The 57,671-nt window shown below is 38.4% G+C and carries 47 protein-coding genes (2 of these 47 cut by a window edge); 37 read left to right on the forward strand and 10 right to left on the reverse strand.

Going from position 1 to position 57,671, the window contains the following annotated elements; genetic code table 11:
• Window positions 1-1,505, forward strand: the 3' portion of a protein-coding gene (locus CWS20_RS20700) for an ABC transporter substrate-binding protein (RefSeq protein ID WP_066199031.1). The gene continues 220 nt to the left of window position 1, outside the view; the window shows 1,505 of its 1,725 coding nt (coding positions 221-1,725); its start codon lies beyond the left edge, outside the window; its stop codon occupies window positions 1,503-1,505.
• A gap of 152 nt (window positions 1,506-1,657) precedes the next feature.
• Window positions 1,658-2,332 (forward strand): serine/threonine protein kinase, encoded by a 675-nt coding sequence (locus tag CWS20_RS20705; protein ID WP_066199028.1) that lies wholly within the window; start codon window positions 1,658-1,660, stop codon window positions 2,330-2,332.
• Window positions 2,333-2,407: 75 nt separating this feature from the next.
• Here CWS20_RS20705 and CWS20_RS20710 read toward each other — a convergent pair whose 3' ends face one another.
• The gene (locus CWS20_RS20710; protein ID WP_066199026.1) at window positions 2,408-3,022 is read right to left on the reverse strand and encodes a nitroreductase family protein; all 615 of its coding nucleotides are present in this window, start codon (window positions 3,020-3,022) and stop codon (window positions 2,408-2,410) included.
• Window positions 3,023-3,154: 132 nt separating this feature from the next.
• On the opposite strand from CWS20_RS20710, the gene CWS20_RS20715 reads away from it, so the two are divergent.
• The 5 genes from CWS20_RS20715 to CWS20_RS20735 all read left to right on the forward strand — a co-directional run bounded on the left by CWS20_RS20715 (window position 3,155) and on the right by CWS20_RS20735 (window position 9,155).
• Window positions 3,155-3,511, forward strand: a complete 357-nt coding sequence (locus tag CWS20_RS20715; protein ID WP_066199018.1) for a winged helix-turn-helix transcriptional regulator — start codon at window positions 3,155-3,157, stop codon at window positions 3,509-3,511.
• A gap of 94 nt (window positions 3,512-3,605) precedes the next feature.
• The gene (locus CWS20_RS20720; protein WP_066199015.1) at window positions 3,606-4,238 is read left to right on the forward strand and encodes a hypothetical protein; all 633 of its coding nucleotides are present in this window, start codon (window positions 3,606-3,608) and stop codon (window positions 4,236-4,238) included.
• A gap of 266 nt (window positions 4,239-4,504) precedes the next feature.
• Window positions 4,505-5,773 (forward strand): MFS transporter, encoded by a 1,269-nt coding sequence (locus tag CWS20_RS20725; RefSeq protein WP_066199012.1) that lies wholly within the window; start codon window positions 4,505-4,507, stop codon window positions 5,771-5,773.
• A 226-nt stretch (window positions 5,774-5,999) separates the two neighbouring features.
• On the forward strand, window positions 6,000-8,156 hold the full coding sequence (locus tag CWS20_RS20730) for a peptidoglycan D,D-transpeptidase FtsI family protein (RefSeq protein WP_326134966.1): 2,157 nt from the start codon (window positions 6,000-6,002) through the stop codon (window positions 8,154-8,156).
• A gap of 102 nt (window positions 8,157-8,258) precedes the next feature.
• Entirely contained in the window at window positions 8,259-9,155 is an 897-nt protein-coding gene (locus CWS20_RS20735) for a carbohydrate kinase family protein (RefSeq protein WP_158237023.1), read from the forward strand.
• A gap of 129 nt (window positions 9,156-9,284) precedes the next feature.
• Here the strand turns inward: CWS20_RS20735 and CWS20_RS20740 are convergent, their stop codons facing one another.
• The 3 genes from CWS20_RS20740 to CWS20_RS20750 all read right to left on the reverse strand — a co-directional run bounded on the left by CWS20_RS20740 (window position 9,285) and on the right by CWS20_RS20750 (window position 12,341).
• Window positions 9,285-9,542 carry a hypothetical protein gene (locus tag CWS20_RS20740; protein WP_066199007.1) on the reverse strand — a complete coding sequence of 86 codons (258 nt, stop codon included), beginning with the start codon at window positions 9,540-9,542 and terminating at the stop codon, window positions 9,285-9,287.
• Window positions 9,543-9,734: 192 nt separating this feature from the next.
• Window positions 9,735-10,892, reverse strand: coding sequence for a M20 metallopeptidase family protein (locus CWS20_RS20745; RefSeq protein ID WP_066199002.1), 1,158 nt, complete (start codon window positions 10,890-10,892; stop codon window positions 9,735-9,737).
• Window positions 10,893-10,913: 21 nt separating this feature from the next.
• Complete coding sequence (locus tag CWS20_RS20750; RefSeq protein WP_083957413.1) at window positions 10,914-12,341, reverse strand: YfcC family protein; 1,428 nt, start codon at window positions 12,339-12,341, stop codon at window positions 10,914-10,916.
• 742 nt (window positions 12,342-13,083) lie between these two features.
• Between CWS20_RS20750 and CWS20_RS28820 the strand changes: the two genes are divergently transcribed.
• Window positions 13,084-13,290 carry a hypothetical protein gene (locus tag CWS20_RS28820; RefSeq protein ID WP_241504231.1) on the forward strand — a complete coding sequence of 69 codons (207 nt, stop codon included), beginning with the start codon at window positions 13,084-13,086 and terminating at the stop codon, window positions 13,288-13,290.
• Between the two features lie 45 nt (window positions 13,291-13,335).
• Here the strand turns inward: CWS20_RS28820 and CWS20_RS20760 are convergent, their stop codons facing one another.
• The gene (locus tag CWS20_RS20760; RefSeq protein WP_066198999.1) at window positions 13,336-14,718 is read right to left on the reverse strand and encodes an aspartate aminotransferase family protein; all 1,383 of its coding nucleotides are present in this window, start codon (window positions 14,716-14,718) and stop codon (window positions 13,336-13,338) included.
• Between the two features lie 214 nt (window positions 14,719-14,932).
• On the opposite strand from CWS20_RS20760, the gene CWS20_RS20765 reads away from it, so the two are divergent.
• From CWS20_RS20765 to CWS20_RS20870, 23 genes are all read left to right on the forward strand, one after another.
• Window positions 14,933-15,784 carry a MurR/RpiR family transcriptional regulator gene (locus CWS20_RS20765; protein ID WP_066198996.1) on the forward strand — a complete coding sequence of 284 codons (852 nt, stop codon included), beginning with the start codon at window positions 14,933-14,935 and terminating at the stop codon, window positions 15,782-15,784.
• Window positions 15,785-15,810: 26 nt separating this feature from the next.
• Window positions 15,811-16,596: an SDR family oxidoreductase gene (locus CWS20_RS20770; RefSeq protein WP_066198993.1), complete on the forward strand. Its 786-nt coding sequence runs from the start codon at window positions 15,811-15,813 to the stop codon at window positions 16,594-16,596.
• 115 nt (window positions 16,597-16,711) lie between these two features.
• A complete protein-coding gene (gene htpG, locus CWS20_RS20775) occupies window positions 16,712-18,595 on the forward strand; it encodes a molecular chaperone HtpG (protein ID WP_241198649.1) in 1,884 nt (627 codons plus the stop codon).
• 532 nt (window positions 18,596-19,127) lie between these two features.
• Complete coding sequence (locus tag CWS20_RS20780) at window positions 19,128-20,495, forward strand: NAD(P)-dependent oxidoreductase (protein WP_066198990.1); 1,368 nt, start codon at window positions 19,128-19,130, stop codon at window positions 20,493-20,495.
• A gap of 149 nt (window positions 20,496-20,644) precedes the next feature.
• Complete coding sequence (gene preA, locus CWS20_RS20785) at window positions 20,645-21,931, forward strand: NAD-dependent dihydropyrimidine dehydrogenase subunit PreA (protein WP_066198987.1); 1,287 nt, start codon at window positions 20,645-20,647, stop codon at window positions 21,929-21,931.
• A gap of 27 nt (window positions 21,932-21,958) precedes the next feature.
• Window positions 21,959-23,368 carry a dihydropyrimidinase gene (gene hydA / locus CWS20_RS20790; protein ID WP_066198984.1) on the forward strand — a complete coding sequence of 470 codons (1,410 nt, stop codon included), beginning with the start codon at window positions 21,959-21,961 and terminating at the stop codon, window positions 23,366-23,368.
• A gap of 102 nt (window positions 23,369-23,470) precedes the next feature.
• Entirely contained in the window at window positions 23,471-24,943 is a 1,473-nt protein-coding gene (locus CWS20_RS20795) for an NCS1 family transporter (RefSeq protein WP_066198982.1), read from the forward strand.
• Between the two features lie 15 nt (window positions 24,944-24,958).
• On the forward strand, window positions 24,959-25,168 hold the full coding sequence (locus CWS20_RS20800; protein WP_066198979.1) for a hypothetical protein: 210 nt from the start codon (window positions 24,959-24,961) through the stop codon (window positions 25,166-25,168).
• A gap of 31 nt (window positions 25,169-25,199) precedes the next feature.
• Complete coding sequence (locus tag CWS20_RS20805) at window positions 25,200-26,432, forward strand: Zn-dependent hydrolase (protein WP_066198973.1); 1,233 nt, start codon at window positions 25,200-25,202, stop codon at window positions 26,430-26,432.
• An 886-nt stretch (window positions 26,433-27,318) separates the two neighbouring features.
• Entirely contained in the window at window positions 27,319-28,095 is a 777-nt protein-coding gene (locus CWS20_RS20810; RefSeq protein ID WP_101226379.1) for a 2,3-dihydro-2,3-dihydroxybenzoate dehydrogenase, read from the forward strand.
• A gap of 17 nt (window positions 28,096-28,112) precedes the next feature.
• Window positions 28,113-29,312: an isochorismate synthase DhbC gene (gene dhbC, locus CWS20_RS20815; RefSeq protein ID WP_083957412.1), complete on the forward strand. Its 1,200-nt coding sequence runs from the start codon at window positions 28,113-28,115 to the stop codon at window positions 29,310-29,312.
• Complete coding sequence (locus CWS20_RS20820; RefSeq protein ID WP_066198965.1) at window positions 29,306-30,934, forward strand: (2,3-dihydroxybenzoyl)adenylate synthase; 1,629 nt, start codon at window positions 29,306-29,308, stop codon at window positions 30,932-30,934. Before dhbC ends, CWS20_RS20820 begins: the two co-directional genes overlap by 7 nt.
• A 14-nt stretch (window positions 30,935-30,948) precedes the next feature.
• Complete coding sequence (locus CWS20_RS20825) at window positions 30,949-31,830, forward strand: isochorismatase family protein (protein WP_066198961.1); 882 nt, start codon at window positions 30,949-30,951, stop codon at window positions 31,828-31,830.
• Window positions 31,831-31,848: 18 nt separating this feature from the next.
• Window positions 31,849-38,979: an amino acid adenylation domain-containing protein gene (locus CWS20_RS20830; protein WP_066198958.1), complete on the forward strand. Its 7,131-nt coding sequence runs from the start codon at window positions 31,849-31,851 to the stop codon at window positions 38,977-38,979.
• 2 nt (window positions 38,980-38,981) lie between these two features.
• The gene (locus CWS20_RS20835) at window positions 38,982-39,200 is read left to right on the forward strand and encodes an MbtH family protein (RefSeq protein WP_066201699.1); all 219 of its coding nucleotides are present in this window, start codon (window positions 38,982-38,984) and stop codon (window positions 39,198-39,200) included.
• Window positions 39,200-40,204 (forward strand): DHA2 family efflux MFS transporter permease subunit, encoded by a 1,005-nt coding sequence (locus CWS20_RS20840; protein ID WP_241504232.1) that lies wholly within the window; start codon window positions 39,200-39,202, stop codon window positions 40,202-40,204. Before CWS20_RS20835 ends, CWS20_RS20840 begins: the two co-directional genes overlap by 1 nt.
• Window positions 40,177-40,608: an MFS transporter gene (locus CWS20_RS28825; RefSeq protein ID WP_241504233.1), complete on the forward strand. Its 432-nt coding sequence runs from the start codon at window positions 40,177-40,179 to the stop codon at window positions 40,606-40,608. The genes CWS20_RS20840 and CWS20_RS28825 overlap by 28 nt, the downstream gene beginning before the upstream one ends.
• A 27-nt stretch (window positions 40,609-40,635) precedes the next feature.
• Complete coding sequence (locus CWS20_RS20845) at window positions 40,636-41,313, forward strand: 4'-phosphopantetheinyl transferase family protein (protein ID WP_083957411.1); 678 nt, start codon at window positions 40,636-40,638, stop codon at window positions 41,311-41,313.
• 110 nt (window positions 41,314-41,423) lie between these two features.
• The gene (locus tag CWS20_RS20850) at window positions 41,424-43,034 is read left to right on the forward strand and encodes a PucR family transcriptional regulator (RefSeq protein WP_066198952.1); all 1,611 of its coding nucleotides are present in this window, start codon (window positions 41,424-41,426) and stop codon (window positions 43,032-43,034) included.
• A gap of 216 nt (window positions 43,035-43,250) precedes the next feature.
• A complete protein-coding gene (locus CWS20_RS20855) occupies window positions 43,251-44,717 on the forward strand; it encodes a CoA-acylating methylmalonate-semialdehyde dehydrogenase (RefSeq protein WP_066198949.1) in 1,467 nt (488 codons plus the stop codon).
• Window positions 44,718-44,732: 15 nt separating this feature from the next.
• Entirely contained in the window at window positions 44,733-46,085 is a 1,353-nt protein-coding gene (locus CWS20_RS20860; protein ID WP_066198946.1) for an aspartate aminotransferase family protein, read from the forward strand.
• Window positions 46,086-46,224: 139 nt separating this feature from the next.
• Complete coding sequence (locus CWS20_RS20865; protein WP_066198943.1) at window positions 46,225-46,515, forward strand: DUF3219 family protein; 291 nt, start codon at window positions 46,225-46,227, stop codon at window positions 46,513-46,515.
• A 173-nt stretch (window positions 46,516-46,688) separates the two neighbouring features.
• Window positions 46,689-47,657: a bile acid:sodium symporter family protein gene (locus CWS20_RS20870; protein ID WP_066198941.1), complete on the forward strand. Its 969-nt coding sequence runs from the start codon at window positions 46,689-46,691 to the stop codon at window positions 47,655-47,657.
• A gap of 45 nt (window positions 47,658-47,702) precedes the next feature.
• Here the strand turns inward: CWS20_RS20870 and CWS20_RS20875 are convergent, their stop codons facing one another.
• Entirely contained in the window at window positions 47,703-48,878 is a 1,176-nt protein-coding gene (locus tag CWS20_RS20875; RefSeq protein WP_066198938.1) for an MFS transporter, read from the reverse strand.
• A 410-nt stretch (window positions 48,879-49,288) separates the two neighbouring features.
• Between CWS20_RS20875 and CWS20_RS20880 the strand changes: the two genes are divergently transcribed.
• Both CWS20_RS20880 and CWS20_RS20885 read left to right on the forward strand, forming a co-directional pair.
• Entirely contained in the window at window positions 49,289-49,483 is a 195-nt protein-coding gene (locus CWS20_RS20880; RefSeq protein WP_066198934.1) for an IDEAL domain-containing protein, read from the forward strand.
• Between the two features lie 97 nt (window positions 49,484-49,580).
• The gene (locus tag CWS20_RS20885) at window positions 49,581-50,618 is read left to right on the forward strand and encodes a P1 family peptidase (protein ID WP_066198931.1); all 1,038 of its coding nucleotides are present in this window, start codon (window positions 49,581-49,583) and stop codon (window positions 50,616-50,618) included.
• Window positions 50,619-50,757: 139 nt separating this feature from the next.
• Here CWS20_RS20885 and CWS20_RS20890 read toward each other — a convergent pair whose 3' ends face one another.
• Both CWS20_RS20890 and CWS20_RS20895 read right to left on the reverse strand, forming a co-directional pair.
• Entirely contained in the window at window positions 50,758-51,780 is a 1,023-nt protein-coding gene (locus CWS20_RS20890) for a DUF1646 family protein (RefSeq protein ID WP_066198929.1), read from the reverse strand.
• Between the two features lie 154 nt (window positions 51,781-51,934).
• Complete coding sequence (locus tag CWS20_RS20895; protein WP_066198927.1) at window positions 51,935-52,459, reverse strand: GbsR/MarR family transcriptional regulator; 525 nt, start codon at window positions 52,457-52,459, stop codon at window positions 51,935-51,937.
• Between the two features lie 330 nt (window positions 52,460-52,789).
• Here CWS20_RS20895 and CWS20_RS20900 point away from each other — a divergent pair, with 330 nt between their 5' ends.
• Genes CWS20_RS20900 through CWS20_RS20915 form a run of 4 tightly spaced genes read left to right on the forward strand, consistent with a single transcriptional unit; the run spans window position 52,790 to window position 56,228 of the window.
• Entirely contained in the window at window positions 52,790-53,923 is a 1,134-nt protein-coding gene (locus CWS20_RS20900) for a betaine/proline/choline family ABC transporter ATP-binding protein (protein ID WP_066198924.1), read from the forward strand.
• An 18-nt stretch (window positions 53,924-53,941) separates the two neighbouring features.
• Complete coding sequence (locus tag CWS20_RS20905; protein WP_066198921.1) at window positions 53,942-54,595, forward strand: ABC transporter permease; 654 nt, start codon at window positions 53,942-53,944, stop codon at window positions 54,593-54,595.
• Between the two features lie 13 nt (window positions 54,596-54,608).
• Complete coding sequence (locus CWS20_RS20910; RefSeq protein WP_066198917.1) at window positions 54,609-55,529, forward strand: osmoprotectant ABC transporter substrate-binding protein; 921 nt, start codon at window positions 54,609-54,611, stop codon at window positions 55,527-55,529.
• Between the two features lie 15 nt (window positions 55,530-55,544).
• A complete protein-coding gene (locus tag CWS20_RS20915; protein ID WP_066198909.1) occupies window positions 55,545-56,228 on the forward strand; it encodes an ABC transporter permease in 684 nt (227 codons plus the stop codon).
• A gap of 122 nt (window positions 56,229-56,350) precedes the next feature.
• Here the strand turns inward: CWS20_RS20915 and CWS20_RS28140 are convergent, their stop codons facing one another.
• A complete protein-coding gene (locus CWS20_RS28140) occupies window positions 56,351-56,515 on the reverse strand; it encodes a hypothetical protein (protein ID WP_157090545.1) in 165 nt (54 codons plus the stop codon).
• 720 nt (window positions 56,516-57,235) lie between these two features.
• Window positions 57,236-57,671, reverse strand: partial view of a lysoplasmalogenase gene (locus CWS20_RS20920; protein ID WP_066198907.1) — the 3' portion only. It continues 233 nt past the right edge of the window; 436 of the gene's 669 nt are visible here — the last part of the coding sequence; the start codon falls outside the window, past its right edge; its stop codon occupies window positions 57,236-57,238.

Raw genomic sequence — 57,671 nt, forward strand, 5'->3', positions numbered from 1 at the left:
AGGAAGAAATAGATGAGTATTTACAGCAGTGTATCAATCAAGGAAATTTGGAAGAAGTGGTTCAAATGATGCGTTCACCAATACCAAAGAGCTGGTTAGTGGACGCAACAGGAAAGATTCACAAAATGCTCGGACTCCATACCGACACCAATGAGAAGGATATTCTCCATGCATTAAAAACAAGGGAAATCACAACACTTGATCCTTTAAGAGTTAAGATTGCTTTTGAAACCCATCTTATTCAGCATTTAGGCGACACCCTAATCAGATATGACGAAAAATCAGACAGAATTATTCCCCATTTAGCACATCACTATAAGGCAGATCATGATTATCGTGCATGGACATTTTTTATTAGAAAAGGAGTTGTTTTTCACGATCAAAGTGAGATGACAAGTAAAGATATTTTCTTTACGATTAATAGAATAAAAGGTGACTCACAAAATTACTCATGGCTAGTGGATGATATTGAGCGGGTAAATTGTCTCGGCCCATATAAAATAACCATTCATTTAAAACGGTCGAACCCTTTTTTTATTCGCTATTTAGCAGCGCCAACTTTTTGTATATTACCTGCTCATCTGAATTTTACAGAACAGGAATGGATTGGTACCGGTCCATTTATGCTTGGAGAAAAAACTCAAAATAAATTAATTTTAAAAGCAAATAATCATTACTTTAAAGAGCGACCATTAATAGACGAAATTCATATTCACCATATATCTAAAGATGCTGCAGAAACAATATATTTCACTGTAGATAAAAACGAGCAAACAACTAAAACAAGCTATCATAGTATTGATGATTCTGGCTTTCAATTTTTATCATTTAATTTCAACCGACCTTTACTGCAAAAAATAGCATTCAGAGAAGCTTTGTTCCATGTTTTTGATGTTCAGAAGATGATAGTAGAGCTTCATTTAGAGGCAAAGGAATCCTCGAGCTTTAATATTGGAAGGTCAAAACAGCAGATAAGAGATGTAACAAAGATTCCACAACTGCTAAATCAATCAGAATACACTGGGGAGGAATTAGTTCTTTTTCATTTTGCCAACGATTATGCCATCAATGCTGCATGCTGGCTAAAAAAGGAGGCAAATCATTTTGGGGTGAACATAAAATTATATGAAGCATCATATGAAGCGTTTTATGAAAGTGATGTGTTGGAAGAAGCTGACTTATTATTTATGGGACTGTCACTGTTTTCAGACAAACATCTAGCTTTCTTAAGTGGATTTAGAAATAAGGCATTAATTTTTAATCAAGTTTTTCCCGAAGAAGCAGAACAGTTCATTGAGGCAGAATTGTTTAAATTCGAGCATTCAAATCAACTCGATGAAAGGGAGAAAATGATGGAGAAAATCGAAGCCTATATTAGAGCCAATTATATTTCCTTGTTTTTGTATCACCCGATTGTGAATCGGCCTTTAGATTCAATAATAAGAGATGTTATTCCTCATTCATTCGGACATCTGGATTTTACAAAGCTATGGATTGAGCAATAACCAAAATCATCATTCAGTGAGAAGTCACTTTAATTTAATTCATCCCCATTTTATGTTAGGATTTTAAAAATATCTTTTTTTTCTTCACATCAATGGTTTGTACGTCACATTTTATAAATAATGGAAGCGTGATTACATGAAAGGTGGAAAAAATGAACAATCAATGGGATATATTGAAAGATTCTCTTTCTGAAATAGCCGTTTTTTCAAATCCCAACAATAAACCAGTTTCTATTGAAAAATATAACAGTAGTTTAGACTGTATTGGCATAGGAACAGACGCGGCTGTTTTTCGATCTAATCTGGTACCTCGTTTTGCATTTAAGGTTTTTGCAGAGGATAAATTGCATAAATTACATGAAGAAGAGCGTGTATACAGCATGCTTGGCAATTCACCTAGATTTGCGTCATGTTTTGGTACTCATCATAATGTGCTCGTATTATCATATGAAGATGGTGATACACTATATGATTGTATTGTTAAAGGTACACATATCTCAGAACAGGTCATTATCGATGTTGATCAAGCTAGAAACCATGCAATTGAAAAAGGTTTGAATCCTCGAGATATTCATTTGAAAAATATTATCATGCAAAATGGGAGAGCAAAGCTGATCGATGTTTCTGAATATAATAAGCCAGGAAATGACTTTCGATGGGAGCATTTAAAAAAGGCTTATGAGGAATATTATTCAATAATAGATGGCAAAAAAGTCCCTGTTTGGCTGGTGGATTTATTAAGAGAAAGCTATAATCAGAGAAGCAGCAATCAAACTTATGAAGACTTTATGAAAAGTATTTTAAAGTTTAAAGCTTTATTAAAATAATAAAAGAGCTGAGCAACTGTTGCTCAGCTTTTCTTACGTCATTTTTAAAAGATTTTCTGATGAAATCAGTTCAAATTAATAAAATTTGGCAATTCGATTTAACGGCAAGCGAGTTGAATTAAATGCTGGTGCAGCAGCTTTCCCGATTGCAATTAAAGTAATTGGGAAGATATTTTCTTCTAAATTATACTTTTCTGCAAATGCAGCTTTATTAAATCCGCCCATAACCACTGTGTCTAATCCGCGCTCTTTAGCCAGCAATAAGATTTGCATGGAAATAAGCCCAGCATCATAGCTGGCAATATTCATTAACGCTTCTTTAGGAGCATTTGGATAGAGTTTGAAAGTATTTTCAATTGTGCGGTCAGCAATGGACTGATCCATATAGCCAGCCTCAACATTAAGCTTATATATTTCTTCGACATTTTTATATGCAGTCATATCTCCTAAAACAGCAATAACAGCCGAAGAATCTTCAATTTGCGCTTGATTGTTGGCAATGCTTCTTAATTCCTTCTTCATTTCTTGATCTTGAATAACAATAAATCTCCATGATTGCAGGTTGCTTGATGAAGGTGCACTAGTCGCAAGAGATAAAAGATCCTCAAGCTCACTTTCTTTGATTTTATAATCAGGGTCATAGCTACGTACTGATTTGCGGTCATTCATAATTTTTTCTAGCTCACTCATTACATTTCCCTCCTGAACTTATTAATAGTAAGTTTTACAATTATCAACTTACCATTAGTAAGTTGATGTGTCAATTTTTTCATTTCATGCTATGATAGTTTTAAAATTAGATGGAATGAAAGGAGAATACATATGACCCGCCCAGCCCAATCAAACATTAAGTCTCAGCATGTATGTAAAAACTTTCATAAAACAATTGAATTTATCGGTCGGCGATGGATGGGAATGGTGATCTATTCTCTTCTCGACGGACCGAAAAGATTTCATGAGATTGTTCAAAAAATAGATGGAATATCCGATCGTCTGTTAACGGAAAGATTAAATGATTTAGTAAGTGAAGGACTAGTGACTAAACGCTATCTTGACGCTTCCAGCAAGAAAGTTGAATATGAGCTAACACCAAGTGGTGAAGCTTTAAAAGAAGTCGTTCTTGCTATCCTTGATTGGTTAGAAGAGAAGGAAAAAATTGAAAAAACAGGTAGCATATAAAACATTGTTGAAAATTTCATCCCCTCTTATCACATTTTTTGAAAATATGGTAAGCTTAAACAGTTGTATAGATTTAACATAGGGGGAAGTCTTGATGAAAAAATTATTCAGTCTATTATTAGTCGCACTGCTCGCAGCTTGCTCATCTGCAGAAGAGTCTGGCGGAGAGACGAAGAAGGAAGAACCGAAAGCGGCGACTGAGGAAAAGTCAGACGCAGCGAATGAAGAAAAAGGGCTTGAAGTTGATAAAGGTCTGTTAAATGTACAAATTACCATTCCCGCTTCATTTATGGAAGGTGAAAATACGGATACAGCAATCGAAGAAGCAAAAGCCAACGGCATTAAAGAGGTTACAAAAAATGAAGACGGTTCCATCACATACAAAATGAGCAAATCTGAGCATAAAAAAATGCTCAAAGAATTGCAAACAACCATGACTGAAAGCATGGACGAAATTAAAAATGACAAGGAAATCGCTTCAATTAAAGATATTACACACAACAAAGACTTCTCGGAATTTACTTTAGTTGTGGATCAAGAGGCATATGAAAACAGCTTTGACAGTATAGCAATCTATGGGCTTGGCATATCAGGCATGTATTACCAGCTGTTTGACGGAGCCAGCCCTGAAAATTATAAGGTCAATATTGATGTTAAAGATGAAGCATCAGGCAAGGTATTCAGTGAAATCATTTTCCCTGATGATTTGGAAGATGAAGCAGAGTAGTAAAATGAGAGCACCTGAAATTTCAGGTGCTTTTTTTCATCGATGCTTTGTGTTAACAGGTTCATTTTATCCGTTAGCATTTTCGTTTATGCGTCAGTTTTCGCTTTTATGTGTCAGCTACAGCACTTTATGCGTCAGAATCCTCGTCTTTTCTCAGCGGCAATTCAATCATAATAATGAAAAATGAATTGAATATCTACAAATATATAAAATAAAGCAGCAAAGGAGTATAATGAGAAAGAATAACAATTTAGGAGATATTTCAAGTGAATAAACAAAACAGCAAATACAGATGGGTTGTTTTCGGTTCCGTCCTGGCTGCCTATCTGTTTATCGTCAGTCAGCGGACAGCACCGGGGTTAATTACTGATCAGCTTATGGCAGAATTTCAGCTAACAGCGGTTGTCATTGGATTGATGACGAGCATTCAATTTTTTGCTTATGCAGGTTTGCAAATACCGATAGGTTTATTGTCCGATCGATTTGGACCGAATTTATTTTTAATTATAGGCACTTTATTAAGCGGGGTAGGCACACTTGTTTATAGTGTCGCAGATAACGGCTGGATTCTTGTTCTGGCAAGACTGCTATGCGGTATCGGAGATGCAACTATATGGGTGAATCTAGTTTTGATCTTAAGCCAGTGGTTTAAAGTGCAGGAGTTTTCTATGTTGGTCGGTCTAGCCGGAATGACAGGTAGCTTTGGCTTTTTGCTTGCCACCGTTCCTTTCTCAACATGGATTGCTTCATTTGGCTGGAGAGCTCCTTTTTTTGTTGTAGGAATTGTGCTTGTTTTATTAGGAATGTTACTTTACTTCGTCCTTGTAAAACAGCCTGAACGAAGATTTCCAATTGAAAAAGCGAATAATAAATCAAAGGAGAAATATGAAAAAACGTCTGTAGTATTGAGGCGCTTAATATCTAGCCGTCAGGCGTGGGCTACTTTTCTTTGTCACTTTGGGGTGGTTGGTACGTATATAGGGTTTATCGGATCTTGGGCTGTTCCATATGGCATGGATATGTACAGTCTTTCACGATCTAATGCAAGCCAGCTGATTATGTACGGCTTAATTGGCGCAATAATAGGGGCACCGCTTACAAGCTGGATTTCCAATAAAATTCAATCGATCAAACGGCCATACTTAATCATACATGTCATTGTTCTAGCATGCTGGTCCATTTTCTTACTATTCGAAGGCAGACCGAGTTATCCAGTACTAATCATCCTCTTTTTTATCATTGGCTATGCAAATGGTGCAAGTACGCTAACATTTGCTGTAGTCAGACAATCTTTCAATATTAAAGAAGTTGGTTTAGTGTCAGGGTTTGCGAATACAGGTGGCTTTTTAAGCGCGGTATTATTGCCGAGTATCTTTGGGAAAATATTAGACTACTTTAATGCAGGCGGAAGTTTAGCAGGCTATCATTATGGTTTTATTATTCCTGTCCTCTTTGCAGCAGTAGGTCTACTGGGCGGCATCCTCCTTCGCGAGCCGAGTGTGAGCTTGTCAGAAGTAAAAGAACAAGCAATGTAAGCAGAAGAAATCACTGTACTGTGGTTTCTTCTTTTTTAATGCTTTTTTACTATAATAGTAGAGTAGTAATTGAAAAATATTGGATAATAACGTAAAATTATTATATATATTTCTAAAATTTTCTTGTTTAATTCCATAGATTAATTTAAAATATTAGATTTGGTAATTATATAGTCTTTAGAAACTATGAATATATAACTATAATGATAAAAGGGGGGGATTCTGGGTGAAAAAAAGAGAGAAAAAGAAAAAAAAGAATGTGATTTCACTAAGAATCAATATCATGTTTTTTGTCGTATTTTTATTGTTTTCGGTATTGATTTTTAGACTGGGGATGGTTCAAATTGTATTCGGGGACGATTTTAAAAGAGAAATAGAAAGAAAGGTAGAAGTCCCGGTAAATACTTCTGTTCCAAGAGGGCAAATCTATGATAGAAATGGAAATTTAGTTGTCGGCAATGTTCCGCAAAAGGCAATAACATATACGAGGTCACATGCTGTTTCTCAGGATGAGATGCTAAAGACGGCAAAGCTTCTTGCGGTGATGATAAATAAGGATTCAGAGGAAGATTTTAAAGCAATTACACAAAGGGATCGTGAAGATTTCTGGATTATCGAGAATCCCAATGAAGCAAAAGAAAAGATAACGAAGGAAGATGAAAAGCGTTTTAAGGAGCAAGAACTAAGTCAAGAAGAATATAATAAAAAAGTGTATGATTTAACAAGGAAAAGAATTACAGAAGAAGAGCTTCATTCTTTTTCGAAAGAGGAATTAGAAGTTTTGACTATTTTTCGTGAAATGGCCAGCAGCATTGCACTCACCCCTCATATCATAAAGAATAAAGATGTCGGTGAGGAAGAATTTGCTGTCGTAAGTGAAAACCTACATCTATTGCCCGGAATCAATACAACGGTAGACTGGGATCGCTACAATGCCTATACGGATGAGGATGGCAATGCGACTTTAAGTTCTGTTTTGGGAAAAATCACGACGTCAAAAGAGGGGCTGCCGCAAGATATGCTGCAATATTACGAAGCGCGCGGCTACAGTAGGAATGACCGTGTGGGAAAGAGCTACCTCGAACTGCAATATGAAGACGTTCTTCAAGGACAAAAGCAAATTGTAAAAAATTATACAGATAAAGCTGGAAATGTAACCGAGACAGAGGTTGTCAGAGAAGGCAAGGCAGGCAAAGACCTAGTTTTAGCCACTGATCTCGAATTCCAGCAGGAAGTTGAAAAAATTATTGAGAGAAGACTAGGTGCCATGAGAGGCGGATATATGGACCGTGCTTTTGTGTCAGTAATGGATCCGAATACAGGTGAGATGCTGGCAATGGCCGGAAAGCAATATGTGAAAGATAAGGACACGTATCAAACACAAGTACAGGATTTCGCTTTAGGCAATATGACGACATCTTATTCGATGGGGTCTGCTGTGAAGGGCGCGACGGTGCTAGCGGGTTATCAGGAAGGGGTAATCTCTCCACGCGATGTCCTTGTAGATAGACCATTGGAATTTAAAGGTACACCTACAAAAAGATCTTGGAATACTCATGGTTTTGGTCCTATTAATGACCTTTTTGCACTTAAAAGATCCTCCAATGTATATATGTTTTTAATTGCAATGAAAATGGGCGGGCAGCAGTATTATGTTCCAAATGGTCCATTAAGCGTTGATAAAAACGTTGCAATAACTAAGCTAAGGAATAATTTCAACCAATTTGGCTTAGGGGTCAGAACAGGAATCGATTTGCCTGGAGAGCAGGTCGGATTTGGGCCGGGACAAGAACCGCCTGCTGGCGGTAATACGCTCGACTTTGCAATCGGCCAATTTGATACTTATACGCCGCTGCAGCTCGTACAATATGTATCTACGATTGCAAATGGAGGCTACCGAATTCAACCTCAAATGGTGAAAGAAATAAGAGAACCAAGTATGAATGAAGGACAATTAGGACCAGTCTATCAAGATATGAATACGAAAGTTTTAAATAAAGTTAATATGAAAGACGAATGGATTGATCGTGTTAAAGAAGGATTTAGACAAGTAGTAAATGATTCGCAAGGTACAGCCTACTCCTCCATCAAAAACAAACAATACAAAATCGCCGGCAAGACAGGTACTGCGCAAGCACTGTATGATGGTCCAATCCAAGTTAAGCCAAAGCCGATGCTTTGGAATTTAACCTTCGCTGGATATGCGCCATATGATAATCCGGAAATTGCACTTTCTGTTGTTGTGCCTTGGTCTTCGACAGACAAAACGCATATCAACTTAGATATTGCCGATGATGTATTCAAGGCCTATTTTGATTTAAAAGAAAAAAGGGCTAACGATGAACCGTCAAATGATGAAAAAGACGAAGAAGCAGCGGAATGAATATAGTATAATAGAAAAGCATCGGAAATTTTCGATGCTTTCTTTTTGTTTTTAAAAAGTTAACTAAGAAAGATTACTAAACAAATGAGGAGTTTGGCTGATTTGAACAAACAGGGTGTAGTCTCTTTTGGAGAGGTCATCGTTGACTATATTAGTAATAATAAAGATAATACAAGCTTTAAACAGTTTATTGGCGGTGCGACTGTCAATGTCGCAGTAAGACTTGCCAGAAAGGGAATTTCATCAACATATTTAACAAAGCTGGGCGATGATGAGGATGGGGTTTTCGTAAAAGAAGAATTGGTGAATGAAGCCGTCAACATGAACGAATGTAGTATGACGACGACAAAGAAAGTGTGCAAAGTGTATGTTCATCAAAATGAGAATGGAGATCGAATTTTCCATTCATATCAAAATCCTACTCCTAATGAATGGCTACTGGATTCAGAGATAAATTCACACATATTTATAGATACAAAAGTGACCTATTTTGGTTCTGGCACATTGTTTCATGAAAAATCAAGAAGGACGACAGAAACAATTCTTGAACTGGCAGAAAATTTTCATCAAATCATTGCTTTTGATACAAATATTCGTCTAAAGAGATGGGAAAGTGCCGAGCTTTGCAAAAAAACGATTGCAGCCTTTATTAGCCGGGCGCATATTGTGAAAATGGCTGAAGATGAATTGTTATTCTTAACTAATACAAATTCTGTAAAGGAAGGATTAGCCGTTGCTGTTAAATGGGCTATCCCTTATTTGTTTGTCACAAGAGGAAAAGAAGGGGCCATTGCATTGCATAACCAGCAATACATTTCGACTGAAGGACTGAATGTGACTGTTGTGGATTCAACCGGTGCAGGCGATGCTTTTATGGCAGCTGTAATTGAAACTTTTCATGACAAAGGGCTGCCGCAATCCAAGACGGATTTAGAAGAGCTGCTAACATATGCGAATGGTGTAGGTGCAAAAGCAGTAACTAAAATGGGTGCATTATAAAAGTAAAAAAGCATACGTAGAGTTTTTTAGCAATGCAGTACCCATCAAGCAGAAAAAAGGAGCACCGGTATCTACTACTTTTCAAAAGAAATGTCTTTGAGAAAGAATTCGAATCCTGTGCTCCCTGCTTTATATAAGCTCCAGTATTTCATTATGAATTTGAACAAAATAGTTTTCCAACTGGTGTTGAAATCTTTCCTGTTCTTTCGCATAGAGTGAGTCAACAAGTGGTACAAGCTTATAAAACTCCTCCTCGATAATTTCATTATTTTCTAGTAGAATAATAGCCTTCCATAAATCTTCACCGTGCTTATTTAAATTGCAGGCTAGGTTTACGGCATCGATTTTCAATAGAGCAGAGGTAAGCTGGCATAAATAATTCCTCATGTCTGACTTCTTTATTTCCTCCTGCTGCCAATACAGCCACTCTTCATGGCCGCCGCCTGAGTATTATTAATGGAGCCATTGCGCTTCTAGATGAATGGATAAATTTGGCTTCATCATCGCATTTCAAATCTCATTACCTGTACGGAACTTTCCATGCTTATTTTTGTATTTCAAACCTTTTTCCACTAAAAACTAGCCTTTTAATGCAAATTGAATCATCAATTTTATGCCAGCAGGCAAGGCAGCTTCATCAATATCAAATTTTGGATGGTGATGTGGATATTGGCTGATTTCGCTTTTCATCCCGACATTAATAAACGCTCCGATTTTTTCTTTTACGTAAAACCCGAAATCCTCAGCGCCCATTGATGGCTGAAGCTCTGTAAATGCGTCTTCACCAAAGGTTTCAATAATCACTTTTTTAGCGACCTCGCAAGCTTCTGGATGATTATACACCGGTGGAGTTCCAGGCGTATACTGATAATGGCCGATTGCACCAAAGCTTGCACAGATGGACTTTGTCAATTGCTCTGTTTTCTCATACATCATTTGTGCAGCATCAAATGTCATTGCTCTGATTGTCCCTTGAATTTTAACTTCATGGGGGATGACATTATAGGAATGACCTGCCTGCATTCCGCCAATAGAAATGACACCTGCATGTAAAGGATGAAGACTTCTGCTGACGACTGATTGAAATGCCTGGATGAGGTGAGTTGAGATATATACAGGGTCAATGGCATCCTGCGGCTGTCCGCCATGTCCGCCAACACCTTCAATGATAATATCAAAGTCATCACTAGAAGCCATTGCAAAACCTTCAGCAAAACCGATTTTTCCGAGAGGAACGTCTGACATGAGGTGAATGCCGTAAATCGCATCAACGCCATTCAGCACGCCTTCTTCCACCAGTTTTTTAGCACCGCTTGGCGATTCCTCTTCTGAGCTTTGAAATATAAACACAATATTATTTTTTATCATTTTCGCGTTTGCTGTCATCCATTTTGCAGCTGCTAATAATATGGCGGTGTGGCCGTCATGGCCACAGCCGTGCATCACACCGGGTATTGTTGAAACACATGGTTTATCTTCATCCTCCTGAAGAGGAAGAGCATCCATATCCGCCCGCAAAGCGATCGTCCTTTTACCTTCTGTTCCTTGAAAACGAGCGACAACATTAGGTGCTGAGAAATGCATGTCTGGAGAAAGGCCAAATTCTTTTAATCTTTCAATTACATATTCTGCCGTTTTATATTCTTGCCCTGATAACTCTGGGTACATATGAAAGTGGCGGCGCTGTTCAATCGTCCAGTTTTGTAATTCTAAGTCTACTATATTCGTTTTTAACATGCTTTTTCCTCCGTCTTTCTTTTAAAATGGTCCATACCCAATTGCATGGGCGATAAGCAAAAAGATGATGCCGATTCCTACTTGAATGAGAACAAGCGGCCATACCCACTTCACCCATTTAGTATAAGGAATGCCAGCGACGGCCAATCCGGCAATGAGAACACCAGAGGTAGGGAAGATGGAGTTAGTTACACCATCGCCAAGCTGGAATGCCAGCACTGCTGTTTGTCTAGTAACGCCGACAAGATCAGCAAGCGGGGCCATTATCGGCATTGTCAGTGCAGCCTGTCCGCTTCCAGAAGGAACGAGGAAATTGATGCATAATTGCACAAAGAACATGCCGATAGCTGTGAGTGCAGGCGCAATGTTATTAAGCATTTCAGATGCATAATAAAGAATGGGATCCATCATTTTTCCGTCCTGAAAAATCACGAGAATGGCTTGCGCAAAACCGATAATCAGTGCACCGCTTAAAACTTCCATCGCTCCAATAATAAAGCTGTCAGCTATCTTATTTGAATGAAGCTTTCCAATTATCCCAATTATGACACCGAATAGTAGGAATAATCCAGCAATTTCTGTGATATACCAGCCATATTTCATAACACCAAAAATGAGAACAACAAAATTAATTAAAAAAACAGCGAGCACCCATTTATGGCGGGTCTCTAACTTAGCATCCGGCGCAATATTTTTAGTATTTGCAGGGTCAAAATTGCCAAAATACTTTATTTGGGGATGCTTTTTTACTTTTTTCGCATATCTATAAACAAAAATGACGCCTGCAGCATAAAACACTGCCAATAGTGCCAGCCGCAAACCCATACCGGAAAACGTTGGGAGTTCAGCGATGCTTTGGGCAACACCGATGTTAAATGGATTCATTACAGCAGCCATAAAGCCAATGTTTGCACCAATAGAAACGATGGCAAAACCGACAAATGCGTCAAATCCAAGTGCGATTGCTAGCGGGGTGACAATGGCAATATAAATAATCGTTTCTTCAGCTAATCCCATCAATGTTCCTCCAGCTGCGAAGAAGAGCATCAGCACAGGGATTAAAAACATTTCTTTATTTGCGAGCTTTCTTGACATGGTGACAATTAATGCATCTAGTGCTCCAGTCGCTTTTAAAATACCAAAAGCGCCGCCAACCATGAGCACGAAGAAGATGATTCCGCCGCCATTCACCATTCCTTTATGTATACTTGTAAAAATATCAAAAAAACCTACTGGGGCTGACTCAGTTTTTTGAAAGGAATCTGGAATTACCATCGTTCGTCCGTCTTGCTCAACTCTTTCGTATTCACCAGCAGGCACAAAATAAGTTAATATAGCGGAAATGACGATAATGGAAAAAATAAGCACAAATGCGTTAATATTTTTTATTCCTTTTCCTGAGGTGTTTATTTCAGTTTTTTTCGTGTTGCTGTCTGCTAATTTTGCCATTGGATAGCTCCTTTTTCGTTTTTTAGATTGTATATTAAAATAATAATTAAGGCAATAGAATATTTAGAATTTTTCATATAATGAAATACATTAAGCATACTTATGTTTATAGATCAAGAGTGAAGGTGAATAATGATGAAAATCGTATCTTTTAATGCTTTCCGTACAATCGGAATGCCTGGTGTGTATTATATTAAGCCAGAGTACATGTTTAAGGACTTGAAGTAATTAGACAGGCGGATATAGTTATTTCTAGAAACTTGGCAGGTTCCTGCACTCGTTTATGGATTAAAGAAAAAAATCTTTCCTAGTATTGAAACGTTACAGTTAGGATTCAGCAAGGTGGAAATGACTAGGGAACTGTGGACAGTTGCGCCGCAAAATGAACCATATAAATTCACGCGAATACAGTACGTAATAGAGAATTTATCTTGGAGACCTTTCCTTTTCCATTTGTTGTGAAGGAAGTAAGAAGCTCAATGGGTAATGGGGTTTATCATATCCAGTCACAACAGGATTTTCTTGTTACACAAAAAAGGTTGATATTCTGTATGTTCAGGAATATATAGAAAATGATGGAAAAAATTTCGTATTTGTGTTGTTGGGGACCAAATTTTGACTTCTTATTGGAGAGTCAGTTTAAAAGGAGAGTTCCTTCATAATCTGGTACAAGGTGGAGAGCTATGTGATGATTTTATCCCCCAAGAAGCCTGTGATTTAATATTTTTCTATTGCAAGAGAGTTGAATATTAATCATGCTGGCTTCGATGTAATGGGTAGCGGTGGGAAATATTTTATTTTAGAATTTAATGTCCTTTTTGGCAATCAAGGGTTAAATTTTATGGGCGTCTCAGCTAAACAGGCGATTTACAACTATATTTTACGTGATTTCACACCGCCGTTTCCAACGTCGCCATCACCATTAAATCCAAATAAAGTCATATCATAAAACAGAAAAGGACGCCTAAAAATATGGTGTCTTTTTCATTCATCCCTATGTTAACTTATTTAGCGCTGCCTCAAATGCCTCCAAAGTGAGAGCAATTTCTTTATCACCATGTACTGTAGACATGCTGCATCGATTTAAAGGCTTTGTGTAAATTCCTTCATTTAAAAGAGCAAAGTCCAACTTTTTTCTCCAAGCAAAATCTGCAGTTTGCAGCTCCCTGTAATTGCTTATCCTCTCTTGATCAGTTATCACGATATTAAATATCGATCCGATTCCAACTGTTTGTAGTGGAATCCCTTTTCTTGAAAACAGTTCATGGATGCCTTTTTTTAATGCTGCGGTTTTTCCCATCACATGATGCATCTCTTGCTCCAGAACGGCAATGGTTGTCATGCCAGCAGCGAGAATTGTTGGATGGCCGTTATATGTACCGCTATGAAAAAGCACCTCTTTAGCTGCTGATTGACTGCTGTGACTGTTATCAAATACATCTGAAAAAGCGGAAGGGGCGCTGATCATCATAATATCTTCTTTGCCGCCAACGATGCCAATTGGAAACCCGCCGCCAACTACTTTTCCTAACGTAGTTAAGTCAGGGTTTACACTATAGAAGGATTGTGCGCCACCTAATCCGATTCTGAATCCGGTTTTCACCTCATCAAATATTAATAAAATTCCGAGCTGCTGCGTAATCTCTCTTAGTCCAGTCATAAACTGCTCGCTTGTAGGAATATATCCGCTTTGAACAGGTTCTAAGATAACAGCGGCTAGTTCGTGCTGATGCTTAGTTAATATTTCTGCCGTCGCCTCCAAATTGTTAAATGGAAGCGTGATTGTATGTTCCTGATGGTATGGATCAACTCCCTTTGATTCGATTAATGACAATGGTGTCGACTCTGGACCAGCTTCGTGAACAGGCGGGTTCACGCTAATTAACATTTGGTCATAGCCGCCGTGATAATGGCCTTCAAATTTAGCAAGCTTATGTTTGCCCGTATAGGCGTAGGATAACCTGATGGCAAGGAGCGTTGCTTCTGTGCCGGAATTGGTATAGCGTATTTTATCCATTGAAGGATATAAGTTAACTAACTTTTTCGCCATCTCGATTTCAAGCTGATGAGGTGTGCCGAATAATACGGTGCCATGTTCCTTCATTTGAGTTTCTAGCGCATTTATTATTTCTGGATGACCATGTCCGAGCATAAGTGAGCCATAGGATAATAAATAATCTATATACTTATTATCATCAGCATCATATAGATACGCGCCATCGCCCTTTTTCATAAAAATAGGGTAAGGATCAAAATATTTTATGTTTGCTGTTACTCCGCCAGGCATGTACTTTTCTGCTTCTTTAGATAGCTCATAAGATATGTTTGTTTTTTCTTTGAATCCATCAGTTATTTCGTCCGAATAACGAACTTTCATCACTAGCACCTCTTATTTAAGAAATATATATTTCATAAATATTCAATTATGAAATATATAGACCATATTACGACAGATAAAAAGTTTTGTGAAGTAAATATTTCTTAATTTAACAATAATGAAATATTTACTTCTGTGCGAACTAAACGATAGGCTTTTTTACTTTAGTATCGTATAATGTCCTATATGAAGAAATAGTTAGGAATGGATAAACATGCAAAATATATATCATCGTATTGCTGAGAAGTACCCTGAAATGAGTAAGTCGCAGCAGAAGGTAGCTGCATATATATTAGAGAATATAAATACGGTACCATTTTTGACAGTTGCAAAATTGGCAAAAAATGCTGAGGTGAGTGAAGCAACAATCATTAGATTTGCTGTGTTTCTAGGATATAATGGTTATTCAGAGCTTCAGCAGCTTATGCAAAATTCGGTACAAAAGCAATTAACGACAACTGAGCGATTGAAATTGTCATCAAATATATACAGTGACCAAGGACAGGGAATTTTTGAATTGTTCCAGGATGATGTATCCAATATAGAAACAACGCTTGAAGGCTTGGACGAAAAACAATTTATGAAAGCAGCACATCATATTTTAGAAGGCAGAAGGATTTATATATGTGCGAACCGCAGCGCGAAGGCATTAGGCGTGTTTCTGCATTATTATTTAAATATTATTATCGGTCACTCAGAATTGATCGGCTCTGCAGATACTGTATCTGAGCAATTATTTAAATTGCGTGAAAATGATGTAGTAATAGGCATCAGCTTCGCCCGTTACTCAATGAATACAATTGAGTTAGTTGAATATGCGAAAGAACAAGGAGCAACAACGATTGCCATTACAGATAATTTAATGTCGCCGTTAATTCCATACTCTGATGCTGTTTTAACTGCATCCAGCAAGCTGCCAACGTTCATCGATTCATTTACAGCACCAATGAGTCTCATTAATGCATTGATTGCTTATGTAGGGAAAGAACGGATGGATATTGTAGAGGAGCGGTTAGAGAAGCTGGAGGAATTATGGGAAAGGTTTGACATTTTTTATAAAAAGTAAATGATACATACTTTGGAGGGGTTGGAATGGATTTAAATCTTCGAGGAAAAGTCGCTTTAGTACAAGCATCCAGTCAAGGGCTCGGTAAGGCCATCGCCTTGCAGCTTGCAAAAGAAGGCGTAAAAGTGATGATTTCAAGCCGCAATGAAGAAAAGCTCCAAGCTGTGCAACAGGAATTTAAAATTGAGCATGGACTTGAGGTGCTTTATCACGTAGCTGATGTCACAAGTGCAAGCGATCTTAAAGCTCTAGCTGCAAAGACTGTAGAAATGTATGGAACGATTGACATTTTAGTAAATAATGCCGGAGGTCCTCCTGGAGGAACTTTTGAAGAATTATCTGATGAGGATTGGGAGCATGCGTTCCAATTAAACTTGCTCAGCTATGTAAGAAATATCCGTGCGGTGCTTCCAGAGCTGAAAAAAAGCGGCGGGAAAATTATCAATGTAGCTTCTACATCTATAAAACAGCCAATCCCCGGATTATTATTATCCAATACATTCCGCCTAGGAATTGTAGGGTTAACTAAAACACTAGCAGATGAACTGGCACAGTACAATATTCTTATTAATACGGTTGCTCCCGGCAGAATTGCCACTGACCGCGTAGATTATCTTGACCAATTAAGCGCAGATAAGAGAAATGTTTCAAAGGAACAGGTAAAAGAAGAATCGCTGAAAAAGATTCCGCTTGGCCGCTATGGAACGCCTGAGGAGTTTGCCAATATCGTCACTTTCCTTGCATCTGATGTTAATAGCTATGTGACAGGAAGCTCGATTCTCGTTGACGGCGGGATGGTCAGATCATTATAAGAATTAATAGTAATCTATTGACTGGCAAAAAGTTCAATATTAAAATATTATTAGCACTCATAAGAGTTGAGTGCTAATTTTAGTTCCATCGATATTTTAACAAGGAGGAGGAAGTATGGTGGAGAAAGTACAATTCCAAGCAGAATCAAAAAGATTGCTAGAAATGATGGTCAACTCTATTTACTCTCAAAAGGAAGTGTTTTTAAGAGAGCTTATTTCAAACGCAAGTGATGCGATTGATAAAATCTATTACAAAACCTTATCAGATGAAAACTTAGTTTTTGCAAAAGACAATTACTACATAAAAGTGGTGCCAAATAAAGAGAATCGTACGTTGAAAATAGTAGATACAGGCATAGGAATGACGAAGGAAGAGCTGGAAAACAACCTTGGAGTCATTGCTAAAAGCGGATCTTTAGCGTTTAAAACAGAAAATGAATCCAAAGATGGACATGATATCATCGGCCAGTTTGGCGTAGGTTTCTATGCTGCTTTTATGGTTGCGGATTTAGTAACTGTAGAAACGAGAGCGCTTGGCAGCGATGAAGCATATAAATGGGAATCAGAAGGGGCAGACGGGTATACGATAGTTCCTAGCAGCAAAGAATCTGTAGGCACTGAAATTACCTTAAAAATTAAAGAAAACGAAGAAGAAGAAAGCTATGATGAGTTCTTAGAAGAATATCAATTGAAGTCTATCATAAAAAAATACTCGGATTTTATTCGTTATCCTATTAAAATGGACATCACTTCAAGCCGTCCAAAGGCAGACAGCGAAAATGAATTTGAGGAATTTACTGAAGAACAAATCATCAACAGCATGGTGCCGATTTGGCGCAAAAATAAAAGTGAATTAACTGATGAAGATTATCATCATTTTTATGCTGAAAAACGCTACGGCTTTGATAAACCGTTAAAACATATTCATGTGAGCGTAGATGGCACAATTCGCTACAATGCAATCCTTTTTATCCCGGAAAACAAGCCTTTTGACTATTATTCTCAAGAGTTTGAAAAAGGGCTTGAGCTATACTCTAACGGTGTCCTTATTATGGAGAAATGCGGAGACTTGCTCCCTGATCATTTTAGCTTTGTTAAAGGAATGGTCGACTCTGAAGACCTATCATTAAACATCTCAAGGGAAATTCTGCAGCAGGATCGCCAGCTTAAGTTGATTGCGAAGAACATCAGCAAGAAAATTAAAAGCGAACTAAAAAGCTTGCTGAAAAATGATCGCGAAAAATACGAATCATTCTACCAAGCGTTTGGCCGCCAATTAAAATTCGGCGTTTATAATGAATTCGGCGCACATAAAGATACACTAAAAGATTTAGTGATGTTTTACTCATCAAAAGAGAAAAAGCTAGTAACACTTGATGAATATATTTCTAGAATGCCTGAGGATCAAAAATATATCTATTATGCAACTGGTGATTCTATAGATCGCATAGATAAGCTCCCGCAAACAGAGCTTGTAGCAGACAAAGGCTATGAGATTCTCTACTTTACAGAAGATATTGATGAATTTGCGATTAAAATGCTTATGAACTATGAAGATAAAGAGTTTAAATCTGTTTCCAGCGGAGATTTAGGCATTGAAGCAGATGAAAAAGACAATGCCGACGATGAATCAACGGAAGAGGAAAAAGAAATTTTCTCTGCTATGAAAGAAATCCTTTCTGGAAAAGTGAAGGATGTAAGAGCTTCGAAACGATTGAAGTCCCATCCAGTATGTTTAACAGCTGATGGAGAGGTAACGATAGAAATGGAAAAGGTGTTAAGCATGATGCCTGACAACCAAAATGTCAAAGCTGACAAAGTGTTAGAAATTAACATGAATCATAATGTCTTCCAGTCTTTACAATCGGCATATCATGGTGATAAAGAAAAATTGAGCTTATTTACAAACTTGCTATATAATCAAGCATTGCTTATCGAAGGTTTAACGATTGAAGACCCTGTAGAATTTACAAATGATATTTGCAAAGTAATGATATAAAAAAAATCGGCTTTTCCTAGTAACAGAGGGAAAATAACAAAAAGCAGCAGAAGTAAAACACCGTTTTATTTCTGCTGCTTTTTATCTTTTTTCGGATAGTATAACTATGCAAATACCTAGTCTGTTTCCTATCTATAGGAATAACAAATTATATCCCATCTCCATTTAGATTTGCGTATCCTTCTTAACATATATTTATCATGCACATATATTGACTTTAAATGTTATTAAAAGTCACATTGTATTTTTATGCGTTAGTGTGTATTTTTATTATTACTAAAATTAAAACGCTTACATTTACTTAACTTAACACTTTGACAAACATTCATAACAATTTATTTTACGATATGTATAGTGATTAATAGGCTTGAACACAGTAAAATAGTTATAAGATTCTAATAATTCTGTTTAATGAATGTTAGATAAACTTACATATGTGATGGTTAACTGTTAGATAAATTATTTACTGTCAGGCTTTTATTGTTTATTACATATGTAAGTAAAAATGAATGATAAAAAGGAGGTATAAGTTTTGACTAATTGTTCAAGCGAATTAATAGAAAAACTTAACAGCAACTTTGAAGAAGCAGAGCCGCCTTTTTCGAAACATGAAGCGCATGATGAATCAAATCGATGCTTGTTTTGCTATGACGCTCCATGTATCCAAGCATGTCCAACAGGAATAGACATTCCAGGATTTATTAAAAAGATTGCATCGGGCAATATGCTGGGCGCAAGTAAAACGATTATGTCAGCTAACCCAGTAGGTGCAAGCTGCGCCAGAGTTTGTCCAACTGAGGAGCTTTGTGAAGGAGCATGTGTACTTAATTCATCCACTAAACCAATCCTGATAGGCAATTTGCAGAGATATGCAACTGATTGGGCAATTAATAATGAAGCGGTATTATTTGAAGCGGGAAAACCGAACGGGAAAAAAGTGGCGATTGTTGGAGGCGGGCCAGCAGGATTATCTGCCGCTAGAGAGCTTGCCAGAATGGGCTATTCCGTCACCATTTTTGAAGCGGAGAAAGAAGCTGGCGGTTTAAATACTTATGGCATTGTGTCGTTTAGATTGCCACAAAAGATATCCTATTGGGAAGTAGATCAAGTGAAAAGCTTAAATGTAGAAATTAAAACAAATACAAAAGTAGGAAAAGACATATTGCCAAGCGAAATATTAAAAAACTTTGATTCTGTCCTTTTGGCCATCGGTATGTCATCTGTCCCGAGCCTTGGCATTGAGGGAGAGGAATTTGATGGTGTCCATGATGCCATTGAATTTGTAAAAAATACGAAGATAAATGATATTACCGACGAGTATGTAGGTAAAAAAGCGGTCGTAATAGGTGCCGGAAACACTGCGATAGATGCAGCAACATGCTCTGTCAGATTAGGTGCAGAAAATGTAAAAATTTTATATCGCAGAACATTAGATGAAATGACTGCTTATGATTTTGAATACGAATTTGCTAAGCAGGATGGAGTCGAATTTAGGTGGTTAACTGCACCGAAGCGGATTATTGGCGATGAACGTGGAAAAGTAACAGGAATTGAGTGTATAAAAATGAAGCTTTCAGAAGCGGGTGCTGACGGCAGAAAACGTCCAATTCCTATCGAAGGGTCGGAGTTTATTTTAGAGGCTGATGCGGTTATCAAAGCGATTGGACAAAGCAGATATATCGATTTAATTGAACAATTTAACATTAGCCATGAGGACGGCGTGGTCAAAATTCATCCGGAAAGCTATCAAACTTCAAATAAAAAAGTATTTGCTTGCGGTGATGTGATATTTGGAAAAGGCCAGGGAGAAGCAATGGTTGTTTCGGCAGCACAGCAAGGAAAGGATAGTGCCTATGCCATTCACCGTACATTATCTAAGAGAGCGATAGAAACAGCTTAGGTGAAATTTCCATCAGTTGTGGAAGAAACTCAACAACGGATGGTAAGTTGAACAAATCGGGCTTTAACTGGTGGTTGATTTCCACAGAAGCCTTGAAGCGAGGGGCTTACTGCCTGTTACTGCGCGATATTCTATTAGGAGGTGGAATGATGGCAGATTTACGAACGAATATTGCAGGAATAGAATCTCCAAATCCATTTTGGCTGGCTTCAGCGCCACCAACAAATTCAGGTTACCAGGTACAGCGAGCCTTCGAAGCAGGCTGGGGAGGCGCCGTTTGGAAAACACTCGGAGATCCAATATTGAATGTTTCCTCGAGATTTGCGGCGGTCAGCTTTAACGGCCAGAAAGTAGCGGGCTTTAATAACATCGAATTAATTACAGACAGGCCATTAGAGGTGAATTTAAAGGAAATTTATGAAACAAAAAAGAAATTTCCAAACCATGCGATCATCGCATCATTAATGGTTGAGCCAAAACAGGAAAAATGGCATGAAATAGTAAAGCGTGTGGAAGAGGCTGGTGTAGATGGTTTAGAGCTGAATTTTGGCTGTCCGCACGGCATGGCTGAGAGGGGAATGGGCGCTGCTTCGGGTCAAGTTCCATCATTGGTGGAACAGCAGACCTACTGGGTGAAAGAAGTCGCAAAAACGCCTGTAATTGTCAAGCTGACGCCGAATATCACTGATATAACCGCCACAGCTGAAGCGGCTGTAAATGGCGGAGCTGATGCAATAAGTATGATTAACACGATCAATAGTTTAGCAGGGGTAGATATAGATACGTGGAATACAATTCCGCATGTTGGCGGAAAAGGTGCACACGGAGGCTATTGCGGTCCTGCTGTTAAGCCAATAGCATTGAATATGGTAGGAGAATGTGCTCGTCATTCGCATATTAATGTTCCTATTTCCGGAATCGGCGGCATATCTAATTGGCAGGATGCAGTGGAATTTATGTTAATGGGGTCCACTAGTGTTCAAGTGTGTACTGCGGCAATGCATCACGGATTTAGAATTGTAGAAGACATGATTGATGGATTGAGTAATTACCTTGATGGAAAGGGAATTCAATCTGTTACCGAGATCATTGGCAAATCAGTTCCTAAATATTCAGACTGGGGCGATTTGGATTTAAATTATAAGATTGTTGCAAGAATTAACAATGATGTTTGCATCAACTGTAATAAGTGTCATATTGCATGTGAGGATACTTCGCACCAATGTATTGATATGTATACGGAAGCAGATGGTACGAAAGGGTTGCGTGTTCGTGAAGAGGACTGCGTTGGATGTAATTTATGTTCGATCGTATGTCCGGAAGATGGAGCTATTGATATGGTGGAAATGACTCATGAATTGCCGCCGATGACTTGGAATGAAAGGCAAGCTGCACTTGGTAAAGTAGCATGTGAAGTTGATATAGCTGCGAAATAATTACACCAATAAGGAGGAGCATGACAAATGAATAAAGTGATAAAAAATGGCGTTATCGTTACGGCAACAGACACTTTTCAAGCAGATATATTAATAGAAAACGAAACCATCGTCCAAATAGGTGAGGATATAAATATTCCAGGGGCAGAGGTCATTGACGCAAAAGGGAATTATGTTTTTCCAGGCGGCATTGATCCTCATACACATTTAGATATGCCCTTTGGAGGAACCGTTACAAAGGATGATTTTGAAACTGGAACAAGAGCTGCGGCATTTGGCGGAACTACTACCATTATCGATTTCTGCTTAACAAAAAAGGGAGAGACCTTAAAGAGCGCAGTCGACACGTGGCATGAAAAGTCTAAGAATAAAGCGGTTATAGATTACGGCTTTCACCTGCAAATCGTTGAGAGCAGTGACAAAATATTAGAAGAATTACCGAAAATGGTGGAGGAAGAGGGCATAACTTCACTCAAAGTTTTTATGGCATATAAAAATCAATTCCAGGCAGATGATGAAACATTATATAAAACACTTATCGCCGGAAAAGAGCTTGGCGCCCTAGTGATGGTTCATGCAGAGAATGGTGATGTAATTGATTATTTAGTAAAAAAAGCATTGAAGGAAGGGAATACGGACCCTATCTATCATGCATTAACAAGACCACCAGAAGCTGAGGCAGAAGCGACTGGAAGGGCGGCTACATTAACTGGGTTATCTGAATCTCAGCTTTATGTTGTCCATGTTTCTTGTGCCGATGCTGCTAAGAAGATTGCTGAAGCAAGAAATCAAGGCATTGATATATGGGGTGAGACATGTCCACAATATTTGGTGCTCGATCAAAGCTATTTAGAAAAAGAAAATTTTGAAGGTGCCAAGTATGTCTGGTCTCCGCCGCTGCGTGAAAAATGGAATCAAGAATTTTTGTGGAATGCTCTTAAATCTGGACAGCTGCAAACATTAGGGTCAGACCAATGTTCATTTGACTTTGCTGGTCAAAAGGATTTAGGTAAAGAAGATTTCTCTAAAATACCGAATGGCGGTCCGATTATTGAAGACCGCGTAAGCATTCTCTTTTCTGAGGGGGTGAAGAAGGGACGAATCAGTCTGAATCAATTTGTGGATATCACATCTACGAAAGCTGCAAAGCTATTTGGACTATATCCTAAAAAAGGAACCATTGCTGTAGGCGCCGATGCGGACATTGTTATCTTTGATCCGAATATAGAAAGAACTATTTCTGCTGAGACACATCATATGGCAGTTGATTACAATGCGTTCGAAGGCATAAAGGTAACAGGCGAGCCAGTTTCGGTTTTATCCCGAGGAAACTTTGTTATTCGTGATAAGGAATACACTGGCAAAGCCGGTGATGGACAATTCATTAAACGCGCTAAGTATGGCACGTCACTTCAAAAAGATAAAACTATGATTTAACAACTTTCATTCATTCCTACCCTGCTGCAAAATTTTTGTAGCAGGGTATCAATCATCACGAGCATATAATTGTTTGGCTGTGAATATAAGGAGGTGTCCAAAATGGAAAAGAAATCAAATTATTTAAAGTCTCCAGATTTATTGCCGATTGGATATGGCGAGCGAAATATCGGGACATTCGGCTTTGCGGTAATCTGGGTAGGTATGGCGATAGTACTGGCTGCTTTTGCGATTGGAGGCGGCGGCATTCAAAGCTTGTCCCTGCCAATGGTATTGCTGGCGACCATTATCGGATCGGTAGCAATTGGAATTTTCATGTCTATTATTGGCGATATCGGTATTGAGCATGGGCTTTCTTTTCCTGTTTATATGAGGGCGCCATTTGGAACAATCGGTACACATTTTCCATCGATTACTAGAGGAGTTACTGCTGCCTGCTGGTTTGGTATTAACACGTATTTTGGCGCTTCTGCCATTAATGGAATTCTATTTTTATTATTCGGTTTCGATCAATGGTTTATTTGTTTCCTTTTATTCGCGGCTGCTCAGTTAATCAACACTGCTCTTGGCATCAAATCAATTGAAAGATTTGCAGATCTTGCTGCTCCGATTATTATCCTCATTTCTTGCTGGATGTATATTACCCTGTCAGACAGTGCTTCAGCTGGGGGCAAAGAAATATTTGCATGGGTGGAAAGCCCTGCAACTGGAATGGCTGCATTTACAGCATTCATGGTTGTTGTTATGGCAAATATGGGCTTCTGGGCAACGTTGGCAGCTGATATGCCAACATTATCAAGGTTTTTTAAAGCGCCAAAGAACGAAAGAAATTGGTTTAAACGCAATAAGTCTCAACTAGTTGGTAATCTCATTGTTATGCCGGTCTTTAATACGTTCATGATTGCAATTGGTGCTGTTTCTTATATGGCGGTTGGCACATCCGACCCGATAATGGCACTGCAGGAAGCTGCTAGCGGGTTTGTATTAGGCATTCTCTTGCTTATGATTGTACTAGCGCAATGGTCTACTAACACTTCCGCAAATATTATTCCCGCCGCAACTGTTTTCTCCAATGTCGGCGGTCCAAAAGTTCCATTTTGGGTAGGTGTCCTTATCGCAGGTATTATTGGCACATTGGCCCAGCCGTGGAGTCTATTTGATGTTCTAAATCAGGCTCTATTAATTATTGGCGGGATATTGACTTCCATCGTTGGAATCTTATTTGCTGATTACTATTTACTTAGAAAAAGAAGAGTGAATGTCAAAGCTTTATATGAAAATGATGGGCAGTTTAAATATTTATTCGGATTCAATGTAGCTGGTTTACTCGCATGGATAATTGGCGGGATTGCTGCAAACCTGCTTCCGATGTATTCATCACTTGTCGGTTTTGCAGTAGGAGCAGGTGTTTACTATGTATTAGCAAAATACTGGTGGTTTACCAAGTATGAGCAAGCTGAAATTATTGACCCAAGCGATGAAAAATACTTAGGTTTAACGGTTGGCCGAGATTGGGAAATAGTAGATGAGGAACAGTTAATTGTTCTTCCTGAAGTTGCTAATGAAAGAGTTTAATAGAGGGGGATAAACATGTCTGAATACACACAATACTTGCAGGAAAAAGATAAAATCGATGTCCTTTTAAATCAAGGATACAGCATCAAAAGTATAACAGAAAATTTAAGCGGAGCTTTTGTTGAATTTGAAAGAATTACAGGCTCTACAATCACTTCAGAAACATTGCATATTCTAACAGCTGATGCTAGAAAATACTTTTCTGTAAAATTAATTCATCAATAATACGCATTCTATTGAGAGGAGCCTTACACATATGGAAAAACAAAAGCTGTTAATTGACGGTGAAAGATTGAAAGCAACGATTGAAACGTTCGCTAATTTCGGAGGAACTAAAAATAATGGTGTAACGAGACTCTCTCTATCTGAAGAGGATAGATTAGCAAGAGAATACTTTCAAACTTGCTGTGAGGCATTAAAAATGTCAGTAGTTGTAGACGATATGGGCAATATGTATGCCACACTGCCAGGCATTGAAGATAAACCGCCTATCGCAATTGGCTCTCATCTGGATTCAGTAAAAAAAGGCGGACGATTTGATGGCGTCCTCGGTGTAATCGCAGGACTTGAAATCGTTAGAACGCTTGTTGAGAATGAAATAAAGCCGCGTATTCCAATTACTCTTGTGAATTTTACAAATGAAGAGGGTGCGAGGTTCGAACCGTCCATGATGGCATCTGGTGTGTTAAGCGGAAAATTTGATAAAGAAACGATGATGCAAAAAAAGGATAAAGATGGCATCATCTTTGCGGATGCGCTCCGTGAAATCGGCTTTACAGGAGAAGAAAGCAATCGTTTGAAAGAAGCGGCTGCCTTTTTAGAATTGCATATTGAACAAGGACCTGTACTTGAGCATGAATCTCTAAATATTGGTGTCGTTGATTGTGTTGTTGGCATGGTCTGCTATGAAATAACAATTAATGGCGAATCAGATCACGCAGGGACGACACCAATGACGATGAGAAAAGATGCTTTATTTGCGGCAAATAATTTCATTGCTGAGGCAAGAAGACAACTTGATACAGTTGATGAAGAGCTAGTTTTTACAATGGGACGGATGAACGTATCACCTAATATCCACACAGTCATCCCTAATCAAGTTGTTTTTACTCTAGAGGCCCGGCATAAAAATCCGAATATAATTAAGAAAGTGGAAGACATTGTTGAAGCATTAACAAGAAATTGCGAGAATGAAGGCTGTCAAATAGAAGCGGAAAAACTATGGGATCGGTCGACTGTGATGTTTAATGAAAGCCTAGTTGATCAGCTGGAACAATCAGCGAAAGAACTTGGTTATAGTCATAAAAAAATGGCGAGCGGAGCTGGCCATGATGCCCAATTTATCGCAAGCTATATCCCAACAGCTATGCTCTTTGTGCCAAGTATAAATGGCAAGAGTCATAGCGAGGACGAATTCACTCCATATGAAGATTGCGAAAAAGGCATTAATGTAATTTTAGATGTAGTTTTGGAATTACAAAATTTATAACCGAGTAAAGGCTTGCTTTACTCAGAGTGCCTTAGTCATTCGATTTAGAGACGTGTCCGCTCGACTCCTGCAGGCGGTGTAGTGACCCCAAAAGGCTAGAAATATTTATTGCAACCTTGGACTGAGTTCAGTTTTGTACTGAACTCAGTCCTTTTCATTTTTGCTTATCCGTTTGTTGTTATCGTAAGAAAATACTTCCTTGTTTGTGCAACTGGACTGAAATTGCGTGTACTTAAGCAAAAAAGGTCTTTTCTTAAAATCATACCCATCTACATCACTGATATAGCACTTGCTTCTTTCGCGAACCGGCGCTCAAACCGCAGAAGAGGCGGGCGGTAAGTTTTGTGAAACTACAATTTTCCCCATTTTATTGATAGCCTCAGTCAATCTTGCTTTACTTTCTTTTTCTTTACACAGGACTTAAGAATGAAAAATGAGAAATAAAGTTAAAATCCAACCAACTGCCCAAATGAAAATCAAAATAATAAAAAGAAGAAGGCCTCAAATCTCTTGAATAGCAGATTTGAGGCTATTATCACTAAATAGATACTTTGCACTAAATTTACTTAAAAAGGAAATTTAATTTTTAAATTCCACTTGGCAAATAATAAAATAATAAGCAGTAAAAACAGCTATATAAAGGGCTTTTCCTTCTTTTATTTTCAGCCTGCTTAAGTTTAAAGAGAAAGTCGAAAGACAATCTAGTATTTTCTTCCTTCTTGACGAAAAAAATGGAAATGGTTTATTGTTAGAATATAAATTGATAATGATAATCATTATCATTTATAAGTAGCATCTTCTGCAATGAGGGAAATCTTTAAATGTTTCCTTCTTTATTTTACATCTTATTGAGAATGAATATCAATTGAAAGGAGACTTAGAAACAGTGGATAACCAAAAAATAGCAATTGTTTCTGGAGCGGCGCAAGGGATGGGTTATGAAGTGATGCGTGCTTTAGCTTGCGAAGGACATATAGTAATCGGCATTGACAAACAGGAAGAAAAGCTGCAAATTGTCAAATCGGATCTTCAGAAGAAAGGGATTGAAGTAGAAACCTTTTATGCAGATGTGACAGACAGTTTAGGCATCGAAACGGTTGTTGATTATGTAGAAAAAAAATATAAGAAAATCGATGTTTTAGTGAATGTCGCAGGCGTTCTTTCTGTTGGGGAGATTACTGCCATAGATGAACATGAATGGGAAAGAACATTTGCAATTAATACTACCGGTGTCTTTAACTTATCAAAAGCAGTTTGTAAAAGGATGAAGGAAAAACAAGCCGGTGTTATCATCACTGTCAGCTCAAATGCAGCAACAGTTCCGAGAACTTCCATGGCTGCTTACTGTTCATCAAAAGCTGCTTCACTTATGTTCACTAAATGCCTTGGGCTCGAAATGGCCAAATATAATATTCGGTGCAACATCGTCTCACCTGGAGCGACTGATACAGAAATGCAAAAAGCGTTCTGGGAAAGCGGTGGAAGCATTGAGCAAGGTATTCGTGGCATGCCTGAAGAGTACCGTGTTGGTATTCCATTAAGAAAAATTGCCAACACATCTGACATAGCAGACGCTATTCTATTTTTAATCTCGGATCGTGCGCATCATATCACAATGAATAACATCGTTGTCGATGGCGGTGCAACATTGGGTGTCCAATAAAAAAGGAGGTAGTGAGCATGGCTGTTTCAATTAAAAATAAAGAATATCAATTATTAGACAAATTTAACGCTGGTGATAATTTACTTTATTTTCCGAGCAAATGTATTTTAGGAAAAGGAGAAGCGGTTAGCCTAAGTGCTGAAGAACAATCCGGATTAAGTTTTAGTGAAAGAATACATACACTTTTTAGAAAAGCAGAAGTATTGGGTAAAGACGAGCCAATTATCATCGGCGCTCTTCCATTTAACAAGGGCAATAGAGGAATGCTCATTGTTCCTGAAAGCGTTGAACAGCAAGTAGATATGGATAGCAAACAAGCTGGATACACAGCCAGTTCATTATCCATTAAGAACATTCAATCTATACCATTTGCGGCTGATTATGAAAAGGCTGTAGAGAAAATTGTTTCATCCATTCAAAATGGAGAGCTTGAGAAAGCTGTACTAGGCAGGATATTGCAAGTAGCTGCAAAAGAGGAGTTGAATATTCCACAACTAATAAAGCAATTAATTGCTGAAAATGAGAACAAGTTTAACTTTGCATTAAATATTTCTGATGGGACCGAGAGGAAAAAAACTTTAATAGGAGCAAGTCCTGAACTTCTAATTTCCAAATACGGAAAAACCGTGGTTACAAATCCGCTTGCTGGTTCGAGACCAAGAAAAGCTGACCCGTTAGAAGATCGTCAAATGGAAAATGAATTGCGTCATTCTAAAAAGGACCTTCATGAACATCAGTTTGTCGTTCATTCAATTGAGGAAGCTCTCAGGCCGTTTTGCAAAAGTTTATATGTACCGAAAAAGCCATCAGTTATTTCTACAAATACAATGTGGCATCTCTCAACAAAAATCGTTGGTGAATTAAAGGATTCATCTACACAATCAATACAGTTAGCGGAATGCTTGCATCCGACACCGGCAATATGCGGAACGCCGGCAGATACAGCTTACAAAAAAATAGAAATGTTGGAACCGTTTGAGAGGGATTATTTTACAGGGTTAATTGGGTGGAGTAATCGAAATGGAGACGGAGAATGGGCAATTACTATTCGATGTGCAGAGATAGAAAACAATTTAATAAGCCTATTTGCAGGTGCTGGAATTGTAGAAGATTCAGTACCGCAAGAGGAAACAGCTGAAACAGCGGCAAAGTTTAGAACGATGTTAAGCGCATTAGGCATTAAAAATATTGAGGAAGAAGGTCATAAACAATGTTAAGAGGTTACAAGCCATGGCCTGAGGATTTGAAAAGATATTATAAACAAACTGGCTGCTGGAACGGCGAAACATTTGGTGGTTTTCTTGAAAAGCAGGGAAGAGAAATGAATGATCATATCGCGATAACTGATGGCAGTGAAGTATTAAGCTATCGTGAGTTAAATAACCGCGTTGATCAGTTAGCTGCTGGATTTATGCAGATGGGCATCGTTAAAGGTGATCGCATTGTTTTGCAGCTTCCCAATATATTTGAATTTTTTGAAGTATGCTTTGCTTTATTTAAAATTGGTGCTTTACCAGTATTTTCGCTGCCATTACACAGAAAAACGGAAATTTCTTATTTCTGCGCGTTTACGGAAGCAAAAGCATATATTATCCCGGATATTTATGATCGCTTCGATTATCGAGAGATGGCAAGAGAAGTGAAGGAAGCGGTTCCAAGCTTGGAACACATCATCGTAGTTGGAGATAACAAAGATTTTACCGCTTTATCAAATTTATATGTATCAGCCATTCAGCCTTTACCTGAAGTTCAGGCGGATGATCTTGCCTTCTTCCAATTATCGGGTGGCAGTACAGGATTGCCGAAGCTGATTCCTCGAACACATAATGAATATATTTATAGTTTGCGCAGAAGTGTAGAAGTATGTGAATTAGATCATAAAACAAATTACTTGGCAGTCTTGCCGGTTGCACATAACTTTACAATGAGTTCGCCTGGCGTATTTGGTGTTCTTTATGCAGGAGGAAAAATTGTATTAAGCAAGTATCCGAGTCCTGATCTTGCCTTCCCTTTAATAGAGAGGGAGAGTGTCGATTTTACTTCGCTTGTTCCGCCGCTCGCAATTGTATGGCTGGAAGCAAGAAAAAGAAGAAGTGAAGATTTATCAAGCCTAAAGGTGATTCAAGTGGGGGGAGCAAAATGCAGTGCGGAGATTGCGAAACAGATCGGTCCGGCATTTAATTGCAAGCTTCAGCAAGTATTTGGAATGGCAGAGGGCCTTGTCAATTATACAAGATTGGATGATTGTGACGAATTAGTCATTCATACACAGGGTAAGCCAATGTCAAAATATGATGATATTCGCATCGTAGACGAAGAGGATAGAGAACTGCCAATCGGTTCGACTGGACAACTGCAAGCGAAAGGCCCATACACAATAATCGGCTATTTTAATGCAGAGGAGCATAATGGAAAAGCATTTACGACAGACGGATACTATCGAACAGGTGATTTAGTGAAACTAACAAAAGAAGGATATGTGATCGTTGAAGGCAGGGATAAGGATCAAATTAATCGCGGTGGAGAAAAGATCGCAGCTGAAGAGGTTGAAAACTATTTGCTTGCCCATAACAACATTCTTGATGCAGCAATTGTGAGCATGCCTGATAAATTTCTCGGCGAGAGGTCTTGTGCGTTCATTATACAAAAACACGATGAATTGAGTGCAAAGGACTTAAAGCGCTTTTTACAAGATAGGGGGATTGCCAGTTTTAAAATCCCTGACAGATTTGAATTTGTTGATAGATTTCCCTATACAGCATTAGGTAAGGTCAGCAAAAAAAATTTGAGAGAAATCATTATCGAAAAATTAAACGATGAAAAAAAAGTTCATTATTAAAGGAGAGGGTTTAAATGTCTATACCAAAAATTTTAAGTTATCCAATGCCAACTAAAAATGAGCTGCCTGCAGGTAAAGTGTCTTGGAAGGCTGATCCGAATCGAGCTGTTTTATTAATTCATGATATGCAGCAATATTTTTTAGATTTCTATGAGAATGATTCTCAATTAATTACTCAGCTTGTCGATAATATTTCAACCATCAAGCAAAAGTGTACGGAGCAAGGAATGCCAGTTATTTATACTGCTCAGCCGGGAAATCAGAAAGCTGAGGATCGCGCATTGTTAACAGATTTTTGGGGACCTGGTCTTGACGATAATACAGAGCAGACAAAGATTATTGCTCGCCTAACTCCAACCGATCAAGATATCGTACAAACAAAATGGCGTTATAGTGCGTTTAAAAAATCAAATTTGCTGGAATGGATGAAAGAGAATGGCAAGGATCAAATCATCATATGTGGGGTATATGCACATATCGGCTGCATTGTTACAGCAGTGGAGGCTTTCATGAATGATATTCAGCCGTTTATTGTTGCAGATGCAATGGCTGATTTTTCACAGGCTCATCATCACGAGGCACTAATCTATGGCGCTGAACGTTGTGCACGGCCGTTGATGATGTCCCAATTGCTGGATGAATTATCATTGGAACAAAAATTGAGTGCAAAATCTATTAAGAATAAAGTAGCAGACTTGCTTGATGTTTCACCTCAGCTATTAAGCGATAAAGAAAATTTAGTCGATAGCGGACTTGATTCAATCCGAATGATGATGCTCGTTGAAGATTGGCGCTCACAAGGAATTGATATCAATTTTATGGAATTGGCGGAGGCGCCAACTTTAGAAGAATGGTATAGCCGATTAATCCCAAAATATGAACAGGTACAGCAATAGAATGGGGGTCAGTCATTGATGATTGAAAATAAACGATATCCATTAACAGATGCTCAGGCTGGAATTTGGTTTGCTCACCAGCTTGAGCCTACTAGTCCTCTTTATAATACCGGAGAATTTGTTGAAATAAAGGATTCGATGAATGTAGCTGTATTTATTGAAGCAATAAAGGAAGCTGTTTATGAAGCGGATAGCTTACATATGAGATTTGGTGAGGATGATAACGGACCTTGGCAGCAAATAGAAAAGCATAAAGCATGTGTGCAATTCATTGATATTAGCCAAATGGAATCACCTAAAGAAACGGCCATCCAATTAATGAGATCAGATTTACGAGAAAGAATTGATTTAACTCAGGATCAGCTATTTAAACAAATGCTTTTCAAAGTCGATTCATCACACTATCTTTGGTACCAAAAAATACATCATATTGCAACGGATGCATACGCCTTTTCGCTGCTTACTAATCGTGTAGCTAATTTATATACCGACAAAATTGAAGAGAAGAACAATAACCGAAAACTCTTTTCCCGCTTTTCGGAAGTATTAGAAGAAGATGAAGCTTATAAGGAATCAGAGGATATTACAAACGATCAGCAATATTGGATGGGGAAATATAAAAATCTGCCAGAACCAATTAGTCTTACAGATAAAATTACTGCATCGAGTATTGACATATTAAAGGAACAACGAATACTTGATACTCAGCATTTGCAAATGCTAAAAGCCGCAGCAGGGAAAATGAAGGCTGGTTGGCCTGATATCATGTTTGCTGCGATGGCATTGTATATATATCGCATGACTGGCTCTCGGGATATTACTTTAGGCATTCCAATGATGAATCGGCTTCAATCAGCTTCTATTAATATTCCTTGCACGAAAATGAATATATTGCCGCTCTATGTACAGATCAAACCAGAGACCGCTTTTATTGATATTGTGAGGCATGTATCTAGAGAGCTACGTGAAAATAGCTGGCATCAAAGATATCGCCAAGAACAGCTGCAAAGAGATTTGCGAAAAATAGGCAATGGCAAGCAATTATTCGGGCCTCAAGTGAATGTTATGCCATTTTCATATAATCCTGTGTTTGGTGCAACAAAAGCTGCTACTTTTAAGCTATCTACTGGTCCAGTAGAAGATTTAACATTAAATATATATGATCAAGGCAATCATAATGGCATTGCAATCGATTTAGAGGGAAATGCAGCAAAGTATACGAGAGAAGAATTAAAGCTGCATTGTGATAGATTCCTCCACTTGCTGCAAAAACTAGCACAGATGTCTGTAGATGAACCTATTGGAAAGATCAGTATATTATTGCCTGAAGAAAGTGAAAAGGTATTAAACACATGGAATAATCATGCTGCGCCAATTGAGAAACATGATCCAGTCAGTCTTTTTCGTCATCAAGTCTTATCATCGCCAGAACGGGTAGCGGTCATGTGTAATGATACTGTTTTATCATATAAACAGCTTGATGAGCAATCCAACCGGCTTGCCCATGTATTAAGGAAAAGAGGTGTTGGCCCTGAGAAGTTTGCCGCTATTGCGTTAGAAAGGTCAGAAAACCTGCTCGTTAGCATACTAGCCATATGGAAAACAGGAGGTGCTTATTTGCCGCTTGACCCATCGTATCCCGAAGATCGCATCCATTATATGCTAGCTGATGCAAAACCTGAGTTGATCATAACCGACTCTCCATCTAGTGGTTGTATTCCGACAGAATTCACCCATTTAAAGTTTAATCTCGAAGATAAGCATGTGATGTCAGAAATTAATGAATCATCTGAGAAAAATATTAATTTCTTTAAGCATCAGTCTTTATTGCACGCCGCTTATATCATTTATACTTCAGGATCGACCGGAAAACCAAAGGGCGTTCTCGTATCGGCTGAAGGGCTTGTTCACTTTCTTCAATATATGAAAAAGCATTTTGCACTCAAGGAGAGTGATAGGTTATTAACTTTAACGACCATATCTTTTGATATATCAATTTTAGAAATGTTTATGCCTTTAATTAGCGGTGCAGCTTGTGTTTTAACTAGACGTGAAACTGTACAAGATCCAATCAGCTTAAACAATACAATCAAGAATAAAGCCATTACGATTATGCAAGCAACGCCAACTCATTGGCAAATGATTCTCTCACATCATCATTCATCGTTACAAGGAGTCAAGGCGTTAGTAGGAGGAGAGGCGCTGCCAGCATATTTAGCAAAAGAATTATCAGCTGCCTGTCATTCAGTAACAAATTTGTATGGCCCAACAGAAACGACTATTTGGTCTACTATATATTCGGTGAAAAGTGATCACCCTGTTTCAACCATTGGCAAGCCTATCGATCATACAAAAGTATATGTGCTTGATGAGAGTTTGCAGCCAGTTGCGCCTGGTATTGAAGGCGAGCTTTATATTGCAGGTAAAGGCTTGGCAAGAGGCTATCACGGAAGGATGGTTTTAACAGCTGAACGTTTTGTCGCCAACCCCTTTGATAAAGAGGGCAGCAGAATGTATCGCACAGGCGATATCGTTAAATGGAATAAAAATGGCCAGCTCAAATATATTAAACGTGCTGATGATCAGGTGAAAATTAGAGGCCATCGCATCGAATTGGGAGAAATAGAAAAAGTACTTTGCTCATTCTCAGATGAATTGAAAGCAAGAGTAATTGTGAGAGAAGATACACCTGGTGATCAACGGCTTGCAGCTTATGTGGTAGCAGATGGAATACAGCCAAAGCAAGAAAAGCTTACAGAACATGTCAAAAGGACATTGCCGGATTATATGGTACCTGGGGCATTTGTATTTTTAGATAAATTCCCGCTAACTTTGAATGGGAAATTGGATAAAAGAAAATTGCCAAGGCCGGAAGTTGAGCAAATGAATGTGGATTATAGCTCAATGAACGAGGACGAAAGAATCTTGCATGATATGTTTACAGAGTTATTAAATATCCCTGCAATTGCTTTAAATCAATCATTCTTTGATTTAGGCGGTCATTCTCTGCTTGCATCTAATTTAATTGCAAAAATAAGAAGAACATTTAAAAAAGAAATTCCGTTCACAACAATTTTCAAATACCCGACAATTAAAGAATTGTCACAACAAATAAAAGCAGGACAAGCTGTGGGACACGAAATGATATCAATTGAGAATAAAGGAAGCGTCCCGTTATCCTATGCCCAGAATAGGCTTTGGATTATTGACCAAATGGAAGGCCCTAGTGCAGCTTATAATATACCTTTAGTTATTGAATTAAATGGTCCATTAGATGTAAAAGCGCTAAACGAGGCATTACAAGAGGTAGTAGACCGACATGACTCATTAAGGACAGTATTTGCAGTGGAAAACGATTTACCAGTACAGAAGATTGTACCCGTAAAGAAAACGCCAGTGTTATTGCAAACAATAAAACTAAACAAAGATGAAATCGAAAATGTACTTAATCAGGCAGTTAGTGAAGAGTTTAAACTTAAAGCAGAACCACCATTTAAAGCAGCCTTGTACGAAATAGGAGAGGGTGAATATGTACTATTATTGCTTCTCCATCATATAATTGCTGATGGCTGGTCATTATCACCGTTAACTAAGGATTTATCAGAAGCATATAAAGCCAAAATAGAAGGAGATTCGATGATGGAGCAGCCGTCATTGGATTTACAGTATAAGGATTACACTTTATGGCAGAGGAAAATGATGGAGGATGGAACAAACGATAAAGATATGGCATATTGGAAAAAACAATTGAATCATCTTCCAGATGAAATTCCATTGCCTTTTGATATTCAAAGACCTAATAAAAGAAGTGATCAAGGAAAGCATTTTCCATTTGAAATAAAAGAGCATTTATTAACTGAGCTCAACAGTTTGGCAAAGAGAAAAAATGTGACGTTGTTTATGGTTCTACAGGCAGCCCTGTCCTCATTACTTTTCCGACTAGGTGCAGGAACAGATATCCCGCTAGGCACGCCAATAGCCGGAAGAAATGACCAAAAGCTTGACTCAATAATCGGATTTTTTGTCAATACTTTAGTCCTTAGAACAAATGTGGCCGGGAACCCGACATTCAGTGAGCTTTTGGATAGAGTGAAAGAGACCAATTTGGAGGCATACGATCATCAAGAAATCCCTTTTGAAAAGATTGTAGAGGCAGTTAATCCTGAACGGTCTGCAGCAAGACATCCGCTTTTCCAGATTATGCTGATTCTTCAAAGTACACCTGAACCGTCTATTGATTTTCCGAAAATGGCTTCTAAAGTGAAGTTAAGAGGGACGGGGACGGCAAAATTTGATTTAACCTTTGAATTATGGGAAAGGTCAAATAAACATGGCGGAATGGACGGATTAATTGAATATAGAACAGACCTATTTAATGAACGAATCGTCGCAAGACTGCTTAGTCTATGGCTGGCATTTCTAGAAAAAACAGTAGAAAATCCGGACATTCCTATTGGGTTCATCCCCATTGCAAGTAAGGAAGAAATCCAAGCTGTGCATAAGAAGCCACGATTAAGGAACAAAAATAAACAAAAGAAAACAATTGTTGAGCTATTTGAAGAGCAGGTAGCACGCTATCCTGATAAAGCTGCTGTATCATATAATGATGAAAAATTAACCTATGAACAATTAAATCAAAAAGCAAACCAACTGGCTCGTTACTTAATTGACCTTGGGGCTGGACCTGAAAAATTTATCGCTATTATGCTGCCAAGATCGATAGAGATGATGGTAAGTATTTTGGCTGTCATCAAGTCTGGTGCAGCTTATGTTCCTATTGATCCGGATTATCCAGCTGAACGTATCGGTTTTATTTTGTCAGATTCAGAGCCTTCATTATTAATCACTGATCATAATGGAATCAGGCAATTAGATGAATTCCCAGATGAACGCATACTCGATATTGGCGGTAAACCAGCTAGAGATCTATTGAAGTATACGACAGACAATATCCAAGACAATGAGCGTGAAGTAAGTGTGGCTCCTGGGAATGCTACCTATATTATTTATACTTCAGGGTCTACAGGCGTACCTAAAGGAGTGGTGATTCCTCATTCAAATGTGCTTCGTCTATTAAGCGAGACGGAGAATTGGTACCATTTTGATCATCATGATATTTGGACGATGTTCCATTCATATGCCTTTGACTTTTCCGTGTGGGAAATATGGGGCGCGCTTTTATATGGCGGCAAATTAGTCATTGTTCCTTATACAGTGAGCAGGACACCGGTAGAATTTTTGCAGCTGATCGTGCGAGAAAGAGTGACAGTGCTTAATCAAACTCCATCTGCCTTTTATCAGCTAATTAATGCTGAAAAAGAGAGAATTGAACTAGCTGATATGCTGTGTCTGAAATATATTATTTTTGGCGGTGAATCACTAGAGCTTGCTAGATTGAAAGAATGGTACAACATCCACAAAAATACGAGAACAAAACTGGTAAATATGTACGGTATTACTGAGACGACAGTACATGTGAGTTACTTGGAAATTCAGCCCGAAATTATCGAGAGAAAAGGAAATAGTTTAATAGGCGAAAGTATTCCTGATTTACAAGTCTATATTTTAGATGATTATTTGCAGCCGGTACCAATTGGTGTGACAGGTGAAATGTATGTTGCTGGAGGAGGGCTTGCAAGAGGATATTTGAACAGAAATGTGTTAACTGCCTCCAGGTTTGTTGCAAATCCTTTCGGAACACCTGGGAGCAGAATGTATAAAACAGGCGATCTTGCTAAATGGCAGGAGGATGGAACCCTCGATTATATCGGCCGGTCTGACCATCAAGTAAAATTGCGTGGATATCGCATAGAACTCGGAGAAATTAATTCAATTTTAATGCAACATGAAGCAGTTAAAGAAGCCGCAACGATCGTCAGCGATCAACACGGAGATAAGCATCTGGTAGGCTTTATTGTTGCATCTAGAGAAATAAAGAATATCGAATTAAGAGAATTTATGTCGTCGTTTCTACCAAATTACATGATTCCTTCAGCATTTGTCCAAGTTGAGGCAATCCCATTAACTTCGCATGGGAAATTGGATGTTAAGGCGCTTCCATCGCCCGAATATGAAGTGAACGTAAAAGGAAATGGGCCTAGTACACCAGGTGAAGAAATGCTTTGTGATTTATATGCAGAAATTCTTCATTTAGAGGAAGTAGGAGTAAATGACAGCTTCTTCGATTTAGGCGGACATTCATTATTAGCTGTTAGATTAATGAACCGCGTTCGAGAAGTGTTCGGCAAAGAGCTAGGAATCGGTGTTTTATTTGAGGCAGCAACAGTATCTGAGCTAATAAAGATAATAGATGGCGAAAGCCATTCAGCCAACTCTTTAAATACGCTGCTGCCATTACGAAAAAGCGGAACAGAGACGCCGTTATTTTGCGTTCATCCTGCCGGAGGACTAAGCTGGTGCTATGCGGGGTTCATGTCCTCATTAGGTCCAGAGTATCCGCTTTACGGACTTCAGGCAAAAGGGATACGTAAAAAAGAAACAAAGCCAGGCTCTCTCGTAGAAATGGCAAGGGATTATATTGATGAGCTGAAATCAGTGCAGCCTTATGGCCCATACCGGCTTCTTGGCTGGTCGCTAGGCGGAAATGTTGTGCATGCCATGGCGGTCGAACTGCAGGAGCAAGGTGAAGAAGTAGAGTTCATGGTTATATTAGATTCGTACCCTAGTCATTTTATTCCATTATCAGGAGAAGAGGGAGAGCAAGATGCCTTAATTGCTTTGCTTACATTAGGCGGATATGATCCAGATCAATTAAAGGATGAGCAGGTAACGATTGAAGGCGTGATTGAACTATTGAAGGATCATGGAAGCGCATTAGCTAGTCTTGATGAAAAGACAATTATAAATTTAAAAGATACGTATAAAAACTCTATTAAAATAATGTCAGAGTATAAACCGAAGCAATATAACGGAGACATGCTTTTCTTTAAATCAACGATTGTGCCTGACTGGTTTAAAGAAGCAGATCCAGCGAGATGGCTTCCTTTCTTGTGCGGAAAGATGAAACAATTTGATATCGAATGCCGCCATAAAGACATGTGTCAGCCGGTACCGCTTGCACAAATAGGTAAAATTATTTCACAAGAACTGCAAAAAAACGAAAAAGTGTTAGTAGAAGGGATTGAATGATTGTGACAAATCCATTTGAAAATAAAGATGGACTGTATTATGTGCTGAAAAATGATGAGGGACAATATTCTCTTTGGCCGCATTTTATTGATATTCCTAACGGATGGGAAATCGTTTTTGGGCAGGCTGATTTACTTGCCTGCCAAGACTATATCGAAACAAACTGGAAGGATCTCATTCCAAACAGCGTGAAAAAAGAAGTGATTGAGGCCCCTATGTAATGAGCGGGACGGGCTTATTTACCTCAAGAAAAGCAGTTTGTTTCGTATATGTATTAGCTATGTTCATGGCGTCGCTAGATGGAACAATTGTGTATGTGGCTTTACCTACTATTGGACAAGAATTTGGCGTTTCTTCAGCAGATTTAAGCGGCATTACTGTATGGTATCTTGTCGGTGTTGCAGCCATCCTGCCTATAGCAGGCTGGCTCGCTGGCCGCTTTGGCGGCAAGCGCATCTTTCTTTCTGCATTAACCTTGTTTACCATCGCTTCGATAGTATGCGGATTGTCTCAAACAGTGTTCATGCTCAGCGTTGCCAGATTCATTCAAGGGTTGGGGGGAGGTTTGCTTGCCCCCATTGGGATGGCAATGATTTTTAGAACGTTTTCTGTAGAAGAACGTCCGAGAGTTTCACGCTCATTAGTGTTGCCGATTGCCGTAGCTCCTGCTTTAGGTCCAATCGTTGGCGGAATAATTGTAGAATATATTTCCTGGCAATGGATATTTTTTATAAATATTCCGATTGGCATTGCTGCCTTGTTAATTGGTGTTAAATATCTTACTGAACATAAGGAGGCGGAGCCTGCCAAAATGGATTGGACAGGATTTATCCTCATTGTTGCGGGCTTTCCATTGCTTATGTTTTCGTTAACCCAAGTGTCTTCAAGAGGTTGGGATGCACCTGAAATCCTCATTTGTGGAATGACGGGATTAGTACTTGTTATATCATTCATTAAATATGCACTGAATAAAAACAAGCCGATCATGGATTTACAGCTGCTGTATGAGCCGACTTTTCGCAAGTTAAGCATTCTTTCTTTTTTTGCAGTCGGAGGGTTGCAGGGACTGCTGTTCTTATTTCCTGTGATGTACCAGCAGGCTGTAGGCGCAACTGCATTTGAAAGCGGATTGACAGTTTTTATAGAAGCGATTGGATTAATGGCTGCATCTAAGCTGATGCCTTGGACTTTAAAAAAATGGGCGTGTATTATGTTATCCTATTAGGATTTCTAGGTTCAGCAATCTTTTTCTTATTAATGAGCTTATTTGGCCCATTTGCCGATCCATGGCTCCTGCGGCTGCTCTTATTTGGCATTGGGCTGACGCTTGGCCACTCAGTAATAGCTATGCAATATACAACATTTACAAAAATTTCGTCAGTAAATATGGGGAAAGCAACAACACTATTCAATGTTCAAAACAGGCTAGGTGCGGCAATTGGCATCTCTGTGAATGCAAGCTTGCTAGTTTTTTTACAAAATCGAACAATGAGCAGTTTGACAAACCCAGCTCCTTATCAAATCTCAATTTTTGGAGCAGCTATATTCCTTCTTATAGCTCTTGTACTCACGGTCTTCAGCCGTAATGTGATACAGGAGACGGAACAAGCACAGCGAAAGGCTAGTTAAATAAAAGAGGAGAAAAAGACGTAAGCTATGATTAAAGTATTTGCATGTGAATTGCCCAATCAAAGAAGCTGGCAGCAGCTCAAGGATCTTAGTAAATTTATATCAAAAGAAAAGCAAGAAGCCGCAATCAAATTTAAGAAGGTGGATGATGCCTATCGGACAGTCATGTGTCAGCTTTTGCTACAGGCAGTTTTGTATAAAGAATATCAAATCCCAAAGAACTTAAATATTAGCTATACTCCATTTGGAAAACCATTTTTACAAAATCAATCTGATGTGTATTTTAATTTGTCCCACTCTGGAAATTGGTGTGTATGTGCAGTAAATGGCGAAAGAGTAGGCATCGATGTGGAAAAAGCTGAGGAAATTCCAAGAGATTTGCTACATATTGTACTATCAAATGATGAAATGGAAGAGTACTGTGAGTTGGAATCCCGTTTTTTCGAAAAATGGACATTAAAAGAAAGCTATTTAAAAGCAATAGGAACAGGATTATCAACCTCTTTGGAATCGGTAGAAATCTATCCTTGCATAGATGGAATGTATCATGTTTTTCACCAACAAGAAAAATTCTTGCCTGGTGAATGCAAGCTCTATCAGCTATGTACGGATTATAAATTATCTGTATGCTCGTTAGGAAATCAGTCTCGTTTTGATCAACAAATACACAAATACACATTTGAAGAAATTCTTCAATGTCAATAAGAAGAACGGTTTCTTTTTACTTAAGGTAAAGAGAAGCCGTATTTTTTTTGACAAAATGTCTATTCTTTATTAATATTTTATATATTCAGAAAATATAAGGAGGGGAATGAGTGAAATCATATTTAACTGTAGAGGATATTCTGCAAAGAAGGCATTTTGAAAGAATTGAGATAGCTGCTGGTAAAGAAGGGCTCAAACGCCTTGTTAAATGGGTCCATATAGTGGAAGTTACGAAGATTGGCAATCTACTGCGAGGCAATGAACTGATTCTTTCAACTGCTGTGGCGTGGAGAGAAAGGAAAGAACTATTTATTTCTATTCTGCAGCAATTGATTAAATCTAATGCTGCAGGTCTTTGTATAGAAATCGGTACATATACAAAAGCAATACCGCATGAGATTATTGCCATGGCAAATAAAGCCGAGTTTCCCATCATTTTAATTATGAAAGAAGTTCCCTTTGTTGAAATCACCCAAGATATCCATACACTCCTTATTAATCGGCAATATGATATGCTAGCAAGCTTAGAAGAGCATTCAAAAATATTAAACAAAAAACTGTTGTCAATTAATCACTATGATGAAATTTTACGAGTGATTTATGATGATTTACAAGCGCAGATCGTTTTGTTATTTAAAAACTATGAAACTAGGTTCTTTCCTGATATAGGTGACTTAAAGAAAAGTATTTTAATGAAAGCGATAGAGACTGAAAGATGTGAAGAGCTATCAAAATACTCTATATTATCAACGCCAATAGAATTGCTGGGAGAAAGTTATGCGGAAATATTAATTGTTTCTGAAAGCCGGGCCTTAACAGAATATGATCAGCTCATTTTAGATCGCACAGCAAATGCACTAGCGCAATTCTTTGTCAGGGAATTATTTGTAGAGGAAAAGCGAAGAGTTGAAGAAACCGAATGGGTAAACGCTTGGCTGGATGGGAGGGAAACAAAAGCATCCATCCTCGAGAACTTATCCTATTATATGCCAAGAGTAAGTCCGCAAGGGGCTGTTGTATGCATCTATCAGCAGGAAGAACGGAGCCAAAATATCAATCTGACCTATTTTAAGCTTTATTTTCGCTCCATTTTAGAACAAAAGGGGTTCTCTTTTCTTGCAATAGAAAAATATCATTCTGTCATCCTAATTATTATAAATGAAAGGCGAGAGAGCGATTGGAAGAAAAGGATGACAGAGGCTATTCAAAGATTGCTAGAGTCGGATTTAGAGATTGGAAAGTTAAACTCAAAACCGCAAATTGGTGTTGGTAAATATGTAAGTCAATTAGAGAGGATTTCAGAAAGCTTAGAGACAGCAGTTGAAACGGTTAGGATTAATAAACAGTTAGCAACATCGAATAGCTATTTTTATGATGACCTCCATATTTTTCGCGTTATTTCTATTTTAAATAGGCAGTTGGATTTGCAAGAGATCGTAATGGAGTATTTAGAACCGGTCGTAACATATGATCAAGAGCATAATGGGAAATTATTAGATACATTAAAAACCTATTTAGCCTGCAGTGGCTCTAAGAAGGAGACAGCAAAAATATTATTTATTGTCCGGCAAACATTGTATCATCGCTTAGAAAAGCTTGAACAATTGCTAGGACCTGATTTTATGGAGCATGAGAAGCGATTGGCACTTGAATTCATGGTAAAGGCTCACGAATATTTGGTGGCTTCAAAACAGGAAATTATTGGAGTAGGGAAGATATAAGATGTAAAAAAGGCAGCTAGTTTAGCTGCTTTTTGTCATTCCTTTCGAATGTATTCTGATTTATGGTAGCGCTGCAGGTTGTCCGGTTCTTTACCGATTGTTCAGCATATGAACATTATCTTCTTACATTATGTCTAATGATAGCGACAAAAAAGTAAGAGATAATAATACATAAGTTATTTTCTGAATAATCTAATATCAAGGAGGATTCGACTAATGGCATTAATTAAAGAAGAAACAGCAGTACTGAAAAACTATATTAATGGTGAATGGGTAGATGCAAAAGGCACTGATACGATGGACGTTCCGAACCCTGCAACTGGTGAAACAATTGTCAAGGTGCCCATTTCCTCTATTGAAGATGTAAATCTCGCAGTTAAAGCGGCGAATGAAGCTTTTAAAACTTGGAAAAAAACACCTGTTCCAAAGAGAGCACGCATTCTTTATAAATATCATTATTTGCTGACAGAAAATCATGAAAAACTAGCAAAATTAATTGTTGAGGAAAATGGAAAAGCATATAAAGAAGCTTATGGAGAAGTGCAGCGTGGAATTGAATGTGTAGAGTTTGCTGCTGGTGCCCCTACATTAATGATGGGTGAAACACTATCAAATATAGCAGAGGACATCGATTCACAAATGTTTCGCTATCCTCATGGAGTGGTTGGCGGTATCACGCCATTTAACTTTCCGATGATGGTTCCTCTCTGGATGTTCCCGCTCGCTATCGCATGCGGAAATACATTTGTATTAAAGCCATCGGAACGAACACCGATCTTATCAAATGAGCTTGTAAAATTATTTACAGAAGCAGGGGCGCCAAAAGGTGTACTAAATGTTGTTCATGGCGCACATGATGTAGTAAATGGTCTTTTAGATCATGAGGATGTGAAGGCCATTTCCTTTGTCGGATCACAGCCGGTCGCAAAATATGTATATGAGAGAGCCGCAGGCAAAGGCAAGCGCGTGCAAGCATTGTCAGGAGCGAAAAATCATCATATTGTTATGCCTGATGCGGACCTAGATAAAGCAATTGCCAATATAATCAGCTCAACTTTTGGCAGCGCTGGCCAGCGTTGTATGGCATGCAGTGCAGTAGTAGTAGTTGGAGACGGAAAAGCATTTGTAAGCAAATTGAAAGAAAAGGCGGATGAATTAATCATTGGCAGCGGTATGAATGAAGAAGTACTTCTTACACCTGTCATTAGAGATTCCCATCGTCAAAAAGTATTAGGCTATATCGATGCAGGTATTGAAGAAGGTGCCACTTTGCTGCGCGATGGTCGCAAAGAAATGGATGAAATCGAAAAAGGGACATTTTTGGGACCAACGATTTTTGATCATGTAAAACCGGATATGACGATTGCAAAAGATGAAATATTTGCACCGGTGTTAAGTTTGCTGCGCGCAGAGGATTTGGATGAAGGGCTTGATTATATCCGTAAGTCGCGCTACGGAAATGGAGCAACGATTTACACGAAGGATGCAAGAGCGGTGAGGCAGTTTAGAGAAGAAGCAGATGCAGGCATGCTCGGAATTAATATCGGTGTACCGGCGACAATGGCTTTCTTCCCATTCTCTGGATGGAAGGATTCATTTTATGGCGATCTCCATGTGAATGGAAAAGATGGTGTGAACTTCTATACTCGTAAAAAGATGATCACTTCAAGATTTGATTATTAAATGGGAGGGAATGATATGGCAGACGTAAAACAAGGAACGGATTGGCTTACAAAAGATAAGAATTTATTATGGCACTCAATGAAGCCGTACAGTCCAGAGTCTACTTTGATAGCTGAAAAGGCTGAAGGCGCATGGATTACAGACCATACTGGGAAGCGCTATCTTGACGCGATGGCTGGATTATGGTGTGTGAATGCCGGCTATGGGAGAACGGAGCTGGCTGAGGCTGCATATGAGCAGTTAAAGCAGATGGCTTATTTCCCGCTGTCACAAAGTCATACGCCAGCAATTCAACTTGCCGAAAAACTCAATGAAATACTTGGCGGAGATTATGTATTCTTCTTCTCAAATAGCGGGTCGGAAGCAAATGAGACGGCATTTAAAATTGTTAGGCAATATCATCAACAAAAAGGGGAGCCGGAAAGGTACAAAATCATATCGCGCTACCGCGGCTACCATGGAAATACTATGGGAACGCTCGCTGCAACTGGGCAAGCGCAGCGCAAATTTAAATATGAGCCGCTTGCACCCGGATTCATTCACGTAGCTCCACCTGATGTTTATCGAAACCCAGAAGATGATCGCACACAGCCAAGCGAGCTGTCTTCTGTCAAAGAGATTGATCGCGTGATGACATGGGAGCTGAGTGAAACGATTGCAGCGGTCATAATGGAGCCAATTATTACAGGCGGAGGCATTATCATGCCTCCTGAAGGGTATATGACTGGTGTCAAAGAAGTATGTGAAAAACATGGAGCGTTGTTAATATGTGATGAAGTAATCAATGGCTTTGGCCGAACAGGCGAAGCTTTTGGCTTTATGAATTATGGTGTGCAGCCTGACATTATAACGATGGCAAAAGGAATTACTAGCGCTTATCTCCCTTTATCCGCGACTGCGGTTAAAAAGGAAATTTATGAAGCCTTTAAAGGGTCTGAGGAGTATGACTATTTGCGGCACGTCAATACATTTGGCGGTAATCCTGCAGCTTGTGCACTAGCATTAAAGAACCTTGAAATTATGGAGGATGAACAGCTTTATCTCCGTTCTAAAACGCTAGGAGCACTGTTCAAGCAAAACTTAGCCGACAAGTTGAGCGACCATCCATATGTAGGCGATATAAGAGGAAAAGGGTTGCTCATTGGAATAGAACTTGTGAAAAACAAAGATTCAAAAGAACCGCTTAGTGCCGACAAAGTAAATAAAATAATTGCTGGCTGTAAACAAAAAGGAATCCTTATTGGGAAAAACGGGGCGACAGTAGCTGGTTTTAACAATGTATTAACGATTGCACCGCCGCTCAATATTAGGGAAGAAGATATTCAGTTGATTGTTGAAACACTGACTGAAGAAATGAAGTCTTTATAGTAAATAAAAAGCACTCGCAATCTTTCAGGAAGAGGTTGCGGGTGCTTTCATCTACTAAAGGAGGATAAGCAAATTTCTTCATTAATTCTAATCTACTTTGATAATATAATATTTGAAAGAAAAAAAGGAGACGATACCATTGGCTCAAAGTATTAAACTAAATGATCATATTATTAATGTAGAGAACTATGAAGAGCAAAACATAAACGGACTCACACAAGTTTCGGTTGACTTTAAAGTGACAAGTGAAAATTATCATGAAATAGCTGTTCTATTATATGAAGGCACTTTTAATGTCGATGTTCCTGATAAAAACCTCAATTTTAACGGGACAATCACTCAATACTACACATCCGTAACGAATTTATATAAAGAGGGCGAAATTGGTGATTATCATGTAACTTTAATGGAAGTTTCACTGGAAAATTGAATCATGAGAGAAACCTTTCGGATGTGCCGGAAGGTTTCTTTATTGTTTGACACTTCGAGGATTTATGACCTGTAAAATGCTTCACCCCCCTAACACAATTGAGAAAAAGCGTTATAATATATAACGTAGATAACTTAATAAACAGAATAATAGTTTAAAAGGAGTGATGTATTATGCTGGCGCGCTTAAATAGTCAGCTGGAAAAGAAAATGCCATTGATCACTCCGACAAGTGTTGTTATTGGTGTTCTTCTCGCAGCTTTTTTGGAAAATCTCGCTTTCTTAATTCCATGGATTTTTGCTTTTATGACCTTTGCCGGAAGTTTGAAAGCTAATTTTTCCTCAATGAAGAAAGCAATCGCGCATCCGCTTCCGCTTTTCATCGTCTTATTTGTCCTTCATATTATGATGCCGCTATGGGCATGGGGAGTCGGACATATTACATTTGCTGGAGACACATTTACCATTACAGGTTTAATCCTCATGATGGCTATTCCTACGGGTATATCCAGTTTGATATGGGTATCCATTTATAAGGGCAGCATCCCTTTAACGTTAACGATTATTTTAATTGATACGCTGCTGTCGCCAGTTATTGTCCCATTGACATTGACGCTTTTAGTAGGCGCTCAGGTAGATATGGATGTCTTCAGCATGATGAAAGGGCTAATCATGATGATCGTTATCCCATCATTACTTGCCATGGCAGTTAATCATTTAACAAAGGATAAGGTCTCCACATTATTAAGTGCCAGGCTTGCTCCGTTTTCAAAAATTGGTATGGCATTCGTTGTGATGATAAATAGTGCGGTTGTCTCGCCTTTCCTTAAAAATCTGGATCTTAAACTAGCAGGTTTAATCTTGACCGTCTTTTTTGTCGCTTTTACAGGATATATGTTTGCGTTTATCATCGGAAGATACTTAATGGGAGATGACCGCGAAGCCATTATTGCAATTACTTTTAATGGAGGGATGAGAAATATTAGTGCAGGCTCTGTACTTGCCGTTTCTTATTTTCCGCCGCCAGTTGCTGTACCTGTTGTCATTGGCATGCTATTTCAACAAATACTTGCTGCAATATTTGGCTCGATCATTGACCGTTTCTATCGCCAAAATATGATTGTGAAGAAACAGGCAATGTAAAGTGAATGCGAAAAAACCGGGCTGAAATTCTCAGACCCGGTTTTTCTATGCCGCTTTATTTTTCATTAACATGCTAATATAAATAAAAATCGAAAGAAGTACTGAAAATGCCGCAACTACATAAATGGAACTGTATCCAAAGAAATAGGCGATTTGGCCAAACATGATGGAACCGATGCCGATTCCTAAATCAAAAAAGGAGAAAAAGGTGGCGTTTGCCATTCCTCTACGGTTGATCGGTGCTTCCTTCACAGACCACGCTTGAAGTGCAGGCTGAATGGTTCCAAATCCTAAACCGTAAAAAATAGCCGCAAGATACAGCATATAATTGTTCGGCAGCCATGCAAGTAAACACATGGCAATGATAATCATGACTGTTCCAGGAATAAACACAGCCTGATGCCCGCGGCGATCATAAATTCTCCCGGCAAAAGTTCGGCTAATCAATAAAGCCAATGCATATAAGAAGAAGTACCACTCAATGCCATCCAAGCCTTTTTGCAGTGAATAGATCGGAAGAAATGTTGCAATTCCGCCAAATGTAACTGTTATAAAAAAGATAAGAATGGATGGAGGGATGGCAGACTTTTCATAAATATCCCATTTTCTTTTCGGCACTTCCACTGTAACTGGTTCAACTTCTTTATATTTAATAAAGGCAGAAAGCGTAAACGCAGCTAAGCCGAGCAATGCACAAATAAGAAATAATTGTGTAAAGCTAATTTTTCCTACTAATGCGAGACCGAGTGTCGGGCCGAATGCCAAGGCAAGGTTACCAGATAATCCGTAATAGCCCATGCCTTCACCGCGCCTTTTTGGCGGAATAAGATCTGTCGCAATTGTTCCTGATGCAGTTGTTGAAAATCCCCATCCTACTCCTTGAATTAATCTAAGAAGAAATAAAAAAGCAATGCTATGTATAAGTCCGATTAATCCGATTGAAATAACAAATATACCTAAGCCAGTTAAGAAAATAAAGCGTCTTCCTCTTGTTTCGAGCGCATGTCCTGCATATGGCCTCATTAGTAAGGATGAAAAAGTAAAAATCCCAATAACCATTCCAATTAATTGATCATTTCCGCCAAGCTCTTCTACAAATAATGGCAAGGTAGGCAAAGTCATCTGAAATCCTAAAAAGACAAAGAAATTTGCAAGACATATTAAAGTGAAATCTCTAGTCCAGATTTTTTCCTTTTTCAAATTCTCGGTTGAGCCTTCCATGAAACCCACCCCCTGTCGTGATGATTGTTTATTGCGAAATATTTTGAGTTCCTAAATACCAATTATAGATGACAAACCTGTATTTGGAAAGAGAATGGCACAATAATAGCAAAAGAGGTTTAATATAGCTTAAGATGTGGAAATAAAGAAATATCAGCATGATTTGAATGGCTTGATCAGGCACTTATTAAGATAGGCAATTTTTTTAAGAGTGTTCGTTTTAAGGTGAGAAGAAATTCTAGCGAGGAAAAATTAAAAAAGATCACCGGTCACCACGAAAAAAGCAAAATGCAGGCAGCAAGGCTTCTGATCAAAGAGCAACGAAAAACAGCTCAAAAAATATATATTGGATTTGAATTATCAGAAATCTTTTGTTATAATAGAAAAAAGGTCAAGGGGTTGATTTCAAAATGGAAAAGTACACGCTTAACTCAACAGTCCAATCCGATGAAAATCAAATGTCACTCGTAGCGGAACAAGTGTTAAATGAAGCCTTGCTTGCATTCAGAAAAGAAAAGCTCCGACAAGAGATTGATAAGACCCTTCAAGAAAGAAACAAAGAAAAGTTTATGGAATTAACCAAAGAATTAAATAACCTAACTTAACTTATATGAAAAAGGCAGTCTTCTTAACTGAAGGCTGTCTTTTTGCATGTATAAATAAATGATAAACTAATGGAAAAAGAAAGTGGAGCTGAGAAAAATGAAAATCCGTGAGAGAGGATTAATTATAGGCCAATATCCGACCGGGAAGCATAATTGCCTTACAGATGTACCAGGTGTAAAAGTTGGCCACATTACTTTACATAAGAAAATAAGTGAAGAAGAGCATGCTTGTACGGGAGTAACAGCTATTCTTCCTCATGAAGGCAATCTCTTTCTGGAAAAGGTTGTAGCCGCTTCATATGTGATCAATGGTTTTGGCAAGACAACAGGGCTAGTTCAATTAGACGAGCTTGGTCTACTCGAATCGCCTATCATGTTATCAAATACGTTTGCTGTTCCAGCAGTTACACACGGAACGATTGAATATATGTTAAAAAATAATAGAGAAATCGGCGATACGACGGGTACGATAAATATCGTGACAGGTGAATGTAACGATGGCTATTTAAATTCAATTAGAGAACTTCCGATAAAGCCGGAACATGCCATTGAAGCAATAGAAAATGCGGTCCATACACCATGTGAAGAAGGTGCAGTTGGAGCAGGGAAAGGGATGGTTTGCTTTGGCTATAAAGGCGGCATCGGCACTTCTTCAAGAATCGTTGCAGATAATAATCAGCGTTCCTACCATCTTGGCTGTCTCGTATTAAGCAATTTTGGTGGCAAGGTTGAATTTCCATTTGATAAGTATATGGGTTCTTCTGTGAAGGATAAGGATGTAAAAGAAACACCTGATGGATCAATTATGATTATATTAGGCACAGATATTCCCTTAACAGATCGTCAATTAAAACGGATTGCAAAGAGGTGCGGAATTGGTCTTGGTAGAACGGGCAGCAATTATAGTCATGGCAGTGGAGATATCGTCATTGCATTTTCCAATGGTTTAAAAATACCTCATCATTATAAAGAGGATTTCTCACAGCAAACAGTAATTAGAGAAAATCATCCGATCATGAATGAAATTTTCTCTGCAGCTGCAGAAGTAACAGAAGAGGCTATTCTTAATTCGCTTTCACAAGCGGAAACGACAACCGGGAGGAAAGGCAGAACGGTTTACTCGTTATTTTCATAAAAAAAACCCTCTTAACGCAAGAGGATTCCGCCTTGGTATACTGCAGCTTTAATAGGTGAAGTGTTGGCTTGACGCTCGCACTGCTAAAAAGCGAGCTTACTTTAGTCTCAAATCCTCTTAAGAGAGACAACGTCGAGTGCTATTGAATCAACATTAAAACGACGAAATAGCCTAGCATAAAAACAAATCCAATCGGTAAGCCAAACTTCGCCCATTCTTTGCTGGATATTTGCAGTTTTCCAGCAGAGATAATATTCGGGATATTTCCTGGTACAAGCATACCGCCGCTGATGAGCAGGCCGAGCAGAATCGCCTGTACAGTATCATGGCTCATTGCAGGGCTAATTTCAGCAGCTGCCAGTGTAGCATTATCTAATACTGCAGATAAAATATTGATCCAATATAGTGTAGAAGGGTCTAAGCCGACAATATATTTATTAATAATCGGTTCAAATCCTGCTCCTAAAAAGGTTAATCCCATAACAAAAAAATAAATCTTTAATGAGCGAATAAAAATTTCACCATAGTTTTCATTTTGGGTATGTAATCCATCGGTGGCCTTGCTTTGCGGTTTAGGAGGAGAAACTAATAGTGCTGCTAAAATGCCAAACAATAGGATAGCTGCGAAAATTTCACCACCAACAAGGCGGACGAGAAAGAAGAAATCTTCATTTAATTTACTAATGGCAATGGTTGATAAAGGCTCCCCGATTGGCGTTAATGACGCCCCAAGCCCGATTGAAAAACAGGCAAGAACAACAAGCTTAATTTGTGACGTGCGTTCAAGCTGTAGAGAAGATGTAATTAATACAAGCACAAGCGCAGCAATGATTGCCGTAATTACACTTGAGATGAGTCCAAGGGTAATGACAACAAGTGCACAAAACAAACGAAAGGGAATCATTCTGCTTATTTTAGTAATGCTATTTTCAAGCTGGTTTTGAAACCATTTAAAAAAAAGACCAGCAATAAAAACGGCAAAAGCAATATTTATAGGATCAGAGGCAGCTTTTAAAAATAATGCTTCTGAATAAACTCCGCTTACAAACACTGCAAGCAATCCCATAAAGAATAAAAACATTTCCAGGTTTTCCTCTATCGCTCTTACGGAAAAAGGAAGAAATAGCACAAATAAAAAGATGATGATAAGTCCTAGAATCATTGGTAATTGTCTCCATTACATCTTATTATCCTGTTTGTAAAAACAGAATTAATACATATATATGAGAGGATAGGACAAACTTTCCATAAATATAGAATTTCAGTATATTGACATCAAAAAAAGACCTGAAAGAGTTTTCAGGTCCACTATTTGTTTATGTTTTTGGAACATGATTAAAGATTTCTCCGCTTTCGAAGAATTCTACTAAACGGGCTAACCATTGATAATATTCGACCCATTCTTTTGCTTCCTTTAATAAATCATTCACTTTTTGTTCGTCGTCTGCACTGAGTGTTTCCTGCTCAAGTAATAATAACAGCTCTGCTTTTACTTTCTTTTCAAACAGTTTATTTTTATTAATCGCTTTTTGCCAATTTGAAGTAAATAAAGAAACGAATGTTTGATAATAGTCTTGCTCTACATTATAAAGATCTCTGCGTACACCTTTTTCAAACACCTTTTCTGCAATGTTTAATTCAAGCATCTCCCGAACAGCCTGACTCATACGGGTTTTGCTCATACCAGTTGCTTCAGATAATTCATTTAATGTCATTGGCTTTCTATTCATATAAATGATGCCTAATACGCGGCCAACGGTAGTTGAAACACCGTAAGTGCTCATGTTTTCTGCTATCTTATCAACAAAAAACTCTTCTGTTTGATTTAATTTTGCATTCAATAAAAATCACCCTTCCAATTAAGGATCATCTCTTCATTCAAAGAAAATGTACCATAGATATTAATAATATTAAAATGAGCATTCTTTAGCATAATGAAAAAAATGCGAGTATTTATAAGATATACTTCTATATTGTTTTATACAACAATAATTTTACGTAAATATAATAAAATTTATGCAGTTTGTAAACTTTTTATTTCACAAAGTTTAAACTATACTATTTATATAACAAAATTATTTCATTTATAAGAAAAAAGTCTTTCAATAAGGATTCTTTTTATAGGAAAAAGGGTAGAAGACTTTATAGAAAAAAATATGGGGGTGCCATAATTGCTTAAATTTGACCACGTATCGAAAGTGTACAAAGGCGGCAAAAAAGCAGTAAACGACTTAAATTTGGAGTTCAATAAAGGAGAGTTTATAGTTTTCATTGGGCCGAGTGGCTGTGGAAAAACAACCACGATGAAGATGATTAACCGTCTGATCGAACCGTCAGAAGGAACGATTTACATTAATAATGAAGATATTATGAAAAAAGATCCTGTTAAATTAAGAAGGGAAATTGGCTATGTTATTCAGCAAATTGGCTTATTTCCGCATATGACGATACAGGAGAATATTTCTTTAGTTCTCAAATTATTAAAATGGCCAGAGGAGAAACGAAAAGCACGTGCGAAAGAATTATTATCATTGGTAGATATGACACCAGACTATCTAGATAGATATCCTCATGAGCTAAGTGGAGGACAACAGCAGCGTATCGGTGTGCTTCGTGCACTAGCGGCTGATCAGCCGCTTATTTTAATGGATGAACCTTTTGGCGCACTTGACCCGATAACAAGAGATTCCCTTCAGGATGAATTTAAGAAGCTGCAAAAAAAGCTCGGGAAAACCATTGTGTTTGTTACACATGATATGGATGAAGCGTTAAAGCTTGCAGACAAGATTGTGATTTTGCGCGGTGGGCAGCTTGTCCAGTGTGGAACTCCTGATGAAATATTACGTGAGCCAGCAAATGAGTTTGTAGAAGAATTTATTGGCAAAGAAAGACTTGTTCAGGCAAAGCCTAATATCACTACAGTTGAACAAATTATGAATCCCCGCCCGATTACAATCATGAGCGGCCAGTCATTAACAGAGGCCATTACCTTAATGAAGCAGCATCGGGTCGATTCATTGCTTGTTGTAGATGAAAACCATGTTTTAGAAGGATATATAGATGTAGAAACAATCGATCAAAATCGCAAAAAGGCCCGTCTTGTCGGCGATGTTATCCTTCCGGATACTTTTGCCGTAGAAAAGAATGCCCTCGTACGAGATACGATAAGACAAATCCTTAAAAAAGGAATGAAATATGTACCTGTTACAGATGAAAATAATCGTCTTGTCGGAATTGTTACTAGAACAAGTCTTGTAGATATTGTTTATGATTCTATCTGGGGCGATGAAGCGGCAGCAGAATAAAGAAGGGAGGTAATAGGGATGAGTGCCGTTATCGATTTTTTAAGCCAAAATGGCATGGAGTTATTAGGTAAAACGTGGGAGCATTTATATATTTCATTGCTTGCTGCCGGGCTAGGGGTAATTGTGGCAGTACCGCTTGGCGTAATTTTAACAAGGTTTGAGAAAGCTGCAGGGCCAGTGATGTCTTTATTAGGTATGATTCAAACGATTCCAAGCTTTGCGATCCTCGCATTTTTTATTCCACTCTTCGGAATTGGGAAAATCCCCGCGATTATTGCATTATTTTTCTACTCGGTTCTACCTATTTTAAGAAATACCTATACAGGAATTAAAGGTGTCAACACCAGTTTATTAGAAGCTGGCCGTGGGATGGGGATGACTGGATGGGAACGAATCCGTTATGTCGAATTGCCCTTGAGTATTCCCGTTATTATGGCAGGGGTCAGAGTATCAACTGTTTATTTAATCGGCTGGGCTACGCTCGCTTCCTATATTGGCGCAGGAGGCTTAGGTGATTATATTTTTAGCGGCTTAAATCTTTATCAGCCTGAATATATCATTGCCGGTGCTATACCTGTTACAATCCTCGCATTAATTGTGGATCTGATTCTAGGAAAAGTAGAAAACAAAGTGACGCCAAAGGCGATAAGAGAAAAGAATAAAACAGCATAGGGGGTGGCTGAAAATGAAGAAAAACAAATTTGTCATAAGTATCTTAATCATTTTTTCTATTGTTCTGACCGGATGTTCACTGCCTGGATTAAGTGGTTCTGATAAAAACTCAATTTCTGTGGGAACCATTTCTACTTCAGAATCGCAAATTGTCGGGCAGATTATTCGTCAATTGATTGAGGAAGAAACAGATTTAACTGTAGAGATGGTCAATAATCTTGGTTCATCCATCGTGGTACATCAGGCAATGGTGAATGGAGATGTAGATATATCTGCTACACGGTATACAGGGACAGACCTTGCTGGTGCATTGAAAATGGAGCCAGTGATGGATGCGGAAAAAGCAATGGAAATCGTGCAAACAGAATTTCAAAAACAATTTAATCAGAAATGGTATGATTCATATGGTTTTGAAAATTCATATGCTTTTACAATAACTGCTGAGCTTGCAGAAAAAGAAAATATTGAAAAAGTATCAGATTTAAAATCTCTCGCTGGTGACCTTGCTTTTGGCGTTGACAATTCATGGCTTAATCGAAAAGGAGATGGCTATGAAGGCTTCGTAGAAGAATACGGGTTTGAATTTGGCAATGCTTTTCCTATGCAGATAGGGCTAGTATACCAAGCGGCTGCCTCTGGTGATATGGATGTTGTTTTAGCTTATACGACAGATGGCCGCATTAAAGCCTTCGATTTAAAAGTACTTGAGGATGATCACAACTTCTTCCCTCCATATGAAACTTCAGCAGTAGCAAGTAATGATATTTTGGAAGAACACCCAGAAATTGATGAATTACTGGAGAGACTCGTAGGCAAAATAGATACGGAAATGATGCAGGAGCTCAATTATGAAGCAGATGGAGAAATGCGTGAGCCTGCCATCATTGCCAAAGAATTTTTAGAAGAAAATAACTACTTCAGAGACGAAGAGTAGCAGGGGGTGACCTGAATGGAAGTATTAAAAGACTTAATTTATTATTTTACAGAAAACGGTTCATATGTTTGGGAACAATTCTTTAGACATTTTCTCATGTCAGCTTATGGTGTCTTATTCGCAGCCATTGTAGGGATCCCAATCGGCATACTTATTGCCCGCTATCACAAACTAAGCGGCTGGGTTATTTCGTTGGCTAATATTATTCAAACGATTCCAGCACTGGCAATGCTTGCCGTCCTCATGCTCGTTATGGGACTGGGCACAAATACAGTAGTGTTCGCACTATTCCTATATTCCTTATTGCCAATTATTAAAAATACTTACACAGGGATACGAAATGTGGATTCGGCGCTATTAGAATCAGGAAAAGCAATGGGCATGACAAAATTTCAAGTGCTCCGGATGGTTGAGCTGCCTTTATCATTATCAGTAATCATGGCGGGATTACGGACTGCACTTGTGATAACAATCGGTGTAGCGACGATCGGTACCTTTTTTGGTGCCGGAGGTTTGGGCGATATCATTCTTCGCGGGACAAATGCTGAGGACGGAACAGCCATTATTCTTGCAGGTGCCATACCAACAGCGTTAATGGCAGTCATTGCAGATGTTGTGATGGGCTGGATTGAAAGAAAGCTCCTCCCTGTGAAAAAGAAGAAGGGTACTACAGAGGAATTAGAGAAAGCTACAGTTTAGATGATATGGATGTTCAGATGGGGCGAATCTTTGCTCGTCTGAACATTTTTCTGCATTGAAAAATGATTGCTTCTTTGCTAAAAATAATCGAAGCAATCATTCTAACAAAAACAGTCTCTCCATTATCTTCTATACCCATTTAAGCCTGTTCCAAAAATATCAAACTCTGGCTGTTTATCAGATATTTCTGCAGCCGTGTCGGCAACGGATTTTGCTTTTGCCTGCTCCTCTTGCTGAGCGCTAACTTGATTGTCTTCACCTTCATTGAACATACTTGGTTTAATCATGTGCCCATCTCCTTTAATTTTTGTTATTTAACATAATTCCCCAAATGTATTGATTTTACTCCATTGAGATCTAAGCCTATTTTAATTATATGCAGAAGGAGAAAAATGGTTTTGACTGCCATAAGATGATTTCTTTATATTAACACAATTTTCTAAAAATATCCAATCGAATGAAAATTTGTTATATTTCATAATAGTGAGGGTGGTATACACATCGTTATCACCGTGGATTTTTTTGCTAAACCGTTAAATTATACATCTAATAAAAGATATAACATCAAAACATTGCTCGGCAGTATTGTTTATCGTAACTATACTTATTTGCAGATGAAGAACCTACTCAGTTAGGTTCTTCTTTTTTATCCGATATTTAGGAATTTGTGGTTTTTTAATCTTTATCGCAGATTAATGGGCACTAAGACTCACTTCAAAGTTTAGAGGAATCGAACAAGCATAGGTGGGTGATGAAGGAAAACCCCCACTGATAGAAGCTTCACTTTATCCATTCTGTTTAGAATTGGCCGAAATGTGGTAGGGAAAATGATGGAATAGGTAAACAAGTCAGGGTAGGGTGTTAGCAGACATTGAATACATTATTTATCCTGAGGAAGAAGAAGTGGGGCCACTCGCTGGAGTTTGCGCGAAGTGACCTCGCCCCGGGTAATACTTAACATGTGGCTTTATAATGCTTACTAAATATAACAAAGTCTGAAGGTGTCATTAGATTGATGCTTTATTTGTTATCGAAGGTGAAAAGCTACTGCCAAACTTATTTATGCTGAAAGCAATTAAAAATTGAGCGCTATAGTATGTAATCATAATCAGCTCTCCGGAAAACGTAATCGGTGCTACAAATTTATTCCAAGCCAGAATGGAATCGGATATGACAAAAAGACCACTCCCAAACATAGCAAATAAATTCCCGCTCATTATTGCCGACCAAAACATGGCAGAAATAGCAACTATATAAATAATAACAGGGAGTATTAAGCTTGTCTGATTGCTTGACTGGAGTGAATCAACGAGCTGTCCGCCCATAACGAAAGCATAAACTGCAATAGGGAGAATGGAAAGCGCTCGACTCCGGGAAAAATTCCACTGAGTGAAAAAGCCAATAGTATAGAAAATATGTCCGATCAGGAAAGCTGTCAAGCCA

Source organism: Cytobacillus horneckiae (assembly GCF_002835735.1).
Lineage (GTDB): Bacteria > Bacillota > Bacilli > Bacillales > Cytobacillaceae > Cytobacillus > Cytobacillus horneckiae.

What these genes read in the sequence shown, in the direction of transcription:
- CWS20_RS20795 (WP_066198982.1), top strand. Translation starts at nt 23,471, where the DNA reads ATGGAAAAGAAATCAAATTATTTAAAGTCTCCAGATTTATTGCCGATT.
- CWS20_RS20820 (WP_066198965.1), top strand. Translation starts at nt 29,306, where the DNA reads ATGTTAAGAGGTTACAAGCCATGGCCTGAGGATTTGAAAAGATATTAT.
- CWS20_RS20830 (WP_066198958.1), top strand. Translation starts at nt 31,849, where the DNA reads ATGATTGAAAATAAACGATATCCATTAACAGATGCTCAGGCTGGAATT.
- htpG (WP_241198649.1), top strand. Translation starts at nt 16,712, where the DNA reads ATGGTGGAGAAAGTACAATTCCAAGCAGAATCAAAAAGATTGCTAGAA.
- CWS20_RS20825 (WP_066198961.1), top strand. Translation starts at nt 30,949, where the DNA reads ATGTCTATACCAAAAATTTTAAGTTATCCAATGCCAACTAAAAATGAG.
- CWS20_RS20740 (WP_066199007.1), bottom strand. Translation starts at nt 9,542, where the DNA reads ATGAGGAATTATTTATGCCAGCTTACCTCTGCTCTATTGAAAATCGAT.
- CWS20_RS20880 (WP_066198934.1), top strand. Translation starts at nt 49,289, where the DNA reads ATGGAAAAGTACACGCTTAACTCAACAGTCCAATCCGATGAAAATCAA.
- CWS20_RS20800 (WP_066198979.1), top strand. Translation starts at nt 24,959, where the DNA reads ATGTCTGAATACACACAATACTTGCAGGAAAAAGATAAAATCGATGTC.
- CWS20_RS20885 (WP_066198931.1), top strand. Translation starts at nt 49,581, where the DNA reads ATGAAAATCCGTGAGAGAGGATTAATTATAGGCCAATATCCGACCGGG.
- CWS20_RS20805 (WP_066198973.1), top strand. Translation starts at nt 25,200, where the DNA reads ATGGAAAAACAAAAGCTGTTAATTGACGGTGAAAGATTGAAAGCAACG.
- CWS20_RS20890 (WP_066198929.1), bottom strand. Translation starts at nt 51,780, where the DNA reads ATGATTCTAGGACTTATCATCATCTTTTTATTTGTGCTATTTCTTCCT.
- preA (WP_066198987.1), top strand. Translation starts at nt 20,645, where the DNA reads ATGGCAGATTTACGAACGAATATTGCAGGAATAGAATCTCCAAATCCA.
- CWS20_RS28140 (WP_157090545.1), bottom strand. Translation starts at nt 56,515, where the DNA reads ATGATTAAACCAAGTATGTTCAATGAAGGTGAAGACAATCAAGTTAGC.
- CWS20_RS20910 (WP_066198917.1), top strand. Translation starts at nt 54,609, where the DNA reads ATGAAGAAAAACAAATTTGTCATAAGTATCTTAATCATTTTTTCTATT.
- CWS20_RS20705 (WP_066199028.1), top strand. Translation starts at nt 1,658, where the DNA reads ATGAACAATCAATGGGATATATTGAAAGATTCTCTTTCTGAAATAGCC.
- CWS20_RS20845 (WP_083957411.1), top strand. Translation starts at nt 40,636, where the DNA reads ATGATTAAAGTATTTGCATGTGAATTGCCCAATCAAAGAAGCTGGCAG.
- dhbC (WP_083957412.1), top strand. Translation starts at nt 28,113, where the DNA reads ATGGCTGTTTCAATTAAAAATAAAGAATATCAATTATTAGACAAATTT.
- CWS20_RS20765 (WP_066198996.1), top strand. Translation starts at nt 14,933, where the DNA reads ATGCAAAATATATATCATCGTATTGCTGAGAAGTACCCTGAAATGAGT.
- CWS20_RS20870 (WP_066198941.1), top strand. Translation starts at nt 46,689, where the DNA reads ATGCTGGCGCGCTTAAATAGTCAGCTGGAAAAGAAAATGCCATTGATC.
- CWS20_RS20875 (WP_066198938.1), bottom strand. Translation starts at nt 48,878, where the DNA reads ATGGAAGGCTCAACCGAGAATTTGAAAAAGGAAAAAATCTGGACTAGA.
- CWS20_RS20760 (WP_066198999.1), bottom strand. Translation starts at nt 14,718, where the DNA reads ATGAAAGTTCGTTATTCGGACGAAATAACTGATGGATTCAAAGAAAAA.
- CWS20_RS20715 (WP_066199018.1), top strand. Translation starts at nt 3,155, where the DNA reads ATGACCCGCCCAGCCCAATCAAACATTAAGTCTCAGCATGTATGTAAA.
- CWS20_RS20860 (WP_066198946.1), top strand. Translation starts at nt 44,733, where the DNA reads ATGGCAGACGTAAAACAAGGAACGGATTGGCTTACAAAAGATAAGAAT.
- CWS20_RS20720 (WP_066199015.1), top strand. Translation starts at nt 3,606, where the DNA reads ATGAAAAAATTATTCAGTCTATTATTAGTCGCACTGCTCGCAGCTTGC.
- CWS20_RS20915 (WP_066198909.1), top strand. Translation starts at nt 55,545, where the DNA reads ATGGAAGTATTAAAAGACTTAATTTATTATTTTACAGAAAACGGTTCA.
- CWS20_RS20770 (WP_066198993.1), top strand. Translation starts at nt 15,811, where the DNA reads ATGGATTTAAATCTTCGAGGAAAAGTCGCTTTAGTACAAGCATCCAGT.
- CWS20_RS20750 (WP_083957413.1), bottom strand. Translation starts at nt 12,341, where the DNA reads ATGGCAAAATTAGCAGACAGCAACACGAAAAAAACTGAAATAAACACC.
- CWS20_RS20745 (WP_066199002.1), bottom strand. Translation starts at nt 10,892, where the DNA reads ATGTTAAAAACGAATATAGTAGACTTAGAATTACAAAACTGGACGATT.
- CWS20_RS20855 (WP_066198949.1), top strand. Translation starts at nt 43,251, where the DNA reads ATGGCATTAATTAAAGAAGAAACAGCAGTACTGAAAAACTATATTAAT.
- hydA (WP_066198984.1), top strand. Translation starts at nt 21,959, where the DNA reads ATGAATAAAGTGATAAAAAATGGCGTTATCGTTACGGCAACAGACACT.
- CWS20_RS20710 (WP_066199026.1), bottom strand. Translation starts at nt 3,022, where the DNA reads ATGAGTGAGCTAGAAAAAATTATGAATGACCGCAAATCAGTACGTAGC.
- CWS20_RS20905 (WP_066198921.1), top strand. Translation starts at nt 53,942, where the DNA reads ATGAGTGCCGTTATCGATTTTTTAAGCCAAAATGGCATGGAGTTATTA.
- CWS20_RS20840 (WP_241504232.1), top strand. Translation starts at nt 39,200, where the DNA reads ATGAGCGGGACGGGCTTATTTACCTCAAGAAAAGCAGTTTGTTTCGTA.
- CWS20_RS28825 (WP_241504233.1), top strand. Translation starts at nt 40,177, where the DNA reads ATGGGCGTGTATTATGTTATCCTATTAGGATTTCTAGGTTCAGCAATC.